We start from the raw sequence: 57,671 nt of genomic DNA, 5'->3' as shown, positions 1-57,671 counted from the left end.
GTTCATCTCTAATGGGTTATGAATGGGGCCATCCATCTGAGTTTCTAAGCTAGACGCTCTGCCGTCCCAGAAAAAACGCGAATTGTGCGATACGTTGAACACTGTAGGAGAGTTCCTAGCTCCAAGGCCTTGCACCCCTAAAGAGACCTGCCTCTTTTCCGCGCCATTATCGAAAATATGATGGCAGGACTCACAACTCACCCGATTATTTGAAGACAAGTTAGGATCGAGAAATATCTGCATTCCTAATTTTGCGATGCTGAGTTCCCGGCTGGTAAGTGTTGGTTCAGGGATCGGCTGAATGAGTTGGGAGCTTATATTTTTGAGGCTGATGGTGGTTTCTGAGCGAGCGTCACTCATCGGCTTTTTCGGCGCCGAAAAACTAAAAAATAGGTATGCTGTCAATGTGATAAGAGCACCAAGAGCGACTAACCACCTTATAACTACGATGTTCATAATATGTATCATTGGCATTGATTCTACGTATCATTATGGGATACTTATTTGCTGTTTCAATTTAAGATAAAAAAACGAAAAAAATAATGAACTTGTTGCTAATTGATGGTCATAACAAGAGTTTTTTTATTGCATAAGCTTTAGTTGGCCTAAGGCATTAGTGTGTGCGTTATAGTTTTGTGTAAGGATTGTTGCTTTTTGCTACGCTTAATGTAACTTGTGAAATAGCGTGTATTAGATATCGTTAACCAAATAGTGTGTTGGTTTTTATAAATTTTTATTGGGTGGTTGTTATGAAAACTCATTTACGTGCTCTTACTCTGGCAGCAGCAATTGGTGTTGCGTTGACAGGATGTAGTCCAGAGCCAGAACAGACTGTGGAAGCACCGGTAGTAAGGCCTGTGAAGACGGTTGTCATTGGCCTAGAAAACCAAAGCATGATTCGCGAATTTCCAGCAAGAGTGCTTGCATCGGATCGTGCAGATATGGCGTTCCGCGTTTCTGGAAAAGTAAACAGTATTCCTGTTAAAGAAGGCGACAACGTTAAGAAGGGAACGGTGTTAGCGACCCTTGATGATACGAACTTTAAACTGGCGGTTCGTGATACTCGTGCAACCTTGCAACGCACTCAAGCTGACTTCAAACGTGCTCAAGAACTGATTAAAGATAACTTCATCTCTCAGAAAGACTTCGAGCAGCTACGTGCTAACTTAACGCGAGCGAAAGCGGCGTATGACAAAGCGAATACAGAGCTAGGCTACACCAAACTTCTCGCCCCTTTTGATGGCTTTGTCGCGCAGCGTGAAATCCAAAACTTCGAGAACGTTGAAGCGAAACAGGTGGTGTTCACTTTCCAAAACCTCAACACGCTTGAACTTAAATTCAACGTACCTGAGAAACTGGTTCGTCAGATCCGCGATGAACAAGCTGAGGATCCGGTAGAAATTCCAGTTTTTGCTTACTTCGATACTGCGCGTGAAAAGCCGTACCCGGTAACAGTCACAGAAGTCTCTTCTAAAGCAGATTCGGATACTCAAACATTCGAAGTGACGGTATCGATGGAAGCGCCAACCGATCAAAACATCCTTCCAGGCATGACAGGCTATGTGACGGCAGATTTCTCGAAACTGCAAGAAACATCTGGCTCTATTCAAGTTCCTGCAACGGCTGTTGTGAGCGACAACGCCCATAATGCGACAGTTTGGGTTGTTCAAGATGACAACACGGTCGCACCTAAATCGGTTGAAGTGTCAACTATGTCTGGCGATCGCATTACCATCCTTTCTGGTCTTGAAATGGGTGAACGTATTGTAACTGTTGGTGTTCCATTCTTGATTGAAGGTATGGAAGTGAGCCTGATGCCAGAGATCGATCAAGCACAATAAGCCACTGTGACTCAGCAAGAAGAGAAGTTATATGAATTTAGGTGAGTATTCAGTAAAGAATAAAGTCAACAGCTGGCTGCTAGTGCTGCTGATGACAATAGGCGGTGTATTAGCTTACTTTGAAATGGGTAAACTTGAAGACCCAGCATTCACAATCAAAGAAGCGAAAATCATCACAGCTACCCAGGTGCGTCGCCACAAGAAGTGTACGACGAAGTCACGTATCACATTGAAGATGCAGTGCGCCTCTTGGGGCAAGTAAAACGCATCAAACGCTCGGTTACACGTGAAGGTCTATCTGACATCACGATTGAGTTTAAAGATGAGTACAGCTCTGCTGAAATGCCGGGTATTTACGACGAACTTCGTCGTAAAATTGCGGATAACAAGCATAAGTTGCCGCCGGGTGCCGGAGAACCACAAATTGTCGATGACTTTGCCGATGTTTACGGTGGGTTCCTAGCGCTTAACGGCGAAGGCTATACCTATCGTGAACTTAAAGATGTTGCTGACAACTTGAAGAAGCAGCTCGTTTTGGTTCCTGGTGTGCGTAAAGTCTCAATCGATGGCGACCAAAAAGAAGTGGTCTACGTGCAAATGTCTCGCTCCAAAATGGCTGAGCTTGGCATCGACATGGCAACGATTGAAAACTTGCTTCAGTCGCAAAACTTGGTGTCCGACTCTGGCCGATTCCGTGTTGGCCCGGAATACATTCGTATCGAACCGACAGGCTCATTTAAGCATGTCAGTGAAATCGAAGATCTGCTGATTTCCAGTGTTGATAAGAAGCTGATTCGCCTTGGCGATATCGCGAAAGTAACCCGTGAATACAGCGATGAGCCGACCAAGCTTATCTACTTCAATGGCAAACCATCTCTGACGGTTGGCATCTCGATGCTGAGCGGACGTAACGTGGTTGAAGTTGGTGGTTTGATTGAAGACAAGCTTGCTAGCCTTGAAAACCAGATCCCACTGGGTATGAACCTAGACATCATCTACAACCAACCAAACGAAGTTGATCAGTCGGTTGCAGGCTTTGTGACTAACACAGTCGAAGCATTGATCATCGTAGTTGTTGTTCTACTTGCGTTTATGGGGCTTCGCGTCGGGCTTATCATTGGTGCGGTTCTAATGATTACCGTTGCTGGTACGTTAGCACTTATGCACCTTTATGGTATCGAGCTACAACGTATCTCTCTTGGTGCTCTTATCATCGCCCTGGGTATGCTGGTGGATAACGCCATCGTGGTCGCCGAAGGTATGATGATACGTATCAAGCGCGGTATGCCTGCGATGAAAGCGGCAGGTGAAGTTGTTGGCGCTAACGGCTGGGCACTTCTTGGTGGTACAGCTGTAGGTATCCTAGCGTTTGCTGCGATTGGTATGTCGCAAAGTAACACTGGTGAGTTCACGCGCTCTCTGTTCTACGTTATCTTGATTTCGCTATCTTTGAGCTGGGTGACTGCTGTGTCAACCACGCCGCTATTGTGTGCGTTACTTCTTAAGAAAGAAGACAAAAAAGAGGGTGAAGAAGAGAAAGACCCATATGCGGGTGCTGGCTTTGTTATCTATAAAGGTATCCTTCAGTTTGCCCTTAAACAGCGTGTATTGACGATTGGTGTCATTCTCGCAATGTTTGTGTCGGCAGTTTGGGGCTTTGGCTTTGTTAAGAACGCATTCTTCCCGAACGCGAACACGCCAATGTTCTTTGTCGATATTTGGGAAGTAGAAGGCACGGATATTCGTCAAACACGTGACGATACCTTGAAAGTAGCCGAGTTTATTCGCGAGCAAGAAGGCGTTGAGTGGACGGCAAGCTTTATCGGTGGTGGTGCTTCTCGTTTCTCCTTGGTATATACACCGCAAGATGCGACTAAGGCGTATGGCCAAATTATTATTCGTACTGAAAATCGAGATGTGATTGCACCACTGCAAGCCAAAATCGATCAGTTCATGACGGAGAATATCGAAAGCATTGAACCTAAGATCAAAGGATTACGTATCGGTCCTGGACGTGACTCTAAGATTGAAGCGCGCTTCGCCGGTCCTGATCCAGAAGTCTTGCGTGATCTTTCATCGCAGGCTGAAGCGATCATGCATGCTGACCCTGGTGCGAAAGAAGTTCGCAACGACTGGCGTCAACCAGTCAAGCTGATTAAGCCTATCTTCAATGAGCAAGTTGCGCGTCAATTGGGCGTGACTAGAACGGAGCTTACTGCTTCTCTCCGAGCGGCAAGTGAAGGTACCCAAGTGGGTATTTACCGCGACGGTGTCCGCCTATTGCCAATCTACTTCCGTGCTGATGCCAGTGAGCGCCAAGATGTATCTCAGTTAATGGATGCACAGGTCTACAGTCCTGTATTGGAACGTACAGTGCCTATTGCTCAGGTTGTTGTTGGCTTTGAGACAGTTTGGGAAGACGCAATGATCCGTGGACGTGACCGTCTTACGACGATTATTGCTTCAGCAAACCCAACGGGTGAGCTTGCTGCACCACTATTCGAGCGATTGAAGCCACAAATAGAAGCTATCGAACTGCCGCCTGGCTACACGATGGACTGGGGTGGAGAGTACGAAGATTCTGCTGAAGCTCAGGGTGCTCTGTTTAGCGCAATTCCGGTATCGTTTATCATGATGATCATCGTAGTGGTACTGTTATTCGGTAAAGTGCGTCAGCCACTCATCATTTGGATCACTGTACCTTTGGCTATCATTGGTATCACAGCAGGTCTACTGCTACTTGATGGTGCGTTTGACTTTATGGCGCTGCTTGGTGCTCTAAGTTTGATAGGTCTACTCATCAAGAATGCGATTGTTCTCCTTGAAGAGATCGACATGCAAGCGGAAGAAAAACCGATTTACGATGCGATCATTGACTCTTCGATCTCTCGTATGCGACCAGTAATGTTGGCAGCGTGTACGACAATCTTGGGTATGATCCCGCTACTCAGCGATGTGTTCTTCGTGAACATGTCTATCACGGTTATGTTTGGTCTTGGTTTTGCTACCGTATTGACCCTAGTGTTTATTCCAGTGATGTACGCGATTTTGTTCAAGGCGAAGAATCCAAGCTAATCGAAAGCTGAAAGTTAAAAACCCAGGTGGTAACACCTGGGTTTTTTATTGCCTAGCCCTAAGCTATTGCATTCATACAGCGCATTTGGCGGTTTCTTAGTTTCCAGTGGTCTCTTTCAAAAACGTAGAGAATGCTGTCCACGATTTCTTATCCGCATCTTCTCGATAACGGTCAGAGCCAAACACAGTAAATGCGTGAGGTGCTCCGCTGTAGGTAATCATTTCGTGGTTTACACCATTTTCTTCAAGCTCAACCGCAAGACCAGCGAACTCTGACATAGAAATGGCTGAATCAGCAGTGCCATGGAGCACCATAATCGGCGCTTTTGTTTGGGCGTAGCTTTGGCCTTCTGGCGTCTTTAGTCCTCCATGGAAGGTCACAAAACCGCGAACAGGCATGCCCGCTCTCGCTGATTCCAACGCAGCTGCACCGCCAAAGCAGTAGCCCATCACCACCGTGTTATCGAGATTGCCACCGAGCTTACCAGCCTCTGCGAGTCCAGCATTCATTAATGCTTGTAACTTGGCACGATCTTTATACAGTTCACCGGTATGCTGACGTTTGTCTTCGACCTTTGTCGGTCTTACATCTTGCCCAAAGAGGTCTACTGCAAAGACGTTGTAGCCCATTTCGTTGAGCATCTCTGCGCGCTTTTCTTCATATTCGGTCAAGCCATCCCAATCATGAACTAAGAGTACCAATGGCGCGGTGTTGTTCACTTTGGCCCAGTAACCTTCATACGGCTGGCCATTGACTTCATAAATGACGTGCTCGCCAGCGATCGCAGTTGGAGCGAGAAGAGCAGCACACAGTGTTAGTCCTTTGAGTGTCGTTTTCATTGTTGTCCCTTATGTCTGACTTTGTCACCAAAAGCTTAGTACGAGATAAGTAAACATGAGGACGTATGTGTATGAATTTTTTGTCAGGTTTCTATCGATTATTTGCTAAAGGCTCAGAGATAATGGCTTAGGTCTTAGATGGTAGCTAGTAGAGCAGAAGAAGATGAACATTCGACTCGACCTCTCGCGCGGGCCAGAAGAAAGTACATTGCACTTATCGGTTGGTGAGGCATTTTAAAAAGGGGAGCTTAATTAGCTCCCCGTAGTGTTTCTATGACGCTTTGTTTTGATCAAGCACTCATTGGTACAAGAACCAGTGTACCAATGATGACAGTGATAAGGCCTGCGATCACCGGAACAGACGTACGTTTAACCACTTCAAACGGAGAAATCTGCGCCATACCAGATGTTGCGACAATAACCCCAGAGACTGGTGAAATCGTGCGGCCCAAGTTCGATGCTTGCAGCATTGGAATGATAAGGAATGCTGGGTTTAGTCCCATCTTAGCGGCCAAAGATGGCGCAAGCTCAACAAAGGCGTAGAAAGGCGCGTTACCAGAGCCTGTTGCGATGGCTGCTGCGACCGTTAATCCAGTTAGGATAAGCATGAGAGCGATACCGCCGGCACCCGCTTTGTCGGCCAAGTGAAGCAGATTATCAATCGCGCCAATTGACATTAAACCTTGGGCGAACACGCCTGCGGCGACCAATAGCATTACCACCCCTTTAAACGCGTCAGCCATGCCTTGATAGCAAGACTCTAAGTCTTCTAAGGTCTTCTTACCGTTGAGACGCTTAACAATAAAGTCAACCACAGCACCTAGGAAGATAGACCCAACAACGATGGTGTAGATGTCCAATGACAGCCCAGGAATTGTGCGGCCATTGAAGAGGAAAACGCCAATGATTGGTAAGAAGGGTAGAATGCAGTAAAACGCCGGTGCATCCACCTTGATTTCTGAGACGTCAACACGCTCCATTGGCGTATTTTCTTTTTTGTCTAAATACTTATTCCAGAAAAATGCCGCTGCAGCCATAACAATAATCGCGCAGATAGAAACCGGTAACACCGTTTGCACTGCGAAGACATCCAATGCTAACCCAGACTTTTCGGCTGCAATCACAACGTCTCCAGACGTTGGAGAAAGAATGATCGCTGCTGGTGACGCACAGACAGCCACTGCTGCTGGGCGAGAAATACCCATCGCCGTCATCATTGGGAATAGGGTCGCCATCAATAGCACACCAAGTCCAGTTGCCGAGCTAACGGCCAGCGACATCAGGCAGGCCACGATGTAGGCCGCAACCAACAGAACATAGGGAGAGGTAATGAAAGACAGTGGTTTAGAGAACTGTTTTACTACTACGTTGTTAGCGCCAATGTGTGTCATGTAAGAGGCAAAACCACACAACAGCATGATCTGCATACCCAGACCACCGCCACGATATTGAAGCATGTATTTCACATACTCTAGCGAATCCGTCACCATATTACCTGTTGATGTCAGTTTCGCTGGCAACACAGTGTGGCCTAGAAGGCCGGTCAAAAGCAGTAATAAAATACCGGCGGTAAGCAGCACACCTGCTGGCTTGTAGCTTTAACGATAAAGTAGCCAACGGTGATGGTCACCACTAAGCCGATCATCAGTTCTAACATAAATCTCCCCTGATACTGTTAAAATGCATGTCTATTTATTTCTAAATGTGTCAATGACTCTACCTTTTAATGGCCTGTGGCACGACACTAATACGCCATATTGCTGATCTAGAGCAAACATTACTTGCCGCTGATAACAAGGTGTTTAATATTGGTTAATTAGCGGATGGATGGATGTAAATATTGTATTTTCATTAAGCTGTAATTGTATTAGCTGAGTCACTTTTGGTTGATTGTTGTGCAAAGTAAGATTTTTGAGCTAGAAAAGACAGTTTGATGCTTAGTGCCTTAAAAGCACGCTTACAGAAAGCTAAACGAATAACAAACACATCATCGATGAGGTGCAAGTGTTGCAATTCGTTGGATTGTAGACAAAATAAACCTACCACTCACAAATGTGCGAAGTCATGTATCACTCTTCCATTAATCTTCTAGATGTTCGAGCGTTCGTCCTTGTTGCGAACTTAGGGAGCTTCACTAAGGCTGCAGAAGCATTGGGCGTGTCACGTTCTCATGTTTCTAGACAAATACAGTCACTGGAAAAGCAGATGGGGGTAAGCTTAATCATTCGCACTACACGTTCTATGAAGCTGACCACGGCCGGAAGAGCGTTTCTAGCCTCGTGTGACCAGGCATTAAATAGCATCGATAAAGCCGTTCATACTGCGGTTGATGATATTGAGACGATTCGCGGAAACATCAAAATTAATTGCGTGGGGGGTTACATTGGCGAGGAGATGGTCTCGGAGTTCATTGCGACCTTTTTACAAGCCCATCCTGATGTGACCGTTGAACTGGATTTCTCGAGTCACCGTGTTGACCTGCTAGAGGAAGAATTTGATTTAGCCATCCGAATGGGGGATTTAGCTGACGCGAGCTATGTCGCGCGCAGGCTCACTACGATTGAAATGCAAACATTGGCGAGTCCAAGCTATTTAGCCAACTCTGCGCCTATCACGCACCCTAAACATCTAAAATCTCACCGCTGTATCACTGGTTCCGTGACGAAATGGCGCTTTGAGCATACTGACACCAAGGAGTCCGTGGAGGTGCCCATAGAAGGTGTATTGAGCTGCAAAAATGGCAGAGTGCTTATAAATGCTGCGAAAAAGGGGCTTGGTCTTATTCGGGTACCGCGGATTTACTGTGAGAGCGAAATTGCACAGGGGCAACTGGTTCCTGTCTTTTCTGAATGGCAGGTTCGTGATGTTCCTTTGTCGCTCATTTACCACAAAGACAAGTATCAACCTAATCGGATCAGAGCTTGTATTAGCCATTTAATTGCTGCATTTGGCAATCGTTAATATATTAGGAATAACCGTTATTACCTGAAAGCTGACTTGTTGATTATCCGACAATATTGTCTGATAATTGCGCGCTTTCACTTTCTCAAGGTTCACGATTAATAGCATGCATTCTCACGCCAAAAAATACGCATTTATCTTAGCTAGAGCGATGATGCTGTCGGTGTTGTTATATGGGGTTGCCATTTATCATAGCACCGATAACTTGGTGGAAAATGAGCAAGCACAGTTTCGCCTCCTCACAAAAACAGTACAAGATTACAAATCTACCCTGTACATCATGGGGGTGATGTTTGAAGCGCAAGTTGAGGCGAATCGCGGTAAATTCGTGGATGAAAGGCCGTTCGATCGTGGCAAGATCTATTACTATGATGACAATAAAACACTGACTCACAATGAAAAAGTGATCAGTGCGACGGCGGAAAAAATGTTCGGTAGCATGCCAGAAATGGTCAGCGTGCCGTCTTATTCGCTTTATTATCGCTCCTACGAGGGACAGAAGCTGATGTCAGCGAAGTCGTTCGATATTCCTGCCAATGTTGTTAAATCCGCGTTTTCGGAAAAATCGTGTCTCGCGACATCAAACTGTGCGTATTTTGTGTCGCCAGAAGATTTATCAAATCGACTTGTCGTGTCTGATGTGCATCAGGACAAGGTGACCGGACAACCTACGATTACGTTGTCGAGTCCTGTTTATGATGGAATGACGATGATTGGTGATGTTAATGTTGATATCTATCTGAACTATTTTGGTTTTCTCTCCAATAAAACCTTTGTCTCTGCTAAAGATGGCGACAAACGTCAGGTCATTATTGAAAACCTACGTTACCCACTAAAAAAGCGCGCGTTTGCTAAACATTTTATTGTTGATGACTACTTTGAGTTTGTTTATCTCATTCCTTATAGCAAGCTCGTCATTGATACCAGTTGGTTACTCCTCCTTCTTGTGGCGATCTTATTCTATATCTTTGTAAAGCTAGAAGAACTCCACGTTAAGCGCGAGCGGCTAAAGTTGGCAGAAATTGCCATCAGTCGCGATGAGTTAACCGGGATCTACAATCGTACTATTCTCAAAGACAGTGCACTGAAATACATCAAGGAAAAGCAAGGGATGTCGGTTATCGTCATTGATGGAGATGGCTTAAAGGCGATTAACGATACCTACGGGCACCATGTTGGAGATGAGGCCATCATTCACATAGCGACGCGGATGACGGATAACTTTAGAGACAGTGATTATCTGATACGAAGTGGTGGTGATGAGTTCTTGGTGCTGTTGCCTGGCTGCAGTGAGCATACTGCGTATCAGTTGGCCGATAGGCTAGCGAGTGATATTGAATCTACGCCTTTCGGTAAGCAGTCACTGACGATGACTATCAGCTTTGGCGTAAGCCAAATTCAGCGAGGTGATAATTTACAGGCCGCGATTCAACGCGCTGACGACCTATTGTATCGAGATAAGCGCAGTAAAGCGCGAACGGTTGAACAGACGAGTACGCAACATGCATAAAGAGCACGACTATAACTTACTCAAGGTATTGGTACTCATCTATGAGCATCGCAATCTAACCACGGCGGCGGCAAAGTTAGGTAAAACAGAAAGTGCGGTAAGTAAGCATTTGGCGAAGCTTCGTGAACAGCTTGGTGACCCGCTGTTTATTCGCCGTAGTTCAGGTTTAGAGCCTACACATTATCTTGAGCGGATCATGCCTGGCATACAGCGCGGTTTGCGCTCGGTAGAGAATGCTCTCAAGCAAGGCGAGGTGTTTGATGCGACTCAATATGAACATCCGATTGTTATTGCCTTAGATAATACTTCCATTGAGCGTTTCTCCCTTCCTATACTCTCTGCGCTTAGAGCGGAGTTTGGTCATTCGTTAATTGAGCTGATCACATGGCGACGTGATACTTATCAGCGCATTCTTGATGAGAAAGTACAACTGGGTATTCAGATGTTCAACGAGGACTGCTCTAAGTCCTTGTATCAAAGTGCTTTATTCAACGTTGAGATGGGAGCTTTAGTCGGTGAGCAAAGTGACATTTATCAATGGCAAGACGTATTCGATAACCCATGTATCTTTTTTGAGGTTCGGGGCTGGAATGAAACAAACCATCGTCTGATCAGACAAATGGCGCAGTACGATCTTTCTTTCGATTATAAAACCAAGCTCGATAACTTTTCATTGGCGATGTCGGTCGTTCGTCAGGAAAACACCTCTGTGGTGTTGGCGAAGCATCTTGCTTCGAAAGAGGGTGTTAGATATATCCCGTTTCCAGAGCACATGCAGACCTACGCGCCGGTGGTTTCTTGTATTAAACAGAGTAATAGGCAAAACCCGTTACATCAAAAGCTGCGTAGCGTAATCAAGCAGGCGGTATTGAATTCTTTACGGGAGTAACTTGGCGTCCTTGCCAAGAAGTAAGCAGTTTAGAAAATTATAAGACGGCTTCTGCAACAGGAGGGGAGTCATCGCTGTCGCCGTGTCATGATTCGCCGCTGGACCACTAATTGCCACACCAACAGTAGGCTGAGTTTGCACGACGTCTTGTGTATGCAGCAGCTCAACAATGGAATTGGCTTCGTATTTATCCAGAATTCTTGATTTGTACGTGCTGATCGTTTTGGCACTTAATGACAGGAATTCGGAGATTTGCTTGTTAGTGTAGCCTTTCTTCAAGTAGTTAAAGACGACGGTTTCACGCTGCGATAATACGATGTTGCGGCTGCGCTGTTTGTAATCGGTCTTGAACAAGTTGTATCCACGCATCACTCCCGCAATGGCATCGCGAATCAGCGCAGACTCTTCCGTTTTGCTAATGTAACCATTGGCGCCTAGCTTATACGCGGTTTCTGAATAGACAGGATAGCCATAGCTTGAAACGAAAATCGCCTTACCTTTATAGCCAGCTGCATAAGCACGGCGCATCAACTCGAAACCATCGGCTTCTGCCAGGTTAACATCGAGAATGATCAGTTCGATATTGCCAGTTTTAACCAGGTTCAGAGCAGTGTGAATGCTGTCTGTTTGGTGCACCAAGTTCATGTCATCAATGCTGGTTACGATCTTGGCAATCGACTCCCTAACGATAGGGTAGTTATCAATGATGAGACAATCTTTGCTGTTTGGATAGAGCATTAACTTAACCTTGCAAAACAAGTGAATAACAAAAAATGAGCATTGAGAAGGGCGCATCCACGTTGCTTGTAGGTGTCACCAGGACTAACCCGTGACTGATTTAATTCATGGCTCAAATTAACTAGTTCAAAAGTATATGAAACAATTGAATGAAAGTCTGGAAAGACGGAAATTCCAAATTGGAATAGTGTCAGAATTCTCAAAAGCCAATTAAAGATCAGAACCTTGGTTAGTGGCAATTGCGATTTTTTGTCGTGTTAAGTACAAAGTTTGTTTGACAGGATGAGTGTTCGACAGCAGAGCTTAGAAGTAGAGTTTGTGGGTCTTTCTGAAAATTTAGTACGAAAAAGTGTGACTTGCCTCTTGTTTTATTCTGCTTAAGGTATAAAATTACAGTTAGTTGAAAGTTAATTACATATCTATCGGAGAACGATCATGAGCTACGAACTAGGTTCAGCGTATGTTGGTCAATTGGCAGCAAAGAAAATGATGGATGACATGCTTTATGGAAAAGCACAGCCAAAGAAAAAGTCTTTCGTTAAACGAATGATGAAAAAAATGGCTAAATAATGGATTCAAAAAAAGAAGGCTCGCACATTGCGAGCCTTCTTTCTATGTCATTGATGACAAGAAGCTTTGAGAGTGTATGACTTGCAGGCCTTTTGTTTTAAGAGGCATTCTTCTCACTAAAATCGACAACGTTATCTGGTGTTTTTTCAGGGGTGTGACTATCAAGCCATGTCTCTAAGTTGTCGGCTCCACCGATATATTCCCCCTCGAGCCAGATTTGCGGCACAGTGACTGGCGTTTTGAGGCCAATATGTGCTTTTACTTCCGGTATCATTCGATATAGCGCCGCACTGTCCTTGACGACATCATGATAGGTATATGGTATACCTGCGTCGTCGAGTAGTTTTTTAGCTTTGACGCAGTAAGGACACGTGGCTTTGCCGTAGACGATATTGCCTTGCAATGTGTCGCGTTTCGTCCACTCTTGAATCACAGACTGAACCAATACGCCGCGATTTAATGCCTCTCCTTGGCTAACGACCTTGCCTTCGACCATTAAGATTGGGGCATGCCAAGAACCTGCTTTTAACGGCTCCCACCAATGTGATAGCCAGTCTTTTACTTCTAGTTCAATTGGAATACCGTCGAGCTCGTTGGCAAAGGTGTCGGTTAGTATGTCTTTGGTTAAGGTGCACTCACCACACGGAATGTTAACTTTAAATGGTCCCCAGCTTCCAGCCCAGCGGTATAAAGTCAGTTTAATTGGTTGTGCCATGTTCTTCGCCTCTTGAATCTTCCATTTAATAGAGTAGAACCTTGAATACGGGTTTTCATTTCAATCAGGGCAAATTATTTTTTGTCGCGTTTGGTTGTTTCCCAGTGAGTAATAAAAGCAACCGATGCGATGATGATGGCCGCGCCAAGCCATAGCCTTCCTGGCGGTGCCCAGCCAAACACAATCCAACCAGCAAGAACATTCATTGGTAGTTTTGCATGATCAAAGGGCTGAACAAATGATGCGTCCGCAACGGAATACGCTTTAACGATCGCCCATTGTGCTAGGGCTGTTAAAGCACCGGCACCAACCAATAAAGCCCACACCCAGCCTGTTGTTGGCAACGACCACTCTGGAAGTGCTAAAAATAGGTTGAATGGTGTGATGAGGAGCAGTAAGTACACGACCATGGTTGATGGTGAATCATCCGAAGATAAGTGTTTGACCATCAATGAGTAACAAGCCCAGAAGAATGCCGCACCAACGGGTAATAGCGTCGCCCAGCTAAAATCGTCTGCCCAAGGCTCTAAGATGATCATCGCGCCAATAAACCCAAACAGCGTTGCCAGCCAGCGTGCTGGTCCCACTTTTTCTTTAAGAAGCAATCCCGAGCCCAAGGTAGCAAAAAGGGGAGATGTCATAAGTAGTGCGATACCTTGCCAAATCGGGACCGGATGGGCCAATGCCCACATCCAAAGTTGGATCCCCACGACAGAAAGAAAAACTCGAAACAGATGTTTAGATAAGTGCTGAGTTTTCAATGAGTGCCTAAATCCAAGTGATGTCAGATAAGGAAGAATGACGAAGAATGCAATCGCATATTGAATAAGCGCCACCATGGTTGATGGCATACCATGGCGAATGCTGACCACTTGGGCAATGTTGTTCACTAAAGCAAAGGCTGCTCCGGCAGCTAGCATCCAAAGTGCGCCACGAATAGGGTGGTGATGTGAGCTCATAAATAGTTTTGGTAGTTTTTTCCGCATGTTACTACGAATGTCAAATACCACCAAGCAAGAGAGAGTATCAAGGAAGGGATAGGTAGTCGTTCAATCCACTGCGGCAGATCAATTTATTCTCCGAATGTTCAAATGATGCTCACTCTGATATTGATTTTTTATGCTGAATAAAGGATATTTATGCCAAATTTTATGCTTAACCCTAACATAATTATGAATACTCATACTGAAGCATCATCAAACGCGTCACAAGGGACGAAAACCTGGCAGATGCCAGATACCCTTATTCTTATTTTTATCGTCGGCATCCTAGCCACATTGCTGACTTACTTCGTTCCAGCGGGTCATTTTGACAGTCAGGAAGTGACTTATCTTGTTGATGGTGCAGAAAAAACGCGCACCGTTATCGACCCACATTCTTTTGAATACGCAACCGATGAAAATGGTGACTTGGTATACAAGTCAGTAGGACTGTTTGCTTCTGGCGGCGGTATCGGCCTTATGAACTTTGCCTTTGAAGGTTTAGTTTCTGGCTCGAAATGGGGCTCTGCGATTGGTGTGATCATGTTCATGTTGGTTATCGGCGGTGCGTTCGGCATTGTGATGCGCACAGGCACAATCGATAACGGTATTTTGCGACTGATCGATAAAACCAAAGGCAGTGAAGCGCTGTTCATTCCCGTTCTGTTTGGCCTATTTTCGCTGGGCGGTGCAGTCTTTGGTATGGGTGAAGAGGCAGTAGCATTCGCTATCATTATTGCCCTTTGATGGTTCGTTTAGGCTATGACGGTATTACGACGGTCATGGTGACTTACGTGGCGACACAAATTGGTTTTGCAACGTCATGGATGAACCCATTCTCTGTAGCAGTTGCTCAGGGTATTGCAGGTATTCCCGTACTCTCTGGTATGACTATGCGCATGGTGATGTGGGCAGCGTTTACCGTGATTGGTATTGTGTTCACTATGGTTTATGCCTCTCGCATTAAAGCGAATCCAGAGCTTTCATACAGCCGCCGTACCGATGTTTATTTTAGAAAACAGGCAGATACCGTTAAAGAGTCTCGTTGGAATCTGGGTGATACGCTCGTACTGCTTACCGTTGTTGCAACGACAGTGTGGGTGGTATGGGGCGTGGTCATGCACGCTTGGTATATCCCAGAGATCGCTTCTCAGTTCTTTACCATGGGTTTTGTGGCTGGTCTGATTGGTGTGTTATTCCGCTTGAATGGCATGACGCTCAATGACATGGCTGATGCTTTCAAAGAAGGCGCTAGCATCATGCTTGCACCAGCAATCCTTGTTGGTTGTGCAAAAGGCGTGCTTCTGATTCTAGGTGGCGGTACCACCGATGAGTCTAGTGTTCTAAACTCTATTCTTAATAGTGCTGGTGGCATGATCAGTGGTTTGCCTGATGTTGCGGCTGCATGGTTGATGTATGCATTCCAATCAATATTTAACTTCTTCGTGACGTCAGGTTCTGGCCAAGCTGCACTGACTATGCCGCTGCTGGCACCATTAGCAGATATTGCCGGTGTGACACGTCAAGTTGCAGTCCTGGCATTCCAGCTTGGTGATGGTTTTACTAACGTTATCGTACCAACTTCCGCCTCTCTGATGGCAACGCTTGGTGTATGTCGTATTGATTGGGGTGACTGGGCAAAATTCTGTTGGCGCTTTATACTGCTGCTATTCGTTTTAGCAAGTTTTGTGGTTATCGGTGCGCACCTCGCTGGGTTCGCGTAACACCAAACACTTGAAGGTTTAAAAAAGCGGGCTTTGTCCCGCTTTGTTTTTTATTGGGCGAAATAATGCAACAACACACTCAACAACAGATCAAACCAAATTATCCAACGATCGCATCACTGGATGTTGATACGCTTTCCGCTGGTGAACATCGCTTTTGGTTTCAAGTTTCCACCAACGCCATGGGCGTAGGTATTCAACTGCCTGTTATCGTCATAAAAGGCGAAAAACCGGGCGCTAAGTTTATGATAACCGCAGGTGTACATGGTGATGAGCTCAACGGTATTTTGACTGCCCACAAGCTTGCGAGAAAGCTGGAACATAACGTGGATGCGGGTGTCGTCACTATCGTGCCTTCTGTGAATATTCCCGGCATTTTAAGCCACAGCCGAGATTTCAGCTCGTCGGATCCAGACGCGTCACCCGCCAACCTCAATCGATTTTTTCCAGGAAAAGTCGACGGTGATGCGGCAAATCAATATCTATATCGTCTTTGGAATCAATTGCTTAAACCAAATGCTGAGTTTGCCATTGATCTGCATACTCAAACCCGCGGCGCAACGTATCCTCTGTATGTTTTTGCTGATTTTAGACTCGAGCCTGCGCTTGAGATGGCGCGCTTAATAAAGCCTGACGTTATTCTAAACGATCCAGGTGATGCTGGTGTACTTGAAACGGTATGGAATAGCTCTGGTGTGCCGAGTATTACGATTGAAGTGGGAATGGGTAAGATCACTCAACCTGAACTCATTGAGCGCACAGTTGATGGCGTAAAACAAATATTGACTCACCATGGTCTAATGAAAGGAAGTGTCCCTGAAGTGCTACCTTGCGCGGTAGAAGGCAGAGCATTACGACCGTGCGAGCACGCCAAGGTGGTTTTGTCATCCCGCAAGTGGAATTACTGCAGAAAGTGGACGCAGACCAGCTTGTTGCAACGCAATACGATGCTTTTGGCCAAGTACTAGACCAATATTACGCTCCTCATGAAGGTACAGTGCTTAGCTACAACGTTGATAGCTTGCGTGATCCTGGCGCATTAGTCGTTCGTTTGATTCGATAGACTTAAAGGCAACGCCTAAAATTAAGTCAAAAAAAACCTCCCCTAATTCGCTCTAGGGGAGGCAAAATAGTGACCACTTATGAAGTCCCTTCTGCCTAGAGTGTGTTAATCAAGTCACCTTCTCCCTCTAAAAAAGTAACCTGATCAACACTGAGACCGATAAGTGCAAATGCTGCCAGCATTTGTCTCTACTACTAAAGCAGTAGTCGTGCCAAGTCTGTATAAATGTTTAAAGTGTTGATTTTATTTACAAATTAATGAGGTTGGCTTTTGAAGCTATCGAGGAGAAGAGAGCGGGGTGGTGCATTTGCACTAAAATAGGGAAGGCTGAGCGGGATGCCCAGCCTTAAAATACGAAGCTATCTAAATGATTGGCAGTGGTTTAGATGCCGGAGTACAACAAATTAGAAATCGTAACGCAGGCCTAAGCGCATTGAATCTTCTGCATCCATGTCCGTTAGGTTGCTAGATTCACCTTTTTTAAGGTTGTTTAGCTTAAATGCTACGTAAGTGCGTAGATTGCTGTTGAACTTGTACTGACCCGTAAGTTCGTAGAAGTTTGTTTTTTCTTTCTCAGCAGTGGCTACTTTGTCTTTTTCAGTGTTTTGGTATGCAGCCATCACAGAGAAACCGCCACCGATTTTGTAGTTCGCAGATACTTCCGCACCTTTAAATTTAGTGCCTTTTGACGTGTCTAGATCACCTTGGGTGTACGTGCCACCAAGTTCAAGACCCGCGATCTCGTATGTTAAACCAGCGATGGTTTGCTTTTGATCGCCGTTTGAATCCTTACCTGCGCCATTTTGCGAGTAACCAAGACCTAGGCCAAGACCGAAAGGTAGTGCGTAGCGAGCTGCAATACCGTAGCCATTAGAGTTACTCTCTTGGCCTGCAATAGCGCTCGCTTCTACAGTCAACGCATCGGCAAAGTAGCCTGAGTACTTAACAGTGTTGTTGATTTGCTCGTTACCAGACGTGATGAACTCTTTTTGCGCACCGGTGTAGATTTGGCCGTTATCAGACATTTGAGAAATGATCACGCCAGCAGTATCTTGCGACCGAATGAAACCGCACCGAAATCAGTCTCTAGGCCAGCGAACATGTAACGTTGTTTGATAGTTTCTTCTTTGCCACTTGCTTTTTTAGCGCTGTGTTCGATTTCCCACTTACCAAAACCTGCTAGTTTGTCGTTGATTTGAGTTTTTCCTTTGATGCTTAAACGTGCACGGCTTTGGTTATCCATCGAACCTTCGAGTTTTTTACCGTCAGAGTTGCCGCCGAAGTCACCACGAATTTCCATACGACCGCCAACCTCCAAAGAAGTGCCTTCGCTGTTGTAAACTTCTGCTGCGCCTACCATGCCAGACATCAATGCTGAAACAACTGCACTTGCCAATACTGCTTTTTTCATTTTCTAAATACCTTGGTTATCAAAAATGAGCTCTGTCCTCAAAGTCGACGGCTAAGGTATGCGGCGTTTATTAAGTTTATATTTCAGTTTAATTAAGAGAAAAATACACATTCTATATTGTTTTCAATATGTTATTTGTTGTGGTTCATTGTTGTGATGAGATATTTGGGTGGTTTTTGGTTGACCTTGGTGGGTCAAGGTCTGGATGATTATATGCTTGCTTTGTATGGTTTTGATTTAAAAGAAAAATGCCCGAGAACATCGTCTCGGGCATCGGTGCACTAATAGTACAAGTCTAACTTTAGAAGTTATAGCGTAGGCCTAGACGTAGTGAGTTGTCTGCATCTTCAGCAAGAGTAGAGCTATCTGCCTTCAAGTTGTTGATTTTGTATGTTGCGTAAGCACGGATGCTCTTGTTGAAATCGTATCGACCGGTCAGCTCGATAAAGTCATTAGTGTTGGTTTTGTCGCCGTTGTCTGCTTTTTCTTCTGACTTAGCGTAGGCTGCGATGACGCGGAAACCGTTACCAAACTTATAGTGACCAGCAAGCTCAGTACCAGTGAACTCTTTAGCATCAGTACCTGTCGCCTTGTCGTTGATATCACCTTGAGTGTATGAACCCGCGATGTAGAATGAACCAATCTCATAGCTTAGGCCACCAATAAACTGGCTTGAACTGCCGTTATCTTGACCTAGTGTTTCGCCAAGATCACCAGCAGAATAGCCAAGACCGATACCTAGGCCGATTGGCAGCTGGTAAATACCAGAAAGACCGTAAGCGTTGTTACTTTTCTCGTCACTTGCCACGAAATCCGCTTCAACCACTAATGCATCCATAAAGTCGCCAGTGTACTTGATGGTGTTGTTGACTTGCTCATCACCGGCAGAGATGAAGTCTTTGTTGGTGTTGGTGTGTGTGCCGATATCGGTCATTTTAGAGACTTGCACGTTAGCGGTATCTTGCTTACCGAATGAGAATGCACCAAATTGAGTACCGATACCTGCATACATGTAACGTTGTTTGAAGCTGGTGTTTGCTGAGCTGTTGCCACCGTTGTCTTTGTCACTATTTTGGATTGTTTGCTCAGCTTCGTAGAAACCAAAACCAGTTAGGTTGTCTGAAATCTGAGTCTCACCGCCCACATTTAAGCGAAAGCGTGATTTGTTTTCCATTGTACCGTCAAGTTCTTTACCAGAAGATTTACCTTGAAAGTCACCACGGAACTCAGCACGGCCACCAACTTTTAGAGTCGTACCGTCTTTGCTATACACTTCAGCCGCCAGAGTTGAACCTGATGCCATTGCTGCAACCACTGCACTCGCTAGAACTGCCTTTTTCATTTTCTCATTACCTTTTTGTATGGATGACAAGACTTCATGTCTTTGTTCGGTTGCGATTAAGGTATGGTTTTCTTGTGACAGATAAATGTGAGTTATATTACGTTTTGATTTAAATGGGGTTTTCTAGTTAGTGGGGTGATGGTTGATGTGAGACAAAAGAAAAGGGCGAGTGAACTCGCCCTTATGTATTGGTTAACCTCGAGGGTTAGAAGTCGTAACGTAGCGCCAAACGCAGTGAGTTGTCTGCGTCTTCAAGGTTGTTTACCTTGTAAGTAGCGTAAGTGCGTAGTGAGCTATTGAAGTAGTAAATGCCTGTTAGCTCATAGTAGTCACTGATGTCATACTTAGATCCAACGGCAGGGTCAATCTCACCTTTTTGGTAGCCTACGAGTGCTTGGAAGTTGTTCTCAAACAAGTAGTGAGCAACGAACTCGTAGCCAGTAAAGTCGTTGTCTCCCGGTAATACTGCTAGCTTAGAACCTTCACCTTGTGTGTAGGTACCTGCAACATATAAACCTTCCCATTTATAGTTAAGGCCTCCGATAAATTGCGTTGAGTCTTGAGCATTTGGATTCTCATTCGCTGCATAGCCAAGACCGATGCCAATACCTATAGGTAGGGTGTAGATACCAGACAGAGCGTAGCCATCTTCATCAGCTCCCTCAGCAGCAAGCAAGCTGGCTTTGACCGAAAGTGCATCCATAAAATAGCCAGAGTAGTTCAAGGCGTTGTTGATTTGCTCATCACCAGCCGCGATGTAGGTTTTCTGGATACCACTGTGCGTTGATACGTTATCTGACATTTGTGATATTTGAACTGTCGCAGCATCTTGCTTACCAAACGTGACGGTATTGTCACCAGCGACTAAACCAGCATACATATAACGCTGTTTAAAGGCCGTATTGCCAGTGTTTCGGTTATCCCCACCGTTATTGACAGTTTGTTCTGCTTCGTAAAAGCCAATGCCATTTAGGTCATCGGTAATACGCGTTTCACCGCCTACATTGACACGAAAACGAGATGCGTTGTCCATCGTGCCTTCAAGCTTTGCACCACTCGCTTTGCCCTGGAAATCACCACGGAATTCCGCACGACCACCGATGCTTAGAGATGTACCATCTGAGTTATAGACCTCTGCTGCAAGTGCTGAACCAGAGACGAGTGCTGTTGTAATCGCCGTAGCGATGGCTGCCATTTTCATAATTCTATCCTTTAATTATTTTAACCACTGCAATGTTTCCACTGCGCGATCGCCCCGATACCACTCTAAGAACGATCTACTTGAAGGATAGGACGCCTTTTGAATGTTTCCTCACTGATTGGTGTAAAGTTCCATCTTATCTGTAATTTTGTGATCTAATGCTCATATATCACCCAATTCATTAGTAGTTTTGTAACTCATTTCTCCAAGTGCGCGTTCTCTATGTGCTGCGCTAGCAAGATCGACTCTGATTTGTCTGACTAAAACAGTTGTTTTACTAACTAAATAGTTAATAGGGTTTGTTTGGAATTTGAACAAAATAGGGTGCGTAACATCACAAAATGCACCCCAAAAGATCTAAATTGACTAAAAATCACTGAATTGACTGCTTCTTTTATAACGCTTTATGATTTTTGTTTTCTCTATAACCTTTTGTATTTTCTTGTTTTATTTAAATAGAAAACAGTGTTTTTAATGTTTTACGTCTTTTTATGAAGTCTTTGGGAACTTTGAGGTTAGAGTGGCTCTCGTCATGTTAATCCAGCGTTACATCAAGGTGGGTTGCATGCATGGGTGTTATGTCTGTGTGCGTAACCACTTAATGAACGTGATGTCATCCAGCGAGATGATACAAAAACTTGAAATATGGAAATCCCAATGAACAAAAACATTATCGCACTAGCAGTGGCAGCTGCTGCATTCGGTACTACTGCACAAGCAGTTGAGCTATACAACAACGACGGTTCTACTTTCTCTATCGGCGGTCACGCGACTGTTGGCGTTGCTGGTGGTGACGAAGATCACTTCGCAGTAGACGAGAAATCTCCACGTATCAACATGGAAGCAACTCAAGACCTAGGCAACGGCTTCACGGCTGACGTTAAAGGTGAGTGGGCGCTTAACATGCTTAACGGCGGCGACAACTCTTTCACTACTCGTCTTGGCTACATCGGTGTTTCTCACGATGAGTACGGTCGTCTTGCAGCTGGTACACAGTGGTCTCCATACTACTCTGCAGCAGGTATCGCTGACCAACCAATCGCGTTCGCGAACGACTTCCTATACAACAACCACGGTGCATTCGGTACAGGTCGTGCTGACAAGCTAGTTGCTTACACTAAAGGTTTCGATTTTGCTGACGCTGGCGCACTGAACGTTGGTCTAGGTTGGCAGGGTTCTCAAGACATCAAAAACGGTGATGTTAAAACTGGTATGACTGATGACCGTGGTCAAGTGGCTCTTGGCTACGATATCGCTGGCTTCAACGTGAACTACGCATACACAGGTGGTGACATCCAGCATACGTCTATCACTGGTACAGAAAAAGCACAATCTCACGTAGTTTCTGCTAAGTACGGTACGTACGGTAAAGGTCTATTCGTTGCTGGTGTATACGCAATGAACGACTACATGAACTACGATGACGCTGCTAAGCCTGGTTACGCTGATCTACTTGAAGAGTCTCGTGCATACGAAGCTATCGTAGCTTACGGCCTAACTAACAGCCTAAACCTAAGCATCAACTACGAGTCTGTAACTGATGAAAAACTAGGTGAAACAGTGTACGCGACTTCAGCAATCCAAGCTGAATACGATATTCACCCACGCGTACGTGCTTTCGTAGGTTACGAATTTGACCTAGAAGGTACTGGTTACTACAAAGAAAACAACAAAAAGAACAACCAATACGCAGCTGGCGTACGTTTCTTCCTATAATAGAAACAGTTAGTCTTTTGAATGTAAAAACCCGCTCAGCTGAGCGGGTTTTTTTATACCAAACGCCTTTATTAATAGGTCGTCTGGATGTGTGCGATTTGTGGTATTTGTAGAAAAAATGCATAAAAAGTAAAAATATCTTACAAAAGCTGACTATTACTCATCTTATCTCAACTCTGCTGCTGCTATGTGTCTGATATTGAATGACTAAGTGGTTTTTCTGGTTGGCTTTTTAACTCTTCATTTCATTTCACGTCACATCGTGGAACTTCCCGTTTAAAGTAACTCCATATCGCAAATACATGTTTTTCATGCACTTGAATTGAGCGAATTGTTAATACAGGCGTTCAAGTAGTGCGATTAACACCCAATTACTTGAGTTTTGCTTCTCGCTGTTATGGATAGAAAGAAGCGCTTAAGTATGAAACTGTCATATGGAAGTCATTATGAACAAAACACTACTAGCAGTAGCGGTTACAGCTGCAGCAATCGGTACTCAAGCTAACGCTCTAGAAGTTTACAACAACGAAGGCACTGTAATGAACATCGGCGGTCACGTGACTGTTGGTCTTACTGGTGCACACAAAGGTCAAGACGCTCGCGTTGAAGAGAAGTCTCCTCGTCTAAACGTTGAAGTAATCCAAAACCTAGGTAACGGCTTCAAGGCTGATTTCAAAGCTGAATGGCAAATGAACATGCTTGAAGGTGCTGAGAACACGTTTAAGACTCGTCTAGGCTACATCGGTCTTGGTCACGAGACTTACGGTCGTCTAGCTGCTGGTACACAGTGGTCTCCATACTACATGGCAGCGGGTGTGGTTGATACGCCAATCGGTTGGTCAAACGAATTCCTATACGACAACCACGGTTTCTTCGGTACGGCACGTGCTGAGAAGATGGTTGCTTACTCAAACACTATCGACTTTGACACAGCGGGTGCTCTGACTATCGGTGCAGGTTGGCAAGGTGCTAATACTGTTTCTGAAACAATTAAATACAACGATCTAGGTGAAGTAGCTAAGCCTGGTGAAGCGGTTGATTCTACAAAAACACAGACGTGGTTGTACTCTCAAAACCGTGCTCAAATCGCAGCGGGTTACGCTATCAACGGTTTCAATGCAAACTACGCGTTTAACTCTGGTAACCTAACAGAGCGCGGCGTTGCACGCACAGCTGAGTCTCACATTGTTTCTGGTAAGTACGGTAACTTCGGTGCAGGTCTATACGTTGCAGCAACTTACGCTTCAAACGAGTACATGAACTCTTACGACAACCGTCTACTAAAAGACACCAAAGCGTTTGACTCTGTTCTTGCTTACGGTCTAGACAACGGTCTTAACCTAATCGTTAAGCACGAAGAAATGAAAGACGACGAGCTAGGTCTACGCGTTAAGTCTGGTACTTCTGTACAAGCTGAATACACTATCTCACCACGCCTACGTGCATACACGGGTTACAACTACGATAACCAAGGTGAAGGTAAATACAAGAAGCAGAAAGATCACCAATTCATCATTGGTACTCGTTTCTACCTATAATCACTTAGTTTGATTAGACAAAAGGCGCTCTCATAGAGCGCCTTTTTAGTGGCTGGCATTTAGAGTTTTGCCAATACCTCATCAGAGTCTGTTTCAGTTTGCATAGACTCTATGAGTTTAAGTAAGTGGCGTTTATCCCATTCAATCGATTGTTGTCCCATAGTGTTCGCACTCATAGCTTCAATCTCTTGTTTGAGCGCTAAAATAGAGGCGGTCGAAAAACGTTCTTCTTTGCACCATTTCTCAAATTGAGCGTGAGCGGCTATCGCATCGCCTGCTTGCACAGCTTGAATCAACTTATTCTTTGAAGTTTGCGCGTTGTCGCCAGTCTTTACTGATGGCGATACTGAGCTACGTTTCTCTCTAATCCAAAGTCCCATAAATGCCACCCAAAGCGTGGCAAACAGCGCTGTTAACCACGGCCAAAACCCCGAGTCGTGAACAACGACCTCCGTGGACGGGGGGTAGGTGATGCTGATAACACCGCCGCGCTGTCCTCACCAGCCGTAATTTCGACCTCAAGGCCTTTGAGCGTGGTCGTCGCAGCTTGTTTTGATTTTGTGTCCCACCATTGGATGTCTACGCTTGGCAGAGCCGCGATTTGCGGCGATTTAGCGATTAACACTTGTTTGAGAGTCATCGTAACCGAGCCATTAGCATTCTCAGTGAAGCTTGGCTTCTCCGGGTACACTCTAAACGCAGTTGGATTGCGGATGCTGAGTTCGGGCATTTGCTCAGCAGAGACTCCTTGGGCAGTCACCGTTAAAGTTCGCGTCAAAGCATCACCAGTTTGCATGGTTACTGAGTTAGCAGTGATAGATTCTCCGTTATCTCGCGTCCATGTTTGTGAAGCCTTGAGTGAAGGCGTAGGCAGCCAAATGCCGTTATAGTCTTCAGGTACTGGCAATACAGAAATGTCCACCTCCGGGGCCTTACCATCAAGATTCAAGATCTTCGTACTGCCCCCACGTTGACTGCCATACAAAACACCACCTCGCAGCGTTGGAGCGATAATAGTGTAGTCGCCACTTTGTGTAGCCGTCACTCGGTAGCTCTGATCAACAATTAATACTTCTACACCGTCCATGACTGCTTGGTACTGTTTTGGCTCACCAAGCGCGGTAATATCCAAACCAGAGGCGATAGGGTCGCTAAGAGCAGGGTTTTGCAGCATTCTCGGATCAACCTTGACGATGATACGTACATCCAGAGTCGTGCTTTCTTTCGGATACAGTTCCGCTTTGCCGATTTGAGTTCTCACTTCAATCAACTCGTCTGCGGTAGGTGTTTGATCATCCATGGTCACGGTGAGAGTAATGGGCGCAGTGGTCACGCCATCAACATCGAAACTTGGGATGGTGAGCTTACCGAGGCGCTGCGGCGCAATGGCAATGGTCCAAACACTGCTATCACGGCGTGTACCGTTGAGAATATTCACGGATGAACTAAAGCTAGGTCTTCCCATGAAAAAGTCATCGCTCAGTGCATCGAAATTGACTTTGCTGCCATCAAGTTTTTCATCGGCGGCAATTTTAAGCTGGATGACCTCATCCTTACTGACATTGGTTTTCGTCACGCTAGCGGTGACATTCAGCGCCATAGCGGCAAAGCTGCTGGTGATAGACAGCAGTGCGACGGCGATATTTGTACATAGGTGTTTCAATTTCATTCTTACTACCAGTTGTTGTCCGTTGCAGACGGAGCCGGTTTATCTTTGGCTTGAAGTAACATTTGTGCTTTTAGGAGCAAACTTGGGTCGCGCACGCTTTCTACTTGCTCGAGTTGACGTAAGTCCGTATTTGCTTCTTGTTGTTGGCTATTTGAGGTTGCTGCCTGGCTTTGTTCTGACGGTTCATTTGAGGTTTGCGGTGCCTCGCTTTTTAGTGGTTCTTGCCTGGTTGGAGACTGTTGTGATTCCTCTAGCGCTTCACTGCCTTGTGGATTTGAGCCTTGCTGTTCAGAGTCATCATTTGGCTTTACATCGTGCTCTTGAGCGCTCTCGCTCGCTGCATGGCTTTGCGATTGTTGTTGCTCTTCATCCGATTGGCTTTGCTGGGATTGCTCTTCTTGCGAGCTGTTGTCGCTTTGACTCGCGTCTTTTTGCGACTGACCTTGCTTATCCTCAGCATCCCCCTCAGGCTTTTGTTGCTGTTGCTGTTGCTGTTGCTGTTGCTGTTGCTGTTGCTGTAAGAGCGCCAAGTTATATTTTGCATCTTCATGCTCGGGATCTCGAGCTAATACGTCCTGATAGGCTTCAATAGCCGCTTCAATCTCACCACTTTGAGCTAAAGCATTGCCTTTGTTGTAAACGTCTTCAACATTATTCAATCCCTCCAATGCGGAGATTGCCGACGAATAATCTTCAGCTTCGTAGTAAGCGGCTGCTTTCCACCTTGCGTTTTCAAACAGATCGGCCGCCTGCTGGTAGTTACCTTGAGAGAATGCCTCAGCGCCACGTTGATCGCGATTTTTTAAGGCACTGTCTAACAAAGATGCCTGCGAAGATGGCGCGTAACTCGCGGAGAGTAACATCGCTACTGACATCGAGAATAGAAAGCCTTTGCGAAACAATGGTAAAACGAGTAGTACCACCAGTGGCATTAGCCAGTAGCCGTGGTTGATGGGTATATCGAGTGACTGATTTTGGCTGTCAGCGACTTGTTGATAGCGAGATGTGCTTACTAGACGCTCAATATCGCCGTTATCACTTTGATAGCGCGCGAACTGGCCGCCAGCTGATTTAGCCAGGTTGCGCATTTCACCGAAAGGAGTTTTGGCTACTACTGTGTTGCCTTTATTGTCGGTCAGCAGAGAGCCATTGGCGAGTGGAATTGGCGCGCCGCTTTGACTGCCAAAGGCAAGTATCGATAAACTAAATCCAGTCCCGGAAAGCTGTTTTTGGATCTGCTCGGACTCATTAGTGCTTAAGCCATCGGCAAACAGTACGATTTCACCTCGACTCATTCCCGCTTGCTCCATCAGATCGACGGCTTGTTTGACAGCAAGATCGGCTCGTGCCCCTTGAAACGGCATAATTTCTGGAGAAAGGTATTGAATGGCGTTAGCGAGTGTTGCCGAATCGGTGGTTAATGGGCTGATGGTATAAGCATCCCCGGCGTAGGCGATGAGCCCGTTTGTCCTTGGTCGAAAAGAGGCAAAATATCGAGTGCTTTGTAGCGGATCTGCGCAAGACGCGTTGGTTTTATGTCCGTCGCGTAGACCGATTGCGACATATCCAACACCAGCACTCGAGCATTCGCCGATTGAGCCCCAGGTTTTTCTGCATTGCCAAAGCTTGGTCCTGCTAAGGCAATGATAGTGATAAGTAGAAAAGGCGATAGCCAATAGAGATTGCGACCTCTTGAGTCACTTTTCCCGAGTGCTTTTGCCAAGTGGCTAGCCATGATCTCTGATGCACGTTGACTTGTTGCTAACCAAAATAGGATGCCGATAGCAGGTAAAGTAAGCCAAAGCATTTGAGGGTAGAGAAATTGAACGCTAGACATCATTCCTCCTAATTACAGTAATAAGTACAATGCAAATTAGCCCGATAGAAGCAGGAAGAGGGAACCACTCTGTATGTGGTCGCCAAGACTGAGTGGCCTTTTGAACCGGTTGGAGTGCATTGATGGTATCGTAGATCGTATTGAGCTCTTTAGCGTCGCGAGCACGGAAGTACTGCCCACCGGTGAGTTTCGCGATATCGATGAGGCTTTCTCATCCAGGTCTTCAGCGGTATTGACAGTGCGCGTCATAAAAAACTCTCGTACTTGCATCTCACCAGCGCCGATACCTATGGTGTAGATGGTTGTATCATTACGATTTGCTATTTCTGCCGCTTTCATAGGGTCTAGCACGCCAGCATTATTACTGCCATCACTGAGTAGGATCATCACGCGTTGCGGAGCGTCGCCATCAATAAAGGTTTTCGTGGCAAGTCCAATTCCATCGCCGATAGCCGTTTGGGTTCCAATTAGCTTGAGAACGGTTTGATTGAGCTGGGTTTGAATGGCCTTGCGATCGAACGTTAGTGGCGTTTGTAAGTATGCATGGTCAGCGAAGTAGACAAGTCCTAAGCGGTCACCCTCACGACGTTCAACAAAATCTGAAACCACACGTTTTACCGTTGAAAGACGATCTTCGTAGTCGCCATCATGCAGCATGTCTTCGCGAGACATTGAGTACGATAAATCAATGACTAACATCATATCGCGATGTTTTGGATAGACGGTAATGGGCTCATCAAACCATACAGGCCTTGCGCTGGCGGTGACGAGGGCAACCCAAGCTAAAATCGCCATTGCTTTGCAAAATCGATCGCGTTGGTTAAGGCGTGCATGTATTCCATCCATATGCGGTAAGGTGATTTGTGCCCGCCGGACTGGAACAGAGCGCAACCGGTAAATGACCATTGGAAGTGGAAGCGCGAGAAACATCCACCACCATTCAAAACCAAACCCGCTCATGATTGCTTCCAATTTCTGAACTTACGTTTAGGGGGAAGGGCATGCTCTACCCAATGAAGGCAATCGTTCACGAGTGCATTGTCCGTATCTTGACTGTCTGCGCCATTGCTGCTGTCAGCTTTACGGTAGAGTGCGTGTTGCCACTGTGAGTCCTTCGCTTTAAATCGAGGATCATCGAGCTGAGAATCAAGAAACGCTAGCCACTGCTTACCACTCAGTTTGGCAATATCCTCACGAGGAAAATAACTGAGAGCGGCTTGCCTAACGATCTCTATTGCCGCGGAAGGCGAAGAGCTAGAATGGGTTCCAATAAGTTTAATGGCAGCCTTTTTAGCCCGCGCTTTGCGTGTGTAGTGGCGTGTAAGCCAAACTAAAAGCAAAGCCGTAATGATAACTGTCGCGAGCAGTGCCCAGTAACCCCATGGAAGTGGCCAAACCCCTGGAGCTTCAGGTAGGTGCAATGGCTTTAAGGGGAGTGGGTGAGTTTGCGTTGATGCGTTCATAATAATGGTACTAATTAAAACGAATAAGTTGAGAAAGCAGCGGGCTACCACTTGAAATCAGCGATAGAGCGATACCGCTTTTCGATAGTTGAGTGGCTAGCTGCTGGTTTTGAGCGTCAAAGACGTCGGCAATATGGCTTTTAACACCTGCACTTGAAAAGTCGAGCGAGAGCTCTTGGTGCTTTCCGATGACTTTCTGAGTCCCCCGAGCGTGAGTTTGCCCAGTTTCAATAGGGTCAAAGATTTGCACGGCTCTCACTCGATTATGCTGCGCTAAACGGGTGAGAGCTTGGATCTGAGGTGCACTTAACTCGGAAAAATCACTGAGAATAATCACCTCGCTCCCTTTTTTACATAGATTGCTTAGGACATTGAACGGATCGCTTTGAGCGCTCAAGGGATCGGTGCGCGATTCATCTTTCAACAACGGTTTCTGTTGTAAAAAGCGGTTATGTTGTTCGCACAACTGACTCAGTAAACGCATGACTGACTTGCGAGAACTAGAGGGTTTAATTTCGATGAGTTCTGAGCCAACTCTGATCACTGCTCCCACACGATCTTTACTGCTGAGCACAACAAACGCCAACAGCGCCGCTAAATGGCATTGCTGTACCGATTTGAGCAGAAGCCTTGTCCCCGTGAGCATACTTGCGGTTAAGTCTACAAACAGGACAACCGGGCGCTCACGTTCTTCCGTAAACAGTTTAGTGTGTACTTTGCCGGTGCGCGCTGTCACTCGCCAGTCGATTTGGCGAACGTCGTCCCCCGCTTGATATTGTCTTACCTCAGAAAATGTCATGCCTCGCCCTTTTCTAGGACTCGCGTGAGCACCATTGAGTTGAGACCAAATACTTTTCGCTGGTGGCTGCCAACGCTGGCTGTGTGTTTGATAGAAACACAACTCTTCGATGGAGACCGTGACGCCATTGGTTGCCTTTGGAAGTTTTCCGTCTTCGATAAGCTGCGCAAGTGTATCTTTAGGTGCGTGGCTTTTAGATATTCCACGAGACAATGATTTGAGCAGATTCAACATATCGCGCCCCTAAAGCCTCTAACGTTCTTACCCATTACGCCGACGCCACGGTATTGAGAAGCTCTTCAATGACAATATTCCCAGTCACCCCCTCTGCTTGAGCTTGGTAACTCAGCAGCAAACGATGGCGAAGCACTGGATAAATGACTTGATGAACATCTTCAGGGCTCACGAAATCACGGCCAGCGAGCCATGCGTGTGCACGAGCCGCTCTATCTAGGCAATCGTCGCTCTCGGACTCACCCCCATTTCTACCCAGTTCGCTAACTTTTGGCTGTAGGTGTCAGGTTGCCTTGTTGCCATCACTAGGCGAACGATATAACGTTCGATGGCATCCGCCATATGAATAGCCAGTACCTCTTGGCGCGCTTTAAAGAGAGTTTCTTGGCTGATTTTGCCTTCAAACTTTTGGAGCTCTCCCTGAGCTTCCCCTCGGTTGAGTCTTAGAATCGCGAGTTCGCTCTCTTCGTTTGGATAATCCACTTCTAGGTGCAGCAAAAAGCGATCAAGCTGCGCTTCTGGAAGTGGGTACGTACCTTCTTGTTCAATCGGGTTTTGAGTCGCCATCACCAAAAATAGCTCAGGAAGGGCGTAGGTGGTTTGTCCCACACTGATTTGCTTCTCTGCCATGGCTTCTAGCATTGCCGCCTGCACTTTTGCGGGCGCGCGGTTTACTTCATCGGCAAGGATTAATGAATGAAATATTGGTCCTGGCTTAAACTGAAACTCACCGGTTTCAGGGCGGTAAATATCAGTACCTGTGAGGTCAGAAGGCAGAAGATCTGGCGTAAACTGCACGCGATGAAAGCTGCCTTCAAGCAATCTGCCAGAGATTTTACGGCACGAGTCTTTGCAAGCCCCGGAGGACCTTCAACCAAAATATGGCCATCGGCGAGTAGGGCGATGAGCAGCTGTATGACTAGATTGTCTTGACCAATAACTTGGGATTGCAAGTAACGTTGTAGTTGTTGGAAAGACTGTGCTGGCATGATGAAAATTCCTTATTGCAGTTACGAACGCATAGATAACAACATAGAAACGCTAAAGAGCGAAAAGTTCCAAACTCTAGGTCATTGTTTTGTGAATATATAACTTTGGGTTGTTTATCGGAAAGTTCAAGAGCAAAACGATGCAAAAGCAAACAGGTGCGTAGAGCGTTCTACGCAATGTTGGTACACGCCCACTAAAACAAGTACAATCACCTCAGTTTACAAGTATTGATGAGGTTAATCATTATGAGCGATTTTGAGAAAGAGCTAGAGCAAATGGCTTCTCAAGTAGAATCTGAGCCTGAAGTGGCATTGCCATCGATTGAAGAGCAACGCGAAATCGCGGCAGAGCTCAAGCGACTAGAAGCGGAAGGTAAGTTGACGCCGGAAGTGCTAGAACACTATTTTGGCAAATTCAACAAAACCAACCAGACCCCAATTCACTAATAACCTCTCTCTGCACTGAAACAGTACTCTCACAGCCCGCAGCGACTGTGAGAGTTAGCTTGTCTAATACCGCAACATTTCATAGGTAAACTTTGGAACTATCTGATTTATAAAGTCTATTCGATCGTTTAGCATTGTCGATATTTTTGCCTATTCTGACCGATGTCTCATTATTGAGACGAATCGATAACCAACTGTTTCTCATCAACTTAAAAAATGTAATGCGTTTCATTGTGATGGAGATCAACTTGACGATCATGCTGTGTAGGTTTTATTTATTAACTTGTAAGCAGTAGGAAAGAATCACAATAATTAGACGAATCACATGGAGTGATATATGAAACCGGCTCAGAACCAGAGTCAACGTGTGGTATTGTTGGCAGCAAACACGCTTCAATCATGCCTACTTAAAGACGTTGTTGAACAAAACTTGGAGATCAGCATTCAGTTGTGCACTCCAGACAGGCTTAATCATCAACATCAATCCGCTCTTCGCGGCGCAGATGTTGTCGTCATTGATCAATCCACGCTGAGTTCAAATCAGTTAGAGCGATATCAGGGCATCAAACCCGCATTGTGTAGTCAGGCAAAAGAAGTGCTGATTAACGCCAGCCCCGGCGTGAGGCAAAGTGAGCTACTAAAATGGCAAAACCTTGTCGGTATTTTTTACATTAATGATGATATGAATAAGCTCATCAAGGGCTTCCGCTGTATCTTAGAAGGTGAAATGTGGATGAGTAGAAAATTACTTCACGAATATGTCACTTTTTATCGAGAACGATTCTGCTCCTCAACGAGTGCCAGCTTCACAACCCTAACTAAGCGTGAGCAACAGATCATCAAGATGTTGGGGGATGGTGCCTCGAATATCGAAATTGCAGAAGCTTTGTTCGTCAGTGAAAATACCGTTAAGGCTCACCTGCACAACACCTTTAAAAAGCTCCACGTGACCAACCGCGTGCAAGCTTTGATCTGGGCGAAGAACAACATCGCCGCTAGGGAATATGTAACCTAGTGCGATTCTCAAAATTGAGAAACAAACTCTAACAATCTGAATGTACAGCTCAATCTTTCACTCAGTGCGACTATGTTACCCGTCGCACTGCGAATCCTTTGTTATACTCAGAGAGTGGTTGAGCAAGTATGGATACGATGAAAGGAGTCTGCGATGCCCAATGACAAGCAAGCCACCCGTAGCAATGCAATATTGTTGGCAGGAAATAGCTTCAATCTAACTTGCTGAAGGAATCGTTGGAAGCGAAGTTGCCGTTAGAAATACGTTTGGTTTTTCCCGAACAGATGAGCGAGAGCCGTAATGGCTCTCTTTGTCATGATTCGGATTACATAGTCATTGATTTCGCCGCAGTGGGGCGAAGTAACATCAATACGTATCTGGAGCGTGTCGAGGGTAATGAAAAGCCCTGTAAAGAGATCTTGCTCAATTCTCCCGATAACCTAGCTCATGCCGAGATGTTACGCTGGCAAAATCTGGTTGGCGTCTTCTACGAGACCGACACATTAGACACCCTAATCCATGGCTTTGAGCGCATTCTCGATGGTGAGCTGTGGATGAGCCGCAAACTCGTGTATGAGTATGTCCATTTTTACCGACGTAGACAGTGCGCAAAGACCAGCCCCTATTACACTAAATTGACCAAACGTGAACAGCAGATCATAAAACTTCTTGGAGATGGTGCTTCCAATACTGAGATAGCAGATTCGCTGTTTGTGAGCGAAAATACGGTCAAAGCTCACCTTCACAACGCATTCAAAAAGATAAAAGTTAAAAACCGCCTGCAAGCGCTACTGTGGGTGAAAAATAACGTCGCCTCTAATGAGTTTATCGAGTAGAGCTTTCGCCATAGATGACCTTAGGATGCTCAGTCACAATTAATATGATAAAAAACAGGGCCACGGGTAAGTTCCTTTTTCCGCGTAGCCCTGTTTGCTGCTTGCTTGTTGTGTTGATGGGGATTCAAAGAATTTCAGTGGTTGCTTGTGAGTACTTTTCAATGATTGGGTGCTGCATCGCGCCTTCCTCTCGTGATGACCACATACCGCGTTCCATTCCCTCGACAATTAAATGAATCACAGCTGCGTCAATTGCGGACATGATGGCGATATTGACAGGCTCATTGTTGCTGTAGCCGAGTTCGACCTCCAATAACTCCTTGTAATCAATAAACCTAAACGCACCCAGCCCAATTTCGTGGGAAGAAATGGTTTTAGAGGTGGTGACGCTAATCAGTACTCGTCCTGTTCTGACGTCGACAGCTCTCAAGTTCACTGTCACTTGGTCTGTTCGATATTGCCCTGATGCACCAACCCCAAGGTATTTAGCGCCTACCCACCAGTACGAATGTTTGAATCGTAGGCGACAATGCCGCCTTCAATCACAATATTGGCTGAACTGAGTGATGATAAATCAGTCCCATGATTGTTAACGACGGACTCTTTCTTTTGAGCTGCGCGGATGATCTTGCGCTCAGTCAACAGGTTTTGGAGACCTTCACGCTCAAGAGGGACAAACCAATTGGAATCGAGTAAAGAGGTGGTCAGAAGAGAAGTCCCTCCTTGAGGTACCGCGGTGGAGAAGTTACTGTTTGGTTGCGGTTTGTATTGTCCAGTTTGGTCTCTGAAATCATAGACCGACACCATGATCTTGCCCGTTGGTCGAGGGAGTGATGTTAAGTCCGAATAGGTTGCGCCGCGCGGCATTAGTTTGGGTTCAGCGGCAGTATCTGGAATATCGAGGGAATAAGCGCATCCGCCCAGTATTAAGGACATCGCTAATATAACAATGGGTTTCATAATACGTTCCTTGTAAATTTTTCTAACTACACTTGACTACAAATTAAGATCTCCCAACTGGTTTATGCCAGAAACTAATATTTCTGAGCTTTCACCCGTCGCTTTATCGAACAATTGAATAGTCACACCACCATTACCACCGTCAACAATATTTAAAATGAAGTTGTCTGTTTCAAGTTGACCTGAATTACCATTTCCAACTTCAGAAAATAGTTGATTGATGAGTTGAGATTCTAGCCTTTCTGCAAGTCGGTCGAGTGCAGTTTCAGACTCAAACCCAAAATCGTTGCCACTGTTGGGAGCAGAGTAATCATTGATAGCATTAGCATGATTAATTAATATTGTGCTATTGAGTGGGTTACCTCCAAAACTAGGGTTTATTGGAGTGTATATTAATTCTGTGGCGTTAATTGCCCCAGAACTCAATAAAGCAGCGAACAAAAGAAATTTCCTTGTGTGTCTCATTTCTATCACCCTAAAATTCGTCATGGTCTAAGTCGTAAGTGTCTTGCAGTAGCCTTTGTGCCTCCCAGCGAACCATATAATTGCCCACCACTCGTAACGCATCGCCCGCTCGGTCTTGTGCTTGCCTGCGACCCGGTGACAATGCGGTTCTAAAAATCACTTTTCTAGAATGCTTCACCTCGATAATGCTTCCCGATAAGGCCGTTGGGATCTCTACAACAGTCAAATTTTCCTCAAAATTGGGGTACCTATCGTTAAGCTTTTGCGAAAAGAAGAAGTAGAAATCTTCCCCTAGGCGCGTAATGGTCCTATCGACAATCAGCCCACTCACTTCACTAAAATCTTCGAATGGGCTTGGGGCTCTAGGCTGTCCCTTCGGTGATTGAAGTTGTCGAATTGCCTCCTCGATTATCTGCTTTTCTTCTTCCTTACTCACATTTTTCGACTCCGACGCCAAGGGGCAGAAGGAGGTCAAATACGCAATCAAGTAGACAGCGGTCGTCAATATTGAGCACAACCTAGAAGGCGAGCGATTTACGTAAGTAAATAACTCGTCCGTTTTTGATTGGCGTGCACTGAGTCTCGACATATGAAATCCATTTCTATAGTGAGCGTATCCTTTGAAGTAAGTCTATGTGCTGAATGAAAAGTTTTATATCAACTTAAGGATTAGATGTTAAAGGAAGTTATTAACACAAATAGTTTTGCTTTGGGTGGTAATTTACGCTTTAGAGTTAAGTAAACATTTTAATAACTGATTATAAGTTTATGGTTATCTTACTAGCCACTGAATAGACTTTAATCACAAGGGCGCTTTAGACCTTTGATATGGGAAAGGTGGTAAGGATGAATATTGAAACTAGTAAATGTCGTTCAGTAATTAAGAATGTTTTAATCTGTACAACATTAGCGTCTTTATCTTGCGTCACTTTGGCATCAAATGATCTTGGTGTGGGTGATTTTTTATACGGCATGGAGGGTAAAGGAATAGAAAATGAACTTCAAGAGCTGTCATATATGGGTGGAGACTTAGATAATTATTCCGAAGTCAATATAACCAACGCTACTTTGTCTCGAGCAACCATTGTTCAAAATAGTCGAGGGGTGGAGGCTGGAAATAAGGCGAAGGTGACGCAACAGGGCTACAGGAACGGAGCGAAGGTGACTCAACAAGGCAGAGCGAATATTGCAATCGTCAGGCAGTCTGGTGTGGGTAATCGTGCTGAGATCGCCTCTTATGGTGTTGGTAATGAAGCTGTAATCGTTCAAGAAGGTCATTTAAATCGTGCTGCGATCGGCCAGGTAAGTCTGGGTGGCAGCAGCATCAGTGTTAACCAAGAGGGCGTGGGTAACGTCGCGTTGGTAGGAAGGGTTGGCGCAGCCGATATTGGTATCAACCAGACGGGTGGAGACAGTATCTTTATCAGTCCGGCGAGCAATATCAATATTCAGGTCAACCAATAAAAACGGATTGCACTGAGTGGAGCGTAAGCGCCTCTTTTTGCAATGCTGCCTCGGTTTGAGGCAGACAGTCGACTATCAGGAAATATAAGGAAATTACGTCATGAAAAAAGTAGCAATTGGTGTAATCAGTGCACTTGCTGTCACGTCTTTTTATTCACATGCTGCACTTAATCTAACGTTAGATAATGAAGTTGTCGGTGATGGTGATATCACTAGTTTGTTGAGTAATGCGCCAGACAATGTACAAGATACAGACATGGTAGATGCGTCAGACAATACCATCACGATTGAACAGAACAGTACTGGGATTACAAATGGTAGTGCAGTCAAAGTTCAATTGGCTGATAACGATAACAGTTTGATTGATATCTATCAGAGTAATGACGCAACAACGGGAAATCGTCCAGGTCCTGATGGTGAGAACAGAGCGTTTGTTCATTTCGATTCTCCGAGCTCCTCTTTGTCTCGTCATGACAATAATGACGCCGAGATCGCACAGTATGGCGATCGTCATGAAGCCTATATCAGAGTGGCTGGCGGTCGAGCAACAGATAATGAGTTTACCATCAAGCAAGATGGTGATGCACATGACGCTTCAGTCTTTGTGTTAGGTGGCGGGGACGATAATGAAGTTGATATTGACCTAGAAGCCTTTAACAACAACGTGACGGTCACGTTGAGTGGTGCAGGCGCAGACGATAACGATATTGATGTTAAAGCCACCGACGGTAGCGATCGAAATGAAGCAACGGTATTTGTCAGCGGTGCCGACAATGACATCGAGGTAGAATTTGACGACCGCAGTGATGATAACCAAGTTGATATTACTGCTAGCGGCAATGACAACGATGTTGACGTTAAAATTGATGATCGCAGCGATGATAACCAAGTATTGGCAAATGTATCAGGCGATGACAACGACATCGACGTCGACATCGACGATGATAGCTACGACAACAGTGTCTACGTTAATGTATCAGGTAACGATAATGATGCAGAAGTGGATATCGATGACTGGAGTGATCGTAACATGGTAAGCATCATGCAATCGGGTAGCTATAATGACTCTCGAGTCCGTATTGATGATCGCAGTGATGATAATATTGTCGAGACAACTCAAACGGGTAATGACTCTTGGTCAGACGTAGAACTAGATTGGGGTAGTGATTACAATCAAGTCTATGTCACGCAAAACACAAACGACCACTCTGACGTTTATGGTTGGAACGCGGATTACAATGTCGTGACAGTAACACAAAACTAAACACTCTAAGTTGTTGAGTATAAAGCGGTGCATTGCACCGCTTTTTGATTTGTTTGGAGTCGTGATGAAAATACTCATTTTGTCGATTATTTGTGCTTATAGCTCATTGGTGTTCGCGAGCAGCATGCTTCAGGACGTTGAGTGTGAAGTGGGATCTGAAACCAAGCTTACCTTCAAAGTGAATAACAGATTTGAACATAGTAACGATAAGCTTGTTGTTGTGACGTCTTCAGGTAATACGCTTGGGATTATTGCTTCGAAAGGCATTGCCCATTTAACGCTTGGAAAAGACCAGTTTCCAATTCGTGTATCGACGGGGCGATCCGGTGTCGTGTGGTCTATTAATGATCAGTGCCATGTAGAAAAATAAAGCCCCTAAACTCAAAGAGTTTAGGGGCTTTCAGCAAGCAAAGGTGCTTAAAACTATTAGATAGACTGGCTTATACGCCCGCTTCTTTGTATAGGCGGCGACAAGCCTTACCATCACTATGGAACAAGTGACAACGATGCGCTGGAATACCAATTTCAAACTTATCGCCAACTTCAACAGCAAGCGTGTCTGGTTGACGGTAGATAACGTCAGCATCCGCTTCTTCTAGGTTTAGGTAAACTTGAGTTTCGTTACCTAGTTTCTCAACGATCATCACTTCGCCGCCCACTTTCGCATCGCCTTCTTCCGCAGATACTAAGTGCTCAGGACGTACACCCATCGACATACGATCGCCTTTGTTGACTGTTGTGCCGTCAACTGGGATCCAGAATGAATCACCATCAGCAAGCTGAACTTTCACGCGCTCTGCTTCTACTTCTTCAATGAACACGCTCATGAAGTTCATCTTAGGTGAACCAATGAAGCCAGCAACGAAGCGGTTGTCTGGGTAGTGGTATAGCTCAAGAGGCTTACCAACCTGTGCAACATAGCCTGCATCTAGTACCACAATTTTGTCTGCCATGGTCATTGCTTCTACTTGATCGTGTGTTACGTAGATCATGGTGCAGCCAAGTTGGCGTTGAAGCTTGGTGATTTGTGAACGCATGTTTACACGAAGCGCGGCATCTAGGTTAGATAGTGGTTCGTCTAGTAGGAATACGTTTGGCTGAGAAACCAAAGTACGGCCGATAGCCACACGCTGACGCTGACCACCTGAAAGTGCTTTAGGTTGGCGCTCAAGTAGGTGACCTAGCTGTAGAATTTCTGCTGCGTGTTCAACGCGGCGGTCGATTTCTTTTTTGTCTGCTTTAGCAAGCTTAAGACCAAATGACATGTTGTCATAAAGGTTGAGGTGAGGATAAAGTGCGTAAGACTGGAATACCATACCCACGCCGCGCTTCGATGGTTCAACATCGTTCATGCGCTCTTCACCAATGTATAAATCACCGGACGTGATGTCTTCTAAACCTGCGATACAACGTAGTAGAGTTGATTTACCACAACCTGATGGACCAACAAAGACAACAAACTCGCCTTCGTTGATTTCTAGGTCGACATTCTTGGAGATCAGTACGTCGCCGTACGCTTTACTAACATTTTTTAACGTGACACTCGCCATGTAGCTCGTCCTCGATTCATTTTTTCTTTCCGTCGGTCATTATAGAGATAATTCGACAGGTAATAATAGTAGGAAATTGGTCAGTGTGACTCCAACTACGCGGTTTGGAGTTCTGGGAAACTGTTGCGTGATGATTCTAGGTTTTGATGTTCCTTAGTATGTGCAAATAGTCCCAAATGGAAAGAAAAAAGGGTGGCGCTGTACGATTTGGCGCCACCCTCAAAGCCAAGACTTCGCTAGTATCCCCCGACACAAACTGAATACCTCCCCCGTAAAATACATTTACCACTAGTGCTTCAGTTTGTGACTACTTGGCGAGTCCGGCGATGAAAACCCAGTATTACGTTCCCTGTAGAAGTTCATTCCTTAAAGAAACTGTCAGAGCATTTGCTCTTACTGGTAAAGGGTTCTTACCATCCACTCTTGGATGACTGCAGTTTCCTTGATTCAGGTCGCTGGTACATCCTCCTGACAAAAATAATTATGGGGTAGTAGGGAAGGAGGAGGAGGGTGGGGGGAGAATGGTTGTGTGAGATCTTGGTCAAAGATTTGCGCCTGATAATAGTGAATTCTGTCACAACAGGAGATTGTTTTGTGATGTTGATCTATAGTCTTGGGCGATTGAGGTCACGGAAATCAACGCTTGTCGCGAGGGCGTAGAGAGTAGGATGATGAGAGCTTGCTGTATTTTTAAGATGATACTCATCGAAACTTGGGAAATCCTCTGGATGAACCTACGATCAAAACTATAAAAAGGATATAAACATGAAAAAAGCCCTAAGCACTGTAGCACTAGGTACTCTAGTCGCTCTAGGTTCTTTTGGTGCAAATGCTGCTATCGAAGAAGGACAACTCACTATTTGGATCAATGGTGATAAAGGTTACAACGGTCTTGCAGAAGTAGGTAAAAAGTTCGAAGAAGACACAGGTATTAAAGTGACAGTTGCTCACCCTGATGGTCTAGAAGCGCGCTTCCCTCAAGTTGCAGCGACTGGTGACGGTCCTGATATCGTATTCTGGGCACACGACCGTTTCGGTGAGTACGCTCAAGCAGGTTTGCTGGCTGAAATCAAACCTTCTAAAGCAACGAAAGAAGGCATTGTTGACTTTGCATGGGACGCAGTTAAGTACGATGGCAAAATCATCGGTTACCCAGTAGCAGTTGAGTCTCTATCTCTAATCTACAACAAAGACTTGGTTCCAAACCCACCTAAGACTTGGGAAGAAGTAGAAGCATTGAACGCAAAACTTGCTAAAGATGGCAAGACAGCAATCATGTGGAACCTAAAAGAACCGTACTTCACATGGCCACTAATGGCTGCTGATGGCGGTTACGCATTCAAATACAACGGTGGTAGCTACGACGTTAAAGACGCAGGTATCGCTAAACAGGGCGTGAAAGACGCACTTACTTTCGTTAAAGGTCTAGTAGACAAAGGCGTTATTTCTGCAGATATGGATTACTCAGTATCTGAGTCTGCGTTCAACCAAGGTAAGACGGCAATGACTATCAACGGTCCGTGGTCTTGGGCGAACATCGAGAAGTCTGGTATCAACTACGGTGTGGCGACTCTACCTAAGTTCAACGGCCAAGCTTCTAAGCCTTTCGTTGGCGTACTAACAGCGGGCATCAGCACTGCGTCACCTAACCGTGACCTAGCGGTTGAGTTCCTAGAGAACTACCTACTGACTAACGATGGTCTACGTGAAGTGAACAACGACAAGCCACTAGGCGCTGTTGCACTGACTTCATTCCAAGACGAGCTAGGTGCTGATGCACGTATCGCTGCGACAATGGACAACGCGATGAACGGCGAAATCATGCCTAACGTTCCACAAATGAGTGCATTCTGGGCTTCTGCTAAGAACACAATCATCAACGTGGTAGACGGTCGTCAATCAGTAGAAGCAGCAGTTGCTGACGCTGAAAAGCAAATGACGAAGTAATTTTCTAGAACAACCCTTTTAAGGAGGGGGTAACCCCTCCTTCTTTTCTATTTTTTTTGTATTATCGCTAGCAGGTCCTTTTATGCAGTCAGTTCAAGGTACAGATGCCATGTCAGCAGAAACTAATACAGTTCCAAGCAGTAAAAAAGTGTTCATTAAGTGGGGACTTCTTGGCTCAGTGGGACTTATCAATGGTTATGCGACTATTCTAATGTATTCCCGCGGTGAGCTTGCATTCGCATTGCTTACTGTGATTCTTACCGCTCTGGCACTCTATATTTTCGGCAGTAAGAAAACGTACGCGCACCGTTATATCTACCCAGGTATTGCGGGTATGATCCTTTTCATTCTTTTCCCTTTGGCGTACACGGTTGGCTTGGCCTTCACGAACTACAGCGCGAAAAACCAGCTTTCCATAGATAGAGCGCAAAGCGTATTGATGCAGCGCACTTTCCAAAGTGGTGAGAGCTATTCGTTTGAGCTTTACAAGACAGACAACGGTCACCGCATCTATGTGAAAGACGGCGAACAGCTGCTCACAACGCCTGATTTTGATATCACTAATCCTTCTGCAGACTACGATCTTTCTGCGGCAGAAGTGCCAGTTGGTGAGAAAGAGAAGATCAAAGCAATCATTCAAAATCGTGCGAAGCTCAACACGGTTGACCTTCATATGCCAGATGGCTCTGACATCCGCATGAGCGGTCTACGTAAATTTGCTTCTGTACAACCGCTATACACTATGGTGGAAGGTACAGACGACATGCGTAACAACAAAACGGGTGAACTACTTCGTCCTAACATGGAAGTGGGTTTCTACCAGCCAGTGAGTGACAATGGCGAGTTTGTTGGCAATACAGTATCACCTGGCTTTATTGTTGGCATTGGTACCCACAACTTTGAGCGTGTTTGGAAAGATGAGGCATTAAAGAGCCGTTTATCAGCATCTTTATCTGGACGATTGTGTTCTCAGCAGTGAGTGTGGCGCTAACGGTTCTTATTGGTCTTGTATTGGCGAGTGTGGTTCAGTGGGAAGCGCTGCGCGGCCGCTCTATCTACCGCGTGCTACTGATTCTTCCATACGCGGTACCTGCATTTATCTCGATTCTAATCTTTAAGGGTTTGTTCAACCAAAGCTTTGGTGAAGTGAACATGCTACTTGAAGGCCTATTTGGCATTAGCCTAGCTGGTTCTCAGACCCAATGCTAGCGAAAGTGATGATTCTTATTGTGAACACTTGGCTAGGTTTCCCTTACATGATGATTCTATGTATGGGTATGCTAAAAGCGATTCCTGATGATCTGTATGAAGCGTCTGCTATCGACGGCTCAAACTTCATCTCGAACTTCACTAAGATCACAATGCCACTGATGATTAAGCCGCTAACTCCGCTACTGATTGCAAGTTTTGCGTTTAACTTCAACAACTTCGTACTGATTGCTCTTCTAACGAATGGTGGTCCTAACATGATTGGTACTTCTGAGCCAGCGGGTTACACCGACCTATTGGTTAACTACACGTACCGTATCGCGTTTGAAGGTTCTGGTGGTCAAGACTTCGGTCTAGCGAGTGCAATCGCAACACTGATCTTCCTACTAGTAGGTGCACTGGCACTACTTAACCTACGCGTCACGAAAGTAGCTCAAGACTAAGGAGGCCTAAAATGGCAATGGTACAAGGTAAGTCATTAAAATACCGCGTTTGGGCAACACACATCGCTATGTGGGCTTTCCTATCGCTGATTATTTTCCCACTACTGATGATTATCGCTATCTCATTCCGTGAAGGTAACTTCGCGACAGGTAGCCTAATCCCAGAGAACCCATCGCTAGAACACTGGAAACTGGCACTAGGCTTCTCGGTAACGAACGCAGACGGCTCAGTAACACCACCTCCGTTCCCAGTACTCACTTGGTTGTGGAACTCAATTAAAGTTGCGGGCATTTCATCCATCTTGATTGTATGTCTATCAACAACGTCTGCCTACGCATTTGCTCGTATGCGCTTTAAAGGTAAGTCAACCATCCTGAAAGCGATGATGATTTTCCAGATGTTCCCAGCGGTACTAGCATTGGTTGCGATTTACGCATTGTTCGACAAACTCGGTCAGTACATTCCGTTCCTAGGCTTGAACACGCACGGCGGTCTGATTTTCTCCTACTTGGGTGGTATTGCACTTCACGTATGGACAATCAAAGGCTACTTCGAAACGATTGATGGCTCTCTAGAAGAAGCAGCAGCGCTTGACGGTGCAACGCCATGGCAAGCATTCCGCCTCGTTCTTCTGCCATTGTCAGTGCCAATCCTAGCGGTTGTGTTTATTCTGTCGTTCATCATGGTGGTTGGTGAAGTACCGGTAGCATCACTACTACTTTCTGATGTAAACTCGTACACACTAGCGGTTGGTATGCAGCAGTACTTGTACCCTCAGAACTACCTATGGGGTGACTTCGCGGCAGCGGCGGTACTATCAGCATTACCTATCACAGTCGTATTCCTACTCGCACAGCGTTGGCTGGTTGGTGGTTTGACCGCCGGCGGTGTAAAAGGATAAAAACGATAAGGGTGACCGCAAGGTCACCCATTTTATTTGTATTGTTTAACACAATTTGGTTTGGCCGCCGACAAGTTGAACAAGCAACACTGGTGTTACGTATAGCTGGCTGTTATCAGGATTCCTTACTATCACGACTAACAGTTCTTGTAACCGACGCCCGAGCTTTCGCTCGGGCTTCTTCTTTTCCTCCCTGTCATCACTATCGCAATTAACTTAGACGTCGCTAACTTAGACGTCGTTAACTTAGCTGGGCGACTATTTGATGATGACGTTAAAGTATGTGTCCCCTTGTCGTCGATAGTAGTGCCCGTCCACTCGAGCATAAGTAAAATTGCCAATTTTGATGTAGGTAGTATGTTTGGGAATCTTTTTGTAGTGATAGTGCCGATGTTTAGGTTGCTTCTTAGGTGAAGGGTGGTATTTCTTCACAACGATGACTTCCTTGTGGTGGTGCTTCTTGTGTTTATGTTTGTGCTTATGGTGGCCTGGAGGATGCGCAAATGTACCAGTGCTGATTAAACCGGCCAGAACTGCAACCACGACACTGAATTTTATTTTGGACATAATCTGAGTCTCTATTTGTTGTTTTTGGTGCTAGCTAATGTAGAGGGAGTTCGAATTAGCGCTGTCAAAGATGGGTAAGTGAGCGTGTGGTCTTGGCAAGAAATTTAGTCGAAATGTCAGGTTGTTACCTTTTGTTACAGCGCCAGTTATCTGGAAAACGAATCGGTTTAATAACGAACTCATGTAGGAATAGCATAAGATACTGATATCTTTGCGCTAAACTTGAACAAACAAGCTTGAGTGACATAGGAAAGGTCATATTCCTATGTTATAAGGATGAGAATCAGAGCAACAATCGCGTTTGGAAAGGATGGCCAAATGACAAAAATTACCGAATCTAAAGCATTAATCTCTTCAGCCGTGGGTGCCGCGGTATTGTCGCTTTGGGGCGGCATAATGGCGTTGATTTCTGAATCCAGCGCCATCCTTCTCGATGCGTCTTTTAACCTCTTGTCGGCGGCGGTATCGTTCGCTTCGCTACGGATTGCGAAATTGACTCAAACAGGACGCTCTCGTCATTATCCAATAGGCTTTTTTGCTTTTGAGCCGCTGATTGTGGTGATTAAAGGTATTACCATACTTATTCTCATCGCCTTTGCAGTGGGCAGTAACATCCCTGTGATTCTCGCGGGTGGTCGAGAGCCTGCGCTAGGATTAATGGCGGTTTACGTGTTCCCTGCAGTCGCGCTGTGTGCCATTCTCTACTGGGTTTGCCACGTCGGGCATAAACAGTCCCACTCCGACATTCTAAAGGCGGAGAAAAATGCCTGGTTCATCAACGGTGTGATTTCTGGTGCGATTGGCGTGGCGTTAGTATTGGTGATAGCTATCCAAGAAACCTCATTCGGTTGGGTGGGGCGTTATATCGACCAGATCTTGGTGGTACTGTTCAGCCTAGCGTTTATCAGTGACCCAATAAAACTCATTAAAAACGGTATGCGTGAACTGACGATCGCGACGCCGCCTATCGAGCATACCAAGCCTATCTATCGCAGCTTGAAGGGGCTCGCTCAGGAATATGAAATTGAGATTGTCGATATCTTTATCGCCAAGCTTGGTCGTAAAACCTGGGTCTCTGTCTACGTCGATCCGAAGCGCGAATCGATGACATTCAAGAGTTATGAGCGATTTGTGGAAGATCTGAGAACGAAAGTGGACAAGCCCTATACAGTCACGGAAGTGGATGTCATTTTACAACGTTCACCCACATCAACCGGTGCGGCTAAACTAGCTCACGGCTAGAAGGCGCACAGCCTAGATACTGGAGCAAGACATACAGACTCTCTTGCTCCAGTGCCACACGCTGGAACAAGTCGGCAAATACCTCATCACCGCCAAAGCAGGTTTGGATGTAATGATTAATTTCATCCCGCTGGTACCCTTCAACGTACATGGTACGTATCCATTGATATTCCACCGATTTTAAATCAGTTAACGTGGATTGACTTAGGGTAATATCGCTCAGGGTCAAGTCGAGTTCCTCTCTCTCAGACTATGTTAACGCAGGGCGATTACATCAAAGTTTAATGAAAGAAAAATGACAGTTTGGTGACCTTACTTGGAATTGACATTACTGGTGAGAAGCTGAACAAGGGCTTCCACGCTCGATTTGCTTTCACCTTGTTTGGTGTAAATACCGATATTACCGACCTTCTCTTTATCCAGATAAGCGATGACGATGTCATGTTTCTCGAGCCAATCCCTTGCTTTGTGGCTGTAAGGCATGATGGCTTGTGTCATATGCAGCATATCCATACTGGCCATGACAGAATCCACATCGTAGGTGATGCGCTCATCAAACTGAGTATCATGAGGAAGGCCGTTTGCGAGCACGGATTGATGCCTTGGATGGTTTGGTGTCACCCTTAGAAGAGGGTAGCGATGTAAGGTGCTTGGCTCACTTATCCCTGTCGCTAGCGGGTGGTGCTTAGACACGTAGACGGCTTCGTAATCTTGAAACAGTGGTTGGAACACAACGCGGCACGAATCTGATAGGTCTAAAACCTCATGACCTATGAATAAATCTATATCACCTTGAACGAGATGGTGTAGTAGAGACAAGTTATTACCAAACTCAAGATGAAACGAACTCGCTGGATTTAGCGCTTGGTAATCCGCCACTGATTGGCGAACAAACCCCTCCCACCATACTTCTCCCGTCCCGATTTTTACTTTACCAAACTGGCGCTGCTGCATGTCGTTAAACTGGTGCTTGAGCGCAAAGTACTGTTCTTGTTGCTCCTGTGCAAACTTACGGAATTTATTGCCATACGGCGTCAATTCCACGCCCTTTGATAGACGATTAAACAATGGCGCCCCCATCTCTGCCTCAAGCTTTTTGATTGCAGAGGTGAGAGACGGTTGACTAATAAACAGCTCATCAGAGGCGCGTTTAATGTTGCCGTGTTTAGCTACTGCCAAGAAGTACTTAATGGATTTGTTTAGCGCCATACATTGCCTTTTGGTGTGTCGGTTTTTGATATATAAAAAATCTATACGATTATACGGAGAATCTATTTTTAATCACAGCGATAACTTCGTAAAGTGGGGGTAATTTAACGATAAGCTAGGACAGACTCATGGAACAAAAATGGTGGCACGATGCGGTGGTGTATCAGATTTACCCGCGCAGCTTTTGTGATTCGAATGGAGATGGCATTGGCGATTTAAATGGTATTCGCTCCAAGCTGGAATATTTACAAGAGCTAGGCGTGGATGTGATTTGGCTATCGCCCGTGTATCAGTCTCCTATGGATGATAACGGCTACGATATCTCGAACTATCAAGCTATCGCGCCAGAGTTTGGCACTATGCAAGATATGGAAGCGTTGATCGCCGAAGCAAAACAGCGTGGCATTCGTATCGTCATGGATTTGGTGGTTAACCATACTTCGGATGAACATTCTTGGTTTCAGCAGGCGTGTGAGTCAAAGGATTCACCTTATCGCGACTACTACGTTTGGCGTGATGCGAAACCGGATGGCAGCGCACCTAACGATCTTGATTCTATTTTTGGTGGCAGCGCTTGGCAGTGGCATGAGCCAACTCAGCAATATTATTTGCACCTATTTTCAAAAAAACAGCCTGATCTGAACTGGGAGAATCCGAAGGTACACGATGAAGTCCACCGTATGATGAACTGGTGGATAGACAAGGGTATTGGCGGGTTTAGGCTTGATGTTATTGACCTGATTGGTAAAGAGATCGACAAAGGCATCACGGGTAATGGCGAAAGATTGCATCCACTTCTGAAACAGATGAATCATGCGACCTTTGGCGGTAAAGATCTTTTGACTGTTGGTGAAACTTGGGGAGCGACGCCTGAAATCGCTAAGCTATATAGCGCGCCAGAACGTGATGAGCTGTCTATGGTGTTTCAGTTCGAACATATTACGCTGACTTGGAAAGACGGTGACAAATGGCAGCCAATCGCACTCGACTTACCTGAATTTAAGAAAGTACTCACCAAATGGCAGTTAGAGCTCGCTGATCAAGGTTGGAACTCTCTGTTTTGGAATAATCACGATCTGCCTCGCGCGGTGTCAAAGTATGGTGACGATGGTGTGTATCGTACCAAGTCAGCCAAAATGCTGGCCACGGTATTGCATGGACTAAAGGGCACGCCGTACATTTATCAGGGCGAAGAGATCGCGATGACGAATGTGAAGTTCGACTGCTTGGAACAATACAAAGACATAGAGTCGCTGAAACTTCTATAAAGTGAAAACAGAAGCGGGCGTGAGCATGAAGAGATGATGCACGCATTGGGTGAGAATGGTCGTGACAATGCCAGAACACCGATGCAATGGTCAGCCGCGCCGCAAGCGGGCTTCACGCAAGGCACTCCTTGGATTGAAGTGAACCCAAACTACACCGAGGTGAACGTTGAAGACGATCTGGCGAGTAGTGACTCTGTGTATCGTTACTATCAGTCACTCATTGCACTTCGCAAGCGCTATCGCGCTATTGTGCACGGCGATTTTACTCCTGTACTGGAACAGCACGACAAAGTCTTTGCCTATCTCAGAACAGAAGGGGAGATACGTTTAATGGTTGTCGCGAATTTCAGTGGCGACTCTTTAACTGTCGACTTGAGCGAGTTCACGCAAAGTTCAGCCGAGGTGCTGTTATCAAACTCTGGGCGAACGACGTTTGATTTTGCGGCTGTGGAGCTCGAGCCTTATGATGCTTATATGGTTGAGTTGGTTAAGGGGTAATGGTTTTAGGTAATTGGTTCTAGGTCCTAGGGGTCAACACTTGAAATTTTTACTTTAGCTTTTTCTAAAATAATGTTTGACAGCTTTGGTTGGGTTGGTTAAATTAGATTTAACTTAATTAGCTGGAGCTGTTGCTATGAATTCTACTGTTCAAACAAACACAACCTTAAACGATAATACTACTGGTGGCACCGAGTCCTCGGCTGCAAAGCAGTATTTGATTGATGTGCGTTCGCCACAAGAGTTTGCTTCAGGCCACATTGAGGGTTCTTTGAATGTGCCATTGCAAATGATTTTCGCGGTTGCCAATAGCGACATCCAGCCTCAAGACAACCTTGTTGTGTATTGTGCATCTGGTATGAGAGCGTCTCAGGCGGTTCAAGTGCTTGAATCTATGGGGTATCGAAATATCGTCAATGCCGGCACAGTTTCAGCGGCTAGCGACTATATTTCACGATAATCGTTTTTAATTCTCAGAAGAAGTCATAACAAAACGGGAGAATGCATCATGTTAAAAATCGACTATGTCAGCGATGTACTTTGTGTGTGGGCGTGGGCAGCGGAGGCTCGAAATGATGCCTTGCTGGCTAACTTTGAAGGCCAAATTGAACTATCACCCAAGTTCATTAACTTGTTTGGTGACACGCAAACTCGTATCGGCAAAGGGTGGAGTGACAAAGGCGGTTTTGATGGATTCGCAAAGCACACCGAAGAGGTGGCCGCTAAATTCCCTGAGCTGACGCTTAACTCAGCTGTATGGCACAGCATTAGACCAACCAGTTCTATGCCTGCACATCTTCACTTAAAAGCCGCAGAGCTTGCTGGTAGCAGCCAAGGTGACGTGTTGCGTCTCGCTAAGTCGTTAAGACAGGCTTTCTTTGAGCAAGGGAGAGACATCAGCAATGTTGAAGTGATTGCGGATGTCCTTGCCTCTCAGGGAATAAACCCTGAAGCGCTTCAGTCGTACCTCATGGATGGTTCTGCCTACGCGGCACTCTGGAGTGACCAACTGCTTCGTGAGGCTCAACAAATCAAAGGCAGTCCAACCTATATTATTGACGGCGGCCGACAAACCTTATTTGGCAACGTCGGTTATCGAGTCATAGAAGCGAATGTGAAAGAGCTTCTAAAACCACAAACGGGCGAAGGCGCAAGTTGGTGTTAACTTAAATTTGCTACTGGGTGAGAATCAAAAAGGCGACCACATGATAAGAGGTCGCCTCTTTGACAATTATCACCTTGTGATTCTAATAAGGACGATCTTGCTCCATTTCTCGCTCTTGTACAGGCTCAAATTCATGTAGGTAGGGATCATAAGCGCAGTCGCCAATTTCATTTCTTGGGCAAACATGTACGTGGTTTCTCTCTACCATTGGCGTTTGGCACATTGGGCAAATTCTGTCCATCGTTATCTCCTTGTTTCGCCTTTATCTCGTTTGTTTTCATCACTTTGTCACCACCCATCATGTATTACCTTCCAACAAGCATGATCGTGTGGCGTCGTACGTGCTCGAACAACAGAGGAACTGCGAGCATAGGTAAAGGGTATAGATAGCGACAGTGAGAAATTCAATCGGCTGTTTAAGATCTTGGGTGAGAATGTGATGAAGAAGAGGATCTGTTGTGGGGCGATTCAAAGTGTTACATTGCGATTTTAAGAGGTGGTCACGGGCTTACAAGAAACAACAAAACTTCGGTTGATTTACTCGCCAAGTGCGCTTTTGGCGCGCTTGGCGAGCGGAGTTAGTGTTAACGCGACAACTGCTTCTCCGCAGTAGCAAGTGCCTCAGAAACAGTCTGGCGTCCTAGTAGTGTGTTTTCGATGGCAGCACCTTCAGACATCCAAAAGGTCATCATTTTAGGAATCGCTGGCATGATTTCGCCGTTTTCTGCGTTAATCATGGTTGAGCGAATGCGCTGATCGGACTCTAGAGTTTGCTGGAACGATTTCAGAGTCACGGCACCAAGCGGCTTGTCGTTGTTGATAGTGGTGAGCGCTTCATCGGTAAACAAATAGTTTTCGATAAACTCTACCGCCAAATCTTCATTTGGGCTTGCCGAGCTAATACCGGCACTCAAAATGCCAACGAATGGGTTCGATTTTTCACCATCTAACGTAGGGAAGGTGGCAACGCCGTAGTTGATGCCCGCTTTGTCTAGGTTGCCCCATGACCAAGGACCGTTGATCGTCATCGCCACTTCGCCTTTGGCAAAGGAGGACTCGGCATTCGCATAATCCATTCCCGGATTGACAATGCCTTCTTTTTTCATGTTCAGCAAGAACGCTAGGTTGTCCTGAGCGCGTTGATTGTTGATCCCGGTGTCGTTGGCATCGTGACCTTGTGGCGTTTTCGCGAATGAATAAGTACCGGCAGAGACAATTGGCCAAGTAAAGTAGGCGTTCTTCACATCCCACATGATGGTGTCTTTACCTTGTGCTTTCATCTTAGCGTGAATAGCGGGTAGCTCTTCCCATGATTTAGGGGGTTCTGGCAGTAAGTCTTTATTGTAAATCAGTGAAATAGCTTCAATAGCAAGAGGGTAGCCAATGAGCTTGCCTTTGTAGTTCACCGCATCCCAACTAAAGTCGACCAGTTTATCTTGAAATGCTTTACTCGGTTTCACTTCTCGCAGCAGACCAGACTCAGCGTAGCCACCAAAGCGGTCGTGTGCCCAGAAAATGATGTCTGGGCCATCGCCAGTGGCTGCGACCTGCTGAAAGCGTGCTTCTAATGACTCGGGAAACTGAACACTGACTTTAATACCAGTATCGGCTTCAAACTGTCGGCCGACTTCTGCAAGCCCTTCGTAACCTTTATCACTGTTGATCCAAATAAGCAGTTCACCCTCTGTGACTGCCATTGCTGGAGCTGCCGTTAACGTTGCTAGTGCCAAAGCGGTTAAGGATGTTTTTAGTGTTTTCATTGTGACTATCCTGTCCATTTGCATTGGGATAAGAATAATCGGATGCAATGAGGCGTAAAAATAGCCTTTTTGTTAGTTGATATAGATTTTTGCTATTTCACTTGCGCGAGGTGTGATCTGAATGAGTAAAAAAAGCCCCAGCTTTTACGCTGAGGCCTGATAGTAGTGGGCTTCGATGAAGTAGGGCGGTTAATGCTCTGTAGCTACGAGTTGAAAAATATGTGAAGCCAGTGGATTGAGGGCAATATCAACTAGGCCTGAGCCATTCGAGACATTAAGCTCTGCGGTGACTTTTGGATCTAGTCTGCATGTTAGTGAGTAGGTGCCGTCGATTAACCCTAAAGCATTGATCACGTCCACGGGCACGGAAATCGCTTCACTGCTGGCTTGGTGTGCATCAAAGTTAACTAAGACTAACGCAGCATCACCTTTGTTCTCACGCCAGTATCCATAAAGCTTGTGGCGAAGCTCGCCATGGCGCTCATCACGCTGAATATCCAGTGACAGTCGAGAGCCAGACATCGCAGGGCTATGCTGCACAAAGCGCATTAAGCTATGGTAAAAACGGCGCAGATTCAGTTCTTGTTCGGTGGATTGGCCGCCATCGAATGCGCCATTGTTCATCCAGCGCTGATGGCTCGGAACACCGATATAGTCGAAAATGGAGGTTCGGGTTGGCTGCCCAAAGCCCGCGTTTTCTTCGCCAGCTTCACCCAGCTCTTGGCCAAAGTAAAGCATGGTTGGTGCGTTACTGACAGTGGCAGATACGACCATGGCAGGCAAAGCCGCTTCGGCGCTTCCAGCAAATTCAGCGCAAGGGATCCGCTGCTCGTCATGGTTATCGAGAAAGTGCAGCATGTGAGGTTCGATGTCGCTATGCTCGGTTTGGATACGAGAGATGGACTCTGTGCTATCTCGGCCTTGAACAATCGCTTTGAGCGTATCGTAGAGATCAACTTTGTCGTAGAGTGCATCCATTTTGCCAAGCTGAATATAATCTCGATAAAGGTGAGGTTGATACACTTCAGCTACTAAGAATGCATCAGGGTTACGGAGTTTTACCGATGAGTTGAGAAAGCTCCAAAACTCCACCGGCACCATCTCTGCCATGTCATAGCGAAAGCCGTCGACGCCTTGATCCAGCCAATACATGGCAATGTCACGAAACTTGCGCCATGAGCTTGGTACATCTTTGTCATTCCAAAATTTCGCGTGGTCAGCAAAGTCCTTATGTCGATAACATTCGGGTAGTTCCGGAAAGTCTTTGCTGCCATCGGTCTTACGCCGTAATTGACTTTAACCGTCTCGTACCAGTCGTCGGCGCTCGGTTTGGCGCTTCTCGCACCATTGCCAGTCCATTTGGCTGGGTACTCATGATAAGGGTGCTTGAGTAGTGGGTGATCCTCGCCACCCAGCGGTGCGAGATGCTCAGGTACATCGGGCAGTTCAAACGCTTGCTCGGGAATGTAGTAGAAGTTATTTTCCCGCGAGTACTCGAGGCTGGTATCGTCTTCTGCACCAAAATCGGTGACGCCTTCAGGGTTGTTGAGCCCTTGATATTGGCGAGCCACGTGGTTGGGCACGATATCAATCACCACTTTTAAGCCCGCTTTATGCGTGCGTTCAATGAGCTGCTTAAACTCTTGATTTCTTTGGGCTGGATTGTCCGCTAAATCTGGATTCACCGAGTAATAGTCCTTCACCGCATAAGGTGACCCTGCGCGTCCTTTAACAACAGCAGGGTGATCATTGCGAATGCCATACTCACTGTAATCGCGAATGACCGCATGGTGCGGTACGCCGGTATACCAGACATGAGTCATGCCGAGGTCTCGAATCGATGCTAGGGCGGCCTCGTTGATATCGCTAAACTTGCCGACACCATTTTGCTCTATGGTGCCCCAAGGCTGGTTGGTTGAATCGGTATTGCCAAATAGGCGGGTGAAAATTTGGTACAGATGAATCTTTTGCTCAGGTTTAGAAATGGAAGAGTTGGGCATAAAATCTCACCAAGCTGATGTTGTAGGAGTTCTGTTTTGGATATAGAAAAAATCTATCACGTCAATCTAGTGTAGTTGAAGGGAAAAGATGAAAACTCCTCCTTTTGGAAGATGATTTAGGGCGTAGATGAGATCTAGATAACAAATGCAGACCGAGAATTCAGTCTGCATGAATTTTAGGGCTTGATGAACAAGTAAGGAGAGGACATTACTTGAGATATTTGACGTGCGCTTCCATCTCTTCGCCAATCTGCTTGCGCATGTTCATCAGCTTGATTGCCGACTCACGAAGCTTAATATCGTCTTCTGTTTGCGGTACCCACTCTGGTACCTCGGTTGGTTTGCCATTTTCATCCACCGCCACCATGATCACGATGCAGTGTGTCGTAAGACGATTTTGCAGCTCTTTAGGGTCGCTGGCTTGTACGTCGATGGCAATGTGCATAGAGCTTCTGCCGGTGTATATCACTTTGGCACTCACTTCTACTAAATTACCAACGTGGATTGGTTCCACAAAGCGAATGCCACCAGCGTAAGCTGTGATGCAATACTTGCCACTCCATGCCGCGCTGCAAGCGTACGCTGCCAAGTCAATCCATTTCATTACTGCGCCGCCATGCACTTTGCCGCCAAAGTTAACATCGCCTGGCTCCGCAAGAAAACGCAAGGTGGTCTCTCTTCTGCCACTACTCATTATTTTTATTCCTTTATCTGAGCTGCTAAGTGACTTGATTATGACAAACTTGTTAACAACACGCTATGAGTTTGAGTGTGCGAGTGTTTTGCCGTTCGCTACTGTTTATCGATAGTGAGTTTAGGTGCCACCGCTTCTTGCGCAGGCTGAAGCTTTTTGGTCTTAATTTGCGACAAGATAACGCCGGAAATGACCATGAGCCCGCCAATAAGGTGGAACTGGGTAATTGACTCACCAAGCAGTACTGCAGCGAGAGTAACAGCGATAACCGGCAACAAGTTCATGAACATGGCACTGCCATCTGCGCCAATCAAATCGATCGCTTTTACCCACAGCAGCGGAGCAACTAGTGAGCCGAGCAATCCCGCGTAGGCGATAAGCGGCAGGGCAGAGCTGCTTGGCAAGATTTGCTCGCTAGTCAGTAATAGTGGAAACAACATGATGACGGCAAAGATGCTTGGGTGTAAATCAGCATCCAGCTAGACAACTGCATCTTCCAGCGTTTTAGCAACACACAGTAAGTCGCATACACAATAGCCGCCAGTACCATCAAGCCATCGCCTTGGGAAATGTCTTGATGCAAAAAGAAACTGATGTCGCCTTGTCCAAGCATAAAGGCAAGGCCAGCTAGCGAAATCACACCGCCAACGATACTTAGCTTAGAGATACGTTTGCCAAGTAATGGCACGGAAATGAACACCGCGAGCAGGGGGACTAGTGAGGTGATCAGTGCCATGTTAGAGGCAGTTGTGGTTGCCGCTGCGTAGTAGCCCAACGACTGGTTAAGCACCATGCCAAGCAAGGCAAGAAACGCGAGTTTGGCGCTGTTTTTGCGGATCTCTGGCCAGTAACGCTTTACTTTTGGGAGGCAAAAAGGCGTCATTACCAAGATAGCAAGTGCCCAGCGATAGAAGCTCATCGCGCTCGGTTCAATGGCAGAGGCCGACATCTTGTTCACAATGGCGTTGCCGCCCCATATCAACACAGTAAAGAAGGGAAGAAGATAGACCACTGTGAACCTCATCGCGTTTTGTAAGTTGATACATAGTGTGACAGGTCGGTATAATTGCATGTATCTTTAAAACGACATTGCGCGCGATAGGAAGACAAGTTGAAAAAACACACTAGAAATTTGCATCCCTCTTTGTCTATCGACAAGATGCCCTCCAATGTTTTCATGAACTTCGATGCGTTTTTGTCGAACACCGAAACCCGCGTTCACTGCCACCCATGGGGACAAGTCCAGCTGATTAGCGGCGGTATATTGGAAATGGAAGCGCAAGATACACGTTTTCTAGCGCCGCCACATCTTGCTATTTGGGTTCCGGCGGGCGTGATGCATTGCAGCTACAACCGCAAGCCACTCGAATACTGCTCGCTTAATATTGCCCACGAGTTTACCGATGGGTTTCCAGATAAAACCAGCTTAATCAAAGTGACACCAATCGTATCCTCGATTATTGAGACTTTCGTCACCGTAACGTCAACGTGGCAGAATCTGAAAAAGATCAGCGTTTGATCCAAGTGCTTCTAGACCAACTGAGCGATCAGCAAGAACAGCACCACTTCCTACCTTCTAGTAATAACAAATATCTCGCCCCCATTCTGGCGGCCATTGAAGAGGAGCCAACTAACGACATTAGCCTTAAGGAGTGGGCATCAAAAGTTCATACAACCGAACGTACGCTTGCGCGTTACTGCCAAAGCGAACTTGGCATGAGTTTTACTGAGTGGCGCTTGCGAGTACGGTACTTGTTTTCAATGGATCTATTACGAAGTGGCCATTCAGTAAAAGAAGTGGCATTTACGCTCGGTTATAACCAAGCGAGTCCGTTTATCTCGATGTTCAAGAAATATTCTGGGCAAACGCCTGAGCAATATAAGAATAAGTTGTTGTAGAGAATCCTAACCTGAAACTCATATGTTGAACGGAATTTCTCTATAGCCTGGCATCTAGTTGTGAATATTATTGAGTACTAAATTAGGCATGGCTATGCTGTGAAATAAAAGTTGGAATTGCAATATTATGTGAGTTATCTCGTGATAAAGTAATAAGTCCTTCTTCCAAGCACCGTTAAACTCACAGAACTACAATCGTTATAGTTATGTGTTGAATAATCCGATGTCGTATACTGATCCGAGTGGGTACTTCTTTAAGTCATTGAAGAAGTTTGTTAAAAAGCATTGGAAGACAATTGTTCAAATTGGTATTACAGTAATGTCTGCTGTTGCTGGTTTAGGGTGGGCAATTGCAGGTGGTGCATTATCTGGTTACGTTGCAACTGGCACTCTAAAAGGAGCACTAGTTGGAGCATTTAGTGGGGCGCTTTTCTATGGTGCATGCGAGATAATAGCTAATAATGGAATATCCAACATATTTGGAAAAGGACTGATTCGAGGGATGGCAGGCGGAATAAGTAGCGTCTTTTCAGGAGGTAAATTCGGTCATGGCTTTGCAGCTGCAGGTGTTTCAAGTATGGCGGGGGAAAAATAGATGCTGCCTTCAAAGATACAGGTGCAAGAGTTGTTGCCGCTGCTGTTGTAGGTGGTACTGTTAGCCAAGTTACAGGTGGTAAGTTTGCAAATGGTGCAATAACCGCAGCATTCATGAAAGCTTATAATGATGCTAACCATCCAAAGTTTGAACACCCTGATGCGCCATTGGCTAAGTGGTTCAGAAGTATTGCTGATGGAGCGGCTCAACTTAGAAGTTCAATAGAAGGGGTAATGAGCGATATTGGTAACGGTATATCTAATACAATGAGTTCTTTAGCTGAAGATCCTGCTAGAACTGCTGCCAATACTGTCGTAATAGCAGGTGCGGGAACTTGTGCATTTACTGCTGGAGCCGGATGTGCATTAGCCGCCACTGCTGCAACAGTAGGAGCTAGCGATATGCTGGAGCAAACAACTGGGTATGATCCAGTACAGCGAGGCACCGAAAAAGCTTTCATGGGGGCTGGCATGGATGCAGAAACTGCGAGGCAAGCTGCGGCTATTGGCGTAAACGTTCCCGGAGCTTTAACTGGAGCTGGTGCTACAACTAATATGTTCAGAGCATTAAGTGTTAATCAAACGATTAGCGCCTCTAGCGCTGCAAACGCATACTTATCAGCTTATAGCGTTAATGCTGCACAACGGGAGGTTTCAGGAAATTGATTCGATTAATTACTATAGCTTTATTTGTTTGTTTTATTATCTCTTGTGGAGAAGGTAGGAAGTACTATCTTGCTACAGGGAAAGTGACCGACATATCTTGTGAAGATATTTGGAGGTCAAGTAACGTATTAAATATACAAGTAGAAAGTAAGAAGTTTGAATCTCCAATAAATTTTACTTCAAAATTGTGGAATGTTGATTGCTCTCAAGTTTCGAAGTTAATAAGGAAAGAGCAAGAAATTGAGTTTCAATATGAAAAGGCTGGAAGAAAGGGACCTGTATTGGTTTATTTAAAAGTAGAAAATGTTGTAGTTGTGGATAATAAATAACAGATCAGCAAGGAAACAGTGTAATTAACTTCTAGTTAAGTTGCCCCTTCAACTTGGGAGCAACCTAAGTCAAGCAAACGAAAGCTAGCGGGGACTTTGTTGCGTAATTCGATGGAACTAAATCAGGAAGTTACGATCTGATCGGCTAAGTCAGCTGACCTTCGTAGCCTTAT

At 45.7% G+C, this 57,671-nt stretch carries 46 protein-coding genes and 12 pseudogenes (1 of these 58 running past the window's edge); 29 read left to right on the top strand and 29 right to left on the bottom strand.

The genetic code is table 11. From position 1 onward, the window contains the following. A protein-coding gene (locus TZ48_RS14330; protein WP_112479654.1) for a cytochrome-c peroxidase crosses the window boundary here: on the bottom strand, positions 1–456 show its beginning. 573 nt of this gene lie to the left of the window's left edge; 456 of the gene's 1,029 nt are visible here — the first part of the coding sequence; the start codon lies at positions 454–456; the stop codon falls past the left edge of the window. Positions 457–749: 293 nt separating this feature from the next. On the opposite strand from TZ48_RS14330, the gene TZ48_RS14325 reads away from it, so the two are divergent. Genes TZ48_RS14325 through TZ48_RS14320 form a run of 3 tightly spaced genes read left to right on the top strand, consistent with a single transcriptional unit; the run spans position 750 to position 4,916 of the window. After that, positions 750–1,841 carry an efflux RND transporter periplasmic adaptor subunit gene (locus tag TZ48_RS14325; RefSeq protein ID WP_112479653.1) on the top strand — a complete coding sequence of 364 codons (1,092 nt, stop codon included), beginning with the start codon at positions 750–752 and terminating at the stop codon, positions 1,839–1,841. A 31-nt stretch (positions 1,842–1,872) separates the two neighbouring features. Then, positions 1,873–2,103, top strand: coding sequence for a hypothetical protein (locus TZ48_RS25220; RefSeq protein WP_239670881.1), 231 nt, complete (start codon positions 1,873–1,875; stop codon positions 2,101–2,103). Then, positions 1,989–4,916: an efflux RND transporter permease subunit gene (locus TZ48_RS14320; protein ID WP_239670893.1), complete on the top strand. Its 2,928-nt coding sequence runs from the start codon at positions 1,989–1,991 to the stop codon at positions 4,914–4,916. Before TZ48_RS25220 ends, TZ48_RS14320 begins: the two co-directional genes overlap by 115 nt. A gap of 96 nt (positions 4,917–5,012) precedes the next feature. On the opposite strand, the gene TZ48_RS14315 is transcribed toward TZ48_RS14320, so the two are convergent. Further along, a complete protein-coding gene (locus tag TZ48_RS14315) occupies positions 5,013–5,756 on the bottom strand; it encodes a dienelactone hydrolase family protein (RefSeq protein WP_112479652.1) in 744 nt (247 codons plus the stop codon). Between the two features lie 290 nt (positions 5,757–6,046). Beyond that, positions 6,047–7,413 (bottom strand): annotated as a pseudogene (gene dcuC / locus TZ48_RS14310) (anaerobic C4-dicarboxylate transporter DcuC). Positions 7,414–7,820: 407 nt separating this feature from the next. Here dcuC and TZ48_RS14300 point away from each other — a divergent pair. The 3 genes from TZ48_RS14300 to TZ48_RS14290 all read left to right on the top strand — a co-directional run bounded on the left by TZ48_RS14300 (position 7,821) and on the right by TZ48_RS14290 (position 11,116). After that, on the top strand, positions 7,821–8,717 hold the full coding sequence (locus tag TZ48_RS14300; protein ID WP_112479650.1) for a LysR family transcriptional regulator: 897 nt from the start codon (positions 7,821–7,823) through the stop codon (positions 8,715–8,717). Between the two features lie 106 nt (positions 8,718–8,823). Further along, positions 8,824–10,227: a sensor domain-containing diguanylate cyclase gene (locus TZ48_RS14295; protein WP_112479649.1), complete on the top strand. Its 1,404-nt coding sequence runs from the start codon at positions 8,824–8,826 to the stop codon at positions 10,225–10,227. Further along, entirely contained in the window at positions 10,220–11,116 is an 897-nt protein-coding gene (locus TZ48_RS14290) for a LysR family transcriptional regulator (RefSeq protein WP_112479648.1), read from the top strand. The genes TZ48_RS14295 and TZ48_RS14290 overlap by 8 nt, the downstream gene beginning before the upstream one ends. On the opposite strand, the gene TZ48_RS14285 is transcribed toward TZ48_RS14290, so the two are convergent. Next, positions 11,105–11,854 carry a response regulator transcription factor gene (locus tag TZ48_RS14285; protein WP_112479647.1) on the bottom strand — a complete coding sequence of 250 codons (750 nt, stop codon included), beginning with the start codon at positions 11,852–11,854 and terminating at the stop codon, positions 11,105–11,107. The genes TZ48_RS14290 and TZ48_RS14285 overlap by 12 nt on opposite strands. 435 nt (positions 11,855–12,289) lie before the next feature. Here TZ48_RS14285 and TZ48_RS25890 point away from each other — a divergent pair, with 435 nt between their 5' ends. Next, positions 12,290–12,424: a hypothetical protein gene (locus tag TZ48_RS25890; protein ID WP_275426444.1), complete on the top strand. Its 135-nt coding sequence runs from the start codon at positions 12,290–12,292 to the stop codon at positions 12,422–12,424. A gap of 97 nt (positions 12,425–12,521) precedes the next feature. Here the strand turns inward: TZ48_RS25890 and TZ48_RS14280 are convergent, their stop codons facing one another. Further along, a complete protein-coding gene (locus TZ48_RS14280; RefSeq protein WP_112479646.1) occupies positions 12,522–13,139 on the bottom strand; it encodes a glutaredoxin family protein in 618 nt (205 codons plus the stop codon). A 74-nt stretch (positions 13,140–13,213) separates the two neighbouring features. Continuing rightward, positions 13,214–14,098, bottom strand: a complete 885-nt coding sequence (locus tag TZ48_RS14275; protein WP_112479706.1) for a DMT family transporter — start codon at positions 14,096–14,098, stop codon at positions 13,214–13,216. A gap of 270 nt (positions 14,099–14,368) precedes the next feature. Between TZ48_RS14275 and yfcC the strand changes: the two are divergent. Both yfcC and TZ48_RS14265 read left to right on the top strand, forming a co-directional pair. Further along, positions 14,369–15,843, top strand: a pseudogene (gene yfcC, locus TZ48_RS14270) (putative basic amino acid antiporter YfcC). A gap of 65 nt (positions 15,844–15,908) precedes the next feature. Continuing rightward, positions 15,909–16,906 (top strand): annotated as a pseudogene (locus TZ48_RS14265) (succinylglutamate desuccinylase/aspartoacylase family protein). Between the two features lie 404 nt (positions 16,907–17,310). On the opposite strand, the pseudogene TZ48_RS14260 reads toward TZ48_RS14265, so the two are convergent. From TZ48_RS14260 to TZ48_RS14250, 3 genes and pseudogenes are all read right to left on the bottom strand, one after another. Continuing rightward, positions 17,311–18,317: pseudogene (locus TZ48_RS14260) on the bottom strand (porin). Between the two features lie 301 nt (positions 18,318–18,618). Beyond that, a complete protein-coding gene (locus TZ48_RS14255; protein ID WP_112479645.1) occupies positions 18,619–19,659 on the bottom strand; it encodes a porin in 1,041 nt (346 codons plus the stop codon). A gap of 205 nt (positions 19,660–19,864) precedes the next feature. Further along, the gene (locus TZ48_RS14250) at positions 19,865–20,860 is read right to left on the bottom strand and encodes a porin (protein WP_112479644.1); all 996 of its coding nucleotides are present in this window, start codon (positions 20,858–20,860) and stop codon (positions 19,865–19,867) included. A gap of 657 nt (positions 20,861–21,517) precedes the next feature. Here TZ48_RS14250 and TZ48_RS14245 point away from each other — a divergent pair. Continuing rightward, complete coding sequence (locus TZ48_RS14245; RefSeq protein ID WP_112479643.1) at positions 21,518–22,576, top strand: porin; 1,059 nt, start codon at positions 21,518–21,520, stop codon at positions 22,574–22,576. Between the two features lie 446 nt (positions 22,577–23,022). Beyond that, positions 23,023–24,114 (top strand): porin, encoded by a 1,092-nt coding sequence (locus TZ48_RS14240; RefSeq protein ID WP_112479642.1) that lies wholly within the window; start codon positions 23,023–23,025, stop codon positions 24,112–24,114. Positions 24,115–24,173: 59 nt separating this feature from the next. Here the strand turns inward: TZ48_RS14240 and TZ48_RS25215 are convergent, their stop codons facing one another. From TZ48_RS25215 to TZ48_RS26145, 8 genes and pseudogenes are all read right to left on the bottom strand, one after another. Further along, entirely contained in the window at positions 24,174–24,494 is a 321-nt protein-coding gene (locus TZ48_RS25215) for a BatD family protein (protein WP_239670880.1), read from the bottom strand. A 32-nt stretch (positions 24,495–24,526) separates the two neighbouring features. Beyond that, positions 24,527–25,783, bottom strand: coding sequence for a BatD family protein (locus tag TZ48_RS14235; RefSeq protein ID WP_239670879.1), 1,257 nt, complete (start codon positions 25,781–25,783; stop codon positions 24,527–24,529). 5 nt (positions 25,784–25,788) lie between these two features. Further along, positions 25,789–27,147 carry a tetratricopeptide repeat protein gene (locus tag TZ48_RS14230; protein WP_239670878.1) on the bottom strand — a complete coding sequence of 453 codons (1,359 nt, stop codon included), beginning with the start codon at positions 27,145–27,147 and terminating at the stop codon, positions 25,789–25,791. 53 nt (positions 27,148–27,200) lie between these two features. Then, on the bottom strand, positions 27,201–27,620 hold the full coding sequence (locus TZ48_RS25210; protein ID WP_239670877.1) for a hypothetical protein: 420 nt from the start codon (positions 27,618–27,620) through the stop codon (positions 27,201–27,203). Beyond that, positions 27,613–28,415: pseudogene (locus tag TZ48_RS14225) on the bottom strand (VWA domain-containing protein). The gene TZ48_RS25210 and the pseudogene TZ48_RS14225 overlap by 8 nt, the downstream one beginning before the upstream one ends. 161 nt (positions 28,416–28,576) lie before the next feature. Further along, positions 28,577–29,083 (bottom strand): DUF4381 domain-containing protein, encoded by a 507-nt coding sequence (locus TZ48_RS14220; RefSeq protein WP_112479641.1) that lies wholly within the window; start codon positions 29,081–29,083, stop codon positions 28,577–28,579. 10 nt (positions 29,084–29,093) lie between these two features. Then, on the bottom strand, positions 29,094–30,116 hold the full coding sequence (locus TZ48_RS14215; RefSeq protein WP_112479640.1) for a DUF58 domain-containing protein: 1,023 nt from the start codon (positions 30,114–30,116) through the stop codon (positions 29,094–29,096). Positions 30,117–30,150: 34 nt separating this feature from the next. Further along, positions 30,151–31,105 (bottom strand): annotated as a pseudogene (locus TZ48_RS26145) (AAA family ATPase). A gap of 246 nt (positions 31,106–31,351) precedes the next feature. On the opposite strand from TZ48_RS26145, the gene TZ48_RS14205 reads away from it, so the two are divergent. The 3 genes from TZ48_RS14205 (at position 31,352) to TZ48_RS14195 (ending at position 33,403) form a co-directional block, all read left to right on the top strand. Continuing rightward, entirely contained in the window at positions 31,352–31,552 is a 201-nt protein-coding gene (locus TZ48_RS14205; protein WP_112479639.1) for a restriction endonuclease subunit S, read from the top strand. A 337-nt stretch (positions 31,553–31,889) separates the two neighbouring features. Beyond that, positions 31,890–32,567 carry a LuxR C-terminal-related transcriptional regulator gene (locus tag TZ48_RS14200; protein ID WP_112479638.1) on the top strand — a complete coding sequence of 226 codons (678 nt, stop codon included), beginning with the start codon at positions 31,890–31,892 and terminating at the stop codon, positions 32,565–32,567. 248 nt (positions 32,568–32,815) lie between these two features. Continuing rightward, complete coding sequence (locus TZ48_RS14195) at positions 32,816–33,403, top strand: LuxR C-terminal-related transcriptional regulator (RefSeq protein ID WP_239670875.1); 588 nt, start codon at positions 32,816–32,818, stop codon at positions 33,401–33,403. Positions 33,404–33,527: 124 nt separating this feature from the next. Here TZ48_RS14195 and TZ48_RS14190 read toward each other — a convergent pair. From TZ48_RS14190 to TZ48_RS14180, 3 genes and pseudogenes are all read right to left on the bottom strand, one after another. Further along, a pseudogene (locus TZ48_RS14190) lies at positions 33,528–34,363 on the bottom strand (CsgG/HfaB family protein). Between the two features lie 36 nt (positions 34,364–34,399). Next, on the bottom strand, positions 34,400–34,828 hold the full coding sequence (locus TZ48_RS14185; RefSeq protein ID WP_112479637.1) for a curli assembly protein CsgF: 429 nt from the start codon (positions 34,826–34,828) through the stop codon (positions 34,400–34,402). 10 nt (positions 34,829–34,838) lie between these two features. Further along, entirely contained in the window at positions 34,839–35,225 is a 387-nt protein-coding gene (locus TZ48_RS14180) for a curli production assembly/transport protein CsgE (RefSeq protein WP_239670891.1), read from the bottom strand. A 449-nt stretch (positions 35,226–35,674) separates the two neighbouring features. Between TZ48_RS14180 and TZ48_RS14175 the strand changes: the two genes are divergently transcribed. The 3 genes from TZ48_RS14175 to TZ48_RS14165 all read left to right on the top strand — a co-directional run bounded on the left by TZ48_RS14175 (position 35,675) and on the right by TZ48_RS14165 (position 37,926). Continuing rightward, entirely contained in the window at positions 35,675–36,292 is a 618-nt protein-coding gene (locus tag TZ48_RS14175) for a curlin subunit CsgB (protein ID WP_162674595.1), read from the top strand. Between the two features lie 100 nt (positions 36,293–36,392). Continuing rightward, positions 36,393–37,556, top strand: coding sequence for a curlin repeat-containing protein (locus TZ48_RS14170; RefSeq protein ID WP_112479635.1), 1,164 nt, complete (start codon positions 36,393–36,395; stop codon positions 37,554–37,556). A gap of 64 nt (positions 37,557–37,620) precedes the next feature. Continuing rightward, positions 37,621–37,926, top strand: coding sequence for a hypothetical protein (locus TZ48_RS14165; protein WP_112479634.1), 306 nt, complete (start codon positions 37,621–37,623; stop codon positions 37,924–37,926). 70 nt (positions 37,927–37,996) lie between these two features. Here TZ48_RS14165 and malK read toward each other — a convergent pair whose 3' ends face one another. Next, a complete protein-coding gene (gene malK, locus TZ48_RS14160; protein ID WP_112479633.1) occupies positions 37,997–39,106 on the bottom strand; it encodes a maltose/maltodextrin ABC transporter ATP-binding protein MalK in 1,110 nt (369 codons plus the stop codon). Between the two features lie 765 nt (positions 39,107–39,871). Here malK and malE (TZ48_RS14155) point away from each other — a divergent pair. The 3 genes and pseudogenes from malE (TZ48_RS14155) to malG all read left to right on the top strand — a co-directional run bounded on the left by malE (TZ48_RS14155) (position 39,872) and on the right by malG (position 43,607). Beyond that, positions 39,872–41,053, top strand: a complete 1,182-nt coding sequence (gene malE / locus TZ48_RS14155; protein WP_112479632.1) for a maltose/maltodextrin ABC transporter substrate-binding protein MalE — start codon at positions 39,872–39,874, stop codon at positions 41,051–41,053. A gap of 82 nt (positions 41,054–41,135) precedes the next feature. Next, a pseudogene (malF, locus tag TZ48_RS14150) lies at positions 41,136–42,705 on the top strand (maltose ABC transporter permease MalF). Between the two features lie 11 nt (positions 42,706–42,716). Next, entirely contained in the window at positions 42,717–43,607 is an 891-nt protein-coding gene (gene malG / locus TZ48_RS14145; RefSeq protein ID WP_042469972.1) for a maltose ABC transporter permease MalG, read from the top strand. Positions 43,608–43,865: 258 nt separating this feature from the next. Here malG and TZ48_RS14140 read toward each other — a convergent pair whose 3' ends face one another. Next, positions 43,866–44,174 carry a VPA0510 family protein gene (locus TZ48_RS14140; RefSeq protein WP_112479631.1) on the bottom strand — a complete coding sequence of 103 codons (309 nt, stop codon included), beginning with the start codon at positions 44,172–44,174 and terminating at the stop codon, positions 43,866–43,868. 318 nt (positions 44,175–44,492) lie between these two features. On the opposite strand from TZ48_RS14140, the gene TZ48_RS14135 reads away from it, so the two are divergent. After that, the gene (locus TZ48_RS14135; protein ID WP_162674594.1) at positions 44,493–45,416 is read left to right on the top strand and encodes a cation efflux transmembrane domain-containing protein; all 924 of its coding nucleotides are present in this window, start codon (positions 44,493–44,495) and stop codon (positions 45,414–45,416) included. Here TZ48_RS14135 and TZ48_RS14130 read toward each other — a convergent pair. After that, positions 45,397–45,645, bottom strand: coding sequence for a hypothetical protein (locus tag TZ48_RS14130; RefSeq protein WP_112479629.1), 249 nt, complete (start codon positions 45,643–45,645; stop codon positions 45,397–45,399). The two genes, TZ48_RS14135 and TZ48_RS14130, sit on opposite strands and share 20 nt — an antisense overlap. 83 nt (positions 45,646–45,728) lie before the next feature. Beyond that, positions 45,729–46,625 carry a LysR family transcriptional regulator gene (locus tag TZ48_RS14125; RefSeq protein WP_112479628.1) on the bottom strand — a complete coding sequence of 299 codons (897 nt, stop codon included), beginning with the start codon at positions 46,623–46,625 and terminating at the stop codon, positions 45,729–45,731. Positions 46,626–46,753: 128 nt separating this feature from the next. Here TZ48_RS14125 and TZ48_RS14120 point away from each other — a divergent pair. The 4 genes and pseudogenes from TZ48_RS14120 to TZ48_RS14110 form a co-directional block, all read left to right on the top strand. Next, a pseudogene (locus tag TZ48_RS14120) lies at positions 46,754–48,091 on the top strand (alpha-glucosidase); the annotation flags it as partial. A gap of 132 nt (positions 48,092–48,223) precedes the next feature. Beyond that, on the top strand, positions 48,224–48,391 hold the full coding sequence (locus tag TZ48_RS26620) for a hypothetical protein (protein ID WP_476723318.1): 168 nt from the start codon (positions 48,224–48,226) through the stop codon (positions 48,389–48,391). Positions 48,392–48,527: 136 nt separating this feature from the next. Next, positions 48,528–48,851, top strand: coding sequence for a rhodanese-like domain-containing protein (locus tag TZ48_RS14115; protein WP_112479627.1), 324 nt, complete (start codon positions 48,528–48,530; stop codon positions 48,849–48,851). 48 nt (positions 48,852–48,899) lie between these two features. Further along, entirely contained in the window at positions 48,900–49,556 is a 657-nt protein-coding gene (locus tag TZ48_RS14110; protein WP_112479626.1) for a DsbA family oxidoreductase, read from the top strand. An 82-nt stretch (positions 49,557–49,638) separates the two neighbouring features. Here TZ48_RS14110 and TZ48_RS24425 read toward each other — a convergent pair whose 3' ends face one another. The 5 genes and pseudogenes from TZ48_RS24425 to TZ48_RS14090 form a co-directional block, all read right to left on the bottom strand. Continuing rightward, positions 49,639–49,797 (bottom strand): hypothetical protein, encoded by a 159-nt coding sequence (locus tag TZ48_RS24425; RefSeq protein WP_162674593.1) that lies wholly within the window; start codon positions 49,795–49,797, stop codon positions 49,639–49,641. Positions 49,798–50,140: 343 nt separating this feature from the next. After that, entirely contained in the window at positions 50,141–51,316 is a 1,176-nt protein-coding gene (malE, locus tag TZ48_RS14105; RefSeq protein WP_112479625.1) for a maltose/maltodextrin ABC transporter substrate-binding protein MalE, read from the bottom strand. A gap of 189 nt (positions 51,317–51,505) precedes the next feature. Next, a pseudogene (locus TZ48_RS14100) lies at positions 51,506–53,316 on the bottom strand (alpha-amylase family protein). A 208-nt stretch (positions 53,317–53,524) separates the two neighbouring features. Further along, complete coding sequence (locus TZ48_RS14095; RefSeq protein ID WP_042497217.1) at positions 53,525–54,010, bottom strand: acyl-CoA thioesterase; 486 nt, start codon at positions 54,008–54,010, stop codon at positions 53,525–53,527. 98 nt (positions 54,011–54,108) lie between these two features. Further along, positions 54,109–55,022: pseudogene (locus tag TZ48_RS14090) on the bottom strand (DMT family transporter). Positions 55,023–55,121: 99 nt separating this feature from the next. On the opposite strand from TZ48_RS14090, the pseudogene TZ48_RS14085 reads away from it, so the two are divergent. The 4 genes and pseudogenes from TZ48_RS14085 to TZ48_RS14070 all read left to right on the top strand — a co-directional run bounded on the left by TZ48_RS14085 (position 55,122) and on the right by TZ48_RS14070 (position 57,498). Then, positions 55,122–55,909: pseudogene (locus TZ48_RS14085) on the top strand (AraC family transcriptional regulator). A 223-nt stretch (positions 55,910–56,132) separates the two neighbouring features. Further along, the gene (locus TZ48_RS14080; protein WP_112479624.1) at positions 56,133–56,504 is read left to right on the top strand and encodes a hypothetical protein; all 372 of its coding nucleotides are present in this window, start codon (positions 56,133–56,135) and stop codon (positions 56,502–56,504) included. A 113-nt stretch (positions 56,505–56,617) separates the two neighbouring features. Continuing rightward, positions 56,618–57,169, top strand: a complete 552-nt coding sequence (locus tag TZ48_RS14075) for a hypothetical protein (protein WP_112479623.1) — start codon at positions 56,618–56,620, stop codon at positions 57,167–57,169. Beyond that, positions 57,166–57,498, top strand: coding sequence for a hypothetical protein (locus TZ48_RS14070; RefSeq protein ID WP_112479622.1), 333 nt, complete (start codon positions 57,166–57,168; stop codon positions 57,496–57,498). The genes TZ48_RS14075 and TZ48_RS14070 overlap by 4 nt, the downstream gene beginning before the upstream one ends. The last annotated feature ends 173 nt before the right edge of the window (positions 57,499–57,671 follow it).

It is taken from the genome of Vibrio variabilis, assembly GCF_003263785.1.
Classification (GTDB): domain Bacteria; phylum Pseudomonadota; class Gammaproteobacteria; order Enterobacterales; family Vibrionaceae; genus Vibrio; species Vibrio variabilis.
This window is presented reverse-complemented; position numbering and strand designations above follow the sequence as displayed.

What these genes read in the sequence shown, in the direction of transcription:
- TZ48_RS14255 (WP_112479645.1), bottom strand. Translation starts at nt 19,659, where the DNA reads ATGAAAAAGGCAGTTCTAGCGAGTGCAGTGGTTGCAGCAATGGCATCA.
- TZ48_RS14245 (WP_112479643.1), top strand. Translation starts at nt 21,518, where the DNA reads ATGAACAAAAACATTATCGCACTAGCAGTGGCAGCTGCTGCATTCGGT.
- TZ48_RS14165 (WP_112479634.1), top strand. Translation starts at nt 37,621, where the DNA reads ATGAAAATACTCATTTTGTCGATTATTTGTGCTTATAGCTCATTGGTG.
- TZ48_RS14290 (WP_112479648.1), top strand. Translation starts at nt 10,220, where the DNA reads ATGCATAAAGAGCACGACTATAACTTACTCAAGGTATTGGTACTCATC.
- TZ48_RS14170 (WP_112479635.1), top strand. Translation starts at nt 36,393, where the DNA reads ATGAAAAAAGTAGCAATTGGTGTAATCAGTGCACTTGCTGTCACGTCT.
- TZ48_RS14110 (WP_112479626.1), top strand. Translation starts at nt 48,900, where the DNA reads ATGTTAAAAATCGACTATGTCAGCGATGTACTTTGTGTGTGGGCGTGG.
- TZ48_RS14080 (WP_112479624.1), top strand. Translation starts at nt 56,133, where the DNA reads ATGTCGTATACTGATCCGAGTGGGTACTTCTTTAAGTCATTGAAGAAG.
- TZ48_RS25210 (WP_239670877.1), bottom strand. Translation starts at nt 27,620, where the DNA reads ATGTCTAGCGTTCAATTTCTCTACCCTCAAATGCTTTGGCTTACTTTA.
- TZ48_RS14285 (WP_112479647.1), bottom strand. Translation starts at nt 11,854, where the DNA reads ATGCTCTATCCAAACAGCAAAGATTGTCTCATCATTGATAACTACCCT.
- TZ48_RS14185 (WP_112479637.1), bottom strand. Translation starts at nt 34,828, where the DNA reads ATGAGACACACAAGGAAATTTCTTTTGTTCGCTGCTTTATTGAGTTCT.
- TZ48_RS14200 (WP_112479638.1), top strand. Translation starts at nt 31,890, where the DNA reads ATGAAACCGGCTCAGAACCAGAGTCAACGTGTGGTATTGTTGGCAGCA.
- malE (WP_112479632.1), top strand. Translation starts at nt 39,872, where the DNA reads ATGAAAAAAGCCCTAAGCACTGTAGCACTAGGTACTCTAGTCGCTCTA.
- TZ48_RS14280 (WP_112479646.1), bottom strand. Translation starts at nt 13,139, where the DNA reads ATGGCACAACCAATTAAACTGACTTTATACCGCTGGGCTGGAAGCTGG.
- TZ48_RS14315 (WP_112479652.1), bottom strand. Translation starts at nt 5,756, where the DNA reads ATGAAAACGACACTCAAAGGACTAACACTGTGTGCTGCTCTTCTCGCT.
- TZ48_RS14075 (WP_112479623.1), top strand. Translation starts at nt 56,618, where the DNA reads ATGAAAGCTTATAATGATGCTAACCATCCAAAGTTTGAACACCCTGAT.
- malE (WP_112479625.1), bottom strand. Translation starts at nt 51,316, where the DNA reads ATGAAAACACTAAAAACATCCTTAACCGCTTTGGCACTAGCAACGTTA.
- TZ48_RS14175 (WP_162674595.1), top strand. Translation starts at nt 35,675, where the DNA reads ATGAATATTGAAACTAGTAAATGTCGTTCAGTAATTAAGAATGTTTTA.
- TZ48_RS14140 (WP_112479631.1), bottom strand. Translation starts at nt 44,174, where the DNA reads ATGTCCAAAATAAAATTCAGTGTCGTGGTTGCAGTTCTGGCCGGTTTA.
- TZ48_RS25890 (WP_275426444.1), top strand. Translation starts at nt 12,290, where the DNA reads ATGAGCTACGAACTAGGTTCAGCGTATGTTGGTCAATTGGCAGCAAAG.
- TZ48_RS14295 (WP_112479649.1), top strand. Translation starts at nt 8,824, where the DNA reads ATGCATTCTCACGCCAAAAAATACGCATTTATCTTAGCTAGAGCGATG.
- TZ48_RS14125 (WP_112479628.1), bottom strand. Translation starts at nt 46,625, where the DNA reads ATGGCGCTAAACAAATCCATTAAGTACTTCTTGGCAGTAGCTAAACAC.
- TZ48_RS14095 (WP_042497217.1), bottom strand. Translation starts at nt 54,010, where the DNA reads ATGAGTAGTGGCAGAAGAGAGACCACCTTGCGTTTTCTTGCGGAGCCA.
- TZ48_RS14135 (WP_162674594.1), top strand. Translation starts at nt 44,493, where the DNA reads ATGACAAAAATTACCGAATCTAAAGCATTAATCTCTTCAGCCGTGGGT.
- TZ48_RS26620 (WP_476723318.1), top strand. Translation starts at nt 48,224, where the DNA reads ATGGTTGTCGCGAATTTCAGTGGCGACTCTTTAACTGTCGACTTGAGC.
- TZ48_RS14205 (WP_112479639.1), top strand. Translation starts at nt 31,352, where the DNA reads ATGAGCGATTTTGAGAAAGAGCTAGAGCAAATGGCTTCTCAAGTAGAA.
- malK (WP_112479633.1), bottom strand. Translation starts at nt 39,106, where the DNA reads ATGGCGAGTGTCACGTTAAAAAATGTTAGTAAAGCGTACGGCGACGTA.
- TZ48_RS25220 (WP_239670881.1), top strand. Translation starts at nt 1,873, where the DNA reads ATGAATTTAGGTGAGTATTCAGTAAAGAATAAAGTCAACAGCTGGCTG.
- TZ48_RS14235 (WP_239670879.1), bottom strand. Translation starts at nt 25,783, where the DNA reads ATGAAATTGAAACACCTATGTACAAATATCGCCGTCGCACTGCTGTCT.
- TZ48_RS14325 (WP_112479653.1), top strand. Translation starts at nt 750, where the DNA reads ATGAAAACTCATTTACGTGCTCTTACTCTGGCAGCAGCAATTGGTGTT.
- TZ48_RS14275 (WP_112479706.1), bottom strand. Translation starts at nt 14,098, where the DNA reads ATGAGCTCACATCACCACCCTATTCGTGGCGCACTTTGGATGCTAGCT.
- TZ48_RS24425 (WP_162674593.1), bottom strand. Translation starts at nt 49,797, where the DNA reads ATGGACAGAATTTGCCCAATGTGCCAAACGCCAATGGTAGAGAGAAAC.
- TZ48_RS14230 (WP_239670878.1), bottom strand. Translation starts at nt 27,147, where the DNA reads ATGCCGTTTCAAGGGGCACGAGCCGATCTTGCTGTCAAACAAGCCGTC.
- TZ48_RS14215 (WP_112479640.1), bottom strand. Translation starts at nt 30,116, where the DNA reads ATGTTGAATCTGCTCAAATCATTGTCTCGTGGAATATCTAAAAGCCAC.
- TZ48_RS14240 (WP_112479642.1), top strand. Translation starts at nt 23,023, where the DNA reads ATGAACAAAACACTACTAGCAGTAGCGGTTACAGCTGCAGCAATCGGT.
- TZ48_RS14115 (WP_112479627.1), top strand. Translation starts at nt 48,528, where the DNA reads ATGAATTCTACTGTTCAAACAAACACAACCTTAAACGATAATACTACT.
- TZ48_RS25215 (WP_239670880.1), bottom strand. Translation starts at nt 24,494, where the DNA reads ATGGGACTTTGGATTAGAGAGAAACGTAGCTCAGTATCGCCATCAGTA.
- TZ48_RS14250 (WP_112479644.1), bottom strand. Translation starts at nt 20,860, where the DNA reads ATGAAAATGGCAGCCATCGCTACGGCGATTACAACAGCACTCGTCTCT.
- TZ48_RS14300 (WP_112479650.1), top strand. Translation starts at nt 7,821, where the DNA reads ATGTATCACTCTTCCATTAATCTTCTAGATGTTCGAGCGTTCGTCCTT.
- malG (WP_042469972.1), top strand. Translation starts at nt 42,717, where the DNA reads ATGGCAATGGTACAAGGTAAGTCATTAAAATACCGCGTTTGGGCAACA.
- TZ48_RS14220 (WP_112479641.1), bottom strand. Translation starts at nt 29,083, where the DNA reads ATGAACGCATCAACGCAAACTCACCCACTCCCCTTAAAGCCATTGCAC.